Genomic DNA, 53,619 nt, shown 5'->3' with positions numbered 1-53,619 from the left:
GCCGCGGGGGTCGCTGGCCGCCTCCACGCGCTGGCCCTGCTTGTCCCAGAACAGCACCTGCTGGTTGCCATAGCGCCGCTCGAGGTTCTTCAGTCGATGGCCGCGGGCCTGCAGCTCGGCGATCTGCGCCGGGCTGAAGCTATCCGGCTCATGCTCGATCAGATCGGGCATGAACTGGTGGTGATAGCGGGGCACGGCGGGCCAGTGGGCGACCGGCTGACCGTCGAGGTAGTCGAGGATGGCCAGCAGCACCATGCTGGGAATGCGGCTGCCGCCGGGGGTGCCGAAGCTGGCGAAGTCGCCGGCGCTTTCGATGAAGGTCGGGCTCATGCTCGACAGCGGGCGCTTGCCGGCGGCGATGGCGTTGGCCGCACTGCCGGTCAGGCCATAGGCGTTGGCGCCCTGCACGTCGGCGGCGAAGTCATCCATCTCGTCGTTGAGCAGCACCCCGGTGCCGGGCGCGGTGAAGGCGGCGCCGAACGGCAGGTTGATCGACAGGGTGGCGGCGACCGCGTTGCCTTCGGCGTCGAGCACCGAGAAATGGGTGGTGTGATCGCCCTCATGCCAGCTGCCGGCCGGTGGCAGGCTGGCGCTGGGGGTGGCGCGCTGCGGATCGATGCTGCCGGCCAGCTGCTTGAGGTACGCAGGGGCGAACAGTTTGGCACGCGGGTCGTCGACGAAGTCCGGATCGCCGAGCAGGCCGCGGTCGCGGTAGGCACGGCGCAGGGCCTCGACCACGAAATGGCTGCGCTGCACCGGCTCGGCCTGACGCCAGGGCAGCTGTTGCAGCAGTGCCAGGCTCTGCGCCAGGGCGATGCCCCCGGCCGACGGCGGTGGTGCGCTGATCAGCTCGCGGCCCTGCTCCAACTGGTAGCGCAGCGGCTGGCGCTCCACCAGGCGGTACTCGGCCAGGTCGCGCAGGGTCCAGATGCCACCGGCGTCGCGCACGCCCTTGACCAGGCGCTCGGCGGTCTCTCCGGCATAGAAGCCGGCCTGGCCGTGCTCGGCCAGGCGCTCCAGGGTCTGGGCCAGCTCCGGCTGGCGCAGCAGGCTGAACTCGGCGGGAATCTCGCCCTGCTCATCGAGGAACAGGCGTGCAGTCTCCGGGTCGTCCCGCAGCGCGGCCAGGCGCCAGGCGGCGCGTTCGCGGTAGACCCGGTCGATGGCTACGCCGTCACGGGCCAGGCGGATGGCCGGGGCCAGGGCATCGCGCAGGGGCAGGCGGCCGAAGCGCTGGGCCAGCTCGACCAGGGCCGCGGGCAGCCCGGGTATCGCCGCGGCCAGCGGGCCGTTGAGCGACAGCGCCGGCAGTACCTGGCCGCCGCGCCGGTAGAGATCGGCATGGGCGGCCAGCGGCGCCCGTTCGCGGGCATCGAGGAAGCGATAGCGCGGTTGTTCGCCCGCCTCGCGCAGCAGGAAGAAGCCGCCGCCACCCAGCCCGGAGCTGTAGGGCTCGACCACGGCCAGGGCGGCGCTGACGGCCACCGCCGCGTCGAAGGCGTTGCCGCCCAGGGCCAGGGTTTCCTGGCCGGCCACGGTGGCGGCCGGGTGGGCGCTGGCGACGGCGGCGCGGCCCGGCTGTTCGGCGGCAGCCAGGGCGCAGGCGGCGAACAACAAGAGGGCGCAGCCAAGGACGCGCAGGAGGATCGGGTCTCGGGTCGGGTGGCGCATGGAACAGGCCTTCTGGGCAGCGTGACGGTAAAGCAGCATAGCCCAGCGCGGCGGCTTTCCCAGGTCTGTCAGGCCTTGCCGGTGATGATCAGGTACTTCTGCATCAGCTCGTCCTTGCTCTCGACATGGTTCTCGTCGAGGGGAATGCAGTCCACCGGGCACACCTGCTGACACTGCGGCTCGTCGTAGTGGCCGACGCACTCGGTGCACAGGTTGGGGTCGATCACGTAGATCTCCTCACCCTGGGAGATCGCGCCGTTCGGGCACTCGGGCTCGCAGACGTCGCAGTTGATGCAGTCGTCGGTGATGATCAGGGACATGAAATAAACGCTCCTGCCGTGGCCTGTGGCCGCGGCACTCTCAAACAACCAGGAAACGGACAGTCAGGGCGAATTGTGCCGGATTGTCGGGGCGGGCGCCATGCAGGGGCGACCTCGGCCGCCCCGCTGGCCCGCGGGTCAGGGCTTCAGGCGCTGCTGCAGGGCCTCGGCTACCGCCGGGTGGACGAACTTGGAGATGTCCCCGCCGAGAGCGGCGATTTCGCGTACCAGGGTCGAGGAGATGTAGGAGTATTTTTCCGACGGGGTGAGGAACAGGCTCTCCACCTCGGGTGCCAGCTGGCGGTTCATGTTGGCCAGCTGGAATTCGTACTCGAAGTCCGACACCGCACGCAGGCCGCGCAGGAAGACATTGGCGCCCTGCTCCTTGGCGAAGTGCGCGAGCAGGCTGGAGAAGCCCATGACCTCGACGTTCGGCAGGTGACGGGTGACCTCGCGGGCGAGTTCCACGCGCTGCTCCAGGGGGAACAGCGGGTTCTTCTTCGGGCTGGCGGCCACCGCGATGATCACGCTGTCGAACAGGCGCGCCGCGCGCTCGACCAGATCGCCATGCCCCTTGGTGATGGGGTCGAAGGTGCCTGGGTATAACACTCGATTCATCGTGACGTCCTGGCGGGGTCCGTTGGGGAGTCGGATGGTAGCGCAGCCATCCGCGCCGGCCAAGTCGGGGCGGGGTAAAGGCACCGCCCAGGCCGCTCCGGCGCTTGCTCCGGTGGGGTCGCCTCAGGCCGGCTTCAGGCGCTCGGCCAGCCGGCTGCTGAGCTTGGCGGTCAGGCCGTAGATCGACAGCTGCGGGTTGGCGCCGATGCTGGTGGGGAACAGCGAGCCGTCGTGAATCGACAGGTTGTCCAGCTGGTGATGGCGGCCGAGGCTGTCGCAGACTGCCTGGCGCGGGTCCTCGCCCATGGCGCAGCCGCCCATCACGTGGGCGCTGCCCAGGCGGGTGCGGTACAGCGCCAGCGGCAGCGCGTCGATCAGCCGACGTGCCTCGCCCAGGGTCTTCACGTAGCCGGCATCGGCATGCAGCGGCAGCACCGCCCTGGCCCCGGCGGCGAACTGGATCTCGGCCATGCTGTGGAACGCCCGGCGCACACCATTCCAGGTGTAGTCGGTCATCCGGTAGTCGAGCACCGGGCTGCCGTCGCCGCGCAGCTCCACCCGGCCCTCGGCGCTGTCCGGATGGAAGCCGTCGCGCAGCAGGGCGAGCATCACGTTGGTGTGCGGCAGCTGCTCCATGCGCAGGGCATTGTCGATGCCGAAGCGGCCGAGCAGGGTGGCGGTCAGCGCCGGCTGCAGCGGCGGCACCTCGAGCTTGTAGGACATGCGCCCGGCGGCGCCGTCGTCCCACTGGAAGTGGTCGGAATAGATCGACTGGGGCGCGCCATAGAAGGGGTTGATCACCTGCTCGAACTGCGCCGCGGAGAAGTTCACCAGGTGCAGGAAGGTGCGCTTGCCGGTGCGCTGGTGCGGGTCGGGCGCCTGGGAGCGCAGGAGGATGCCCGGGGTGTTGATGCCGCCGCCGGCGAGGATGTAGTGGCGGGCCTTGACCGTGACAGTGCGCCCGTTGGGGGCTACGCCCCGTTCGTCCAGGCCCTGGCACTGGATGCCGCTGACCCGCTCGCCATCGTGCAGCAGGCGCTCGGCACGGGCCAGGTAGAGCAGTTCGCCGCCCTGGTCTAGGGTCGCCGGAATGGTGGTGACCAGCATCGACTGCTTGGCGTTGGTCGGGCAGCCCATGCCGCAGTAGCCGAGGTTCCAGCAGCCGCGCACGTTGCGCGGTATGACGTGCCAGCCGTAGCCGAGCCGGTCGCAGCCGGTGCGGATCACCTCGTTGTTGGCATTCGGCGGCAGGGCCCAGGGCGCCACGCCCAGGCGTTGTTCCATGCGCGCGAACCAGGGCGCCAGGTCCTCCGGGCTGTGGCCCTGGACGCCGTGCTCGCGGGCCCAGTGCTGCAGGGTCGGCTCGGGAGTGCGGAAGCTCGAGGTCCAGTTGACCAGGGTGGTGCCGCCGACCGCGCGGCCCTGGAGGATGGTGATGGCGCCGTCCTTGCTCATGCGGCCGATGCCTTCCTGGTACAGGCTGGTGTAGGCCTCGGCCTCGCGCATCTTGAAGTCGCTGCTGGTCTTCAGCGGCCCTTCCTCGATCAGCAGCACCTTGAAGCCGGCGGCGCTGAGGATCTCCGCGCTGGTGCCGCCACCGGCGCCGCTGCCGACGATGGCGATATCGGCTTCCAGGACCAGGTCGCTCTCCAGGCGCGAGCCATCATGGGTTTTCCAGCCGCGGGCCAGGCCTTCGGCGAACAGATCGGGTACGGGCATTTAAGGCTCTCTTTCTTATCGATTGCGCTGCATACAAGGCTGAGCTAGCTAGTAGCCAGGCTAGGCGCAGATGCGCGAGGACGCGGAGTTTACGAGCTGTAAATGAGCACTCCGAGCGCATCTGCAACAACGCCTGGCCGACGCGCAGCCAGCCGTCAAACTGTAGGTGGGCCCGGGTAGCCGCAGTGCGCCCAGGACTCGGGGCGGCCGTACCAGCTCATCATCACCAGTTGCAGCAGCGAGGCGTGCCCCATCTGCAGCAGGCCGATCGAGCTGTTCTGCCAGCGCTCCAGAAAGGCGCACACCGCGGCCGGCGAGGCCTTGTCCCAGCTGCCCCAGACCCCGGTCAGTGGCCCGCGGGTGAGGGGCAGGGCGAGTACGTCGAACAATTGCACGGTGAGCTTGAGCAGCTCCGGCGACAGGTGCTGGAGGCTGTAGTCGAGGCTTTCGAGGGTGCCGGCCACGGCCTCGGGCATCTTGGCGGCAGGCACCGCGCCGTCGAGCATCACCGGGATCAGGGCGTTGAGAAACGCCAGGTCGGAGGCGCGGATCACCGCGAAACCTGCCTGCGGGACGCTCGCCGAGCACCCGCTGAGGGTGGCGGTCAGGCCGGCGCCACCGAGAAAGGCCGAGCCCAGCAGGCCGACCTTGAGCAAGCGCCGGCGCGACAGGCCGGGGGCGTCCAGGAAGGTGTCGGTCATCGTTGTTGTCACCGGCAGTGGTCGAGGAAGGGCCCGGTCGACAGCGGCCGGGCCGGTGGCGGGCTAGCGGACGAACAGCTTGTAGACCAGCTTCTGCAGGGCCTGGCCGTACGGCGGGTAGATCAGCCTGGCGGCATTGAAGCGCTGCTTGATGAACACGCCCTTGGCCTTGCTGAAGGTCAGGAAGCCCTCGTGGCCATGGTAATGGCCCATGCCGGAGGGGCCGATGCCGCCGAATGGCATGTCGTCCTGGGCCACGTGCAGCAGGGTGTCGTTCAGGCATACGCCGCCGGAGTGGGTTTCGTGCAGCACGCGCTGCTGCTCGCCCTTGTCGTAGCCGAAGTAATAGAGCGCCAGCGGCCGCGGGCGCTGGTTGACGTAGGCGAAGGCCGCCTCGATGCCCTCGTAGGGCACGATCGGCAGCAGCGGGCCGAAGATCTCGTCCTGCATCACCTTCATCTCGTCGCTGACGTTGAGCAGCAGGCTGTGCGGCATGCGCCGGCCCTGTGCCTCGGCGAACAGCGGGATGACGGTCGCGCCCTTGCTCTGGGCGTCGGCGAGGTAGCCGTTGAGGCGCTGCTGCTGGCGCTCGTTGATGATCGCGGTGTAGTCCGGGTTGTCCGCCAGCTGCGGGTAGAAGCCCTGCACGGCGGCGCGGTAGGCGGCGACGAAGCCCTCGACCCGGTCCTTGGGCACCAGCACGTAGTCCGGGGCCACGCAGGTCTGGCCGGCGTTGAGGGTCTTGCCGAAGGCGATGCGCTCGGCGGCGTCGCTCAGCGGCACCTCGGCGCTGACGATGGCTGGCGACTTGCCGCCCAGTTCCAGGGTCACCGGGGTCAGGTTGTCGGCGGCGGCGCGCATCACCTGCTTGCCGATGCTGGTGGCGCCGGTGAACAGCAGGTGGTCGAACGGCAGCTTGGAGAAGGCCATGCCCACTTCCGCCTCGCCCAGCACCACGCTGACCAGGTCCTCGGGAAAGATCTGCGCCAGCAGGTCCTTGAGCAGCTGCGAGGTGGCCGGGGTCGACTCGCTCATCTTGATCATCACCCGGTTGCCGGCGGCCAGCGCCCCGACCAGCGGGCCGATGGCGAGGAACAGCGGGTAGTTCCAGGGCACTATGACGCCGACCACGCCGAGCGGCTGGTAGACCACCTTGGCCGAGGCCGGCAGGAACTGCAGGCCGACGCTGCGCCGAGAGGGTTTCATCCAGCGCTTCAGGCGTTTGCTGGCGTAGTGGATGCCGTGCAGGCTGGGCATCAGTTCGGCGAGCAGGGTCTCGTCGGCCGAGCGGTTGCTGAAGTCCTGGGAGATCGCCTGGATCAGCGCCTGCTGCTGGTTGGCGAGCACCTCGCGCAGGGCCTTGAGCCACTGCAGGCGCTGCTCCGCGGACGGCATAGGGTTGGCCTGGAACGCCTGGCGTTGGTGGGCGAAGGTGGTGTGCAGCTGCTCGATCAGTGCCTGATTGTGCTGCAGGCTTTGTTCCAGGTAGGCGATGTCGGCGACCATTGCGGGTTCCTCGGCAGTCCGGGAGGGGGAACCGGTGGTGCGGGTTCCCGGAGAGTGTGCTGGATTTTTAGAGCAATTGCTCTAATCTGTCAAATGTCGGCGCAGCCGTCGCGCCGCTGGGCCTGGCCGATGGTCCGCGGTTGACACTTCGCTGGTGGCCCCGTGTACCTTTGCCGGGCCGCTGCCAGCGGCTTCCAACCCGAGTCGAGAGCGAGCCGTACCATGGCGCCCCCTGTGAAAACCCGCGAGCGGATCATTCAAGCCAGCCTGGAGCTGTTCAATGCCCAGGGTGAGCGCGCGATCAGCACCAACCACATTGCCGCGCACCTGGGGATTTCGCCGGGCAACCTGTACTACCACTTCCGCAACAAGCAGGCGATCATCGCCGAGCTGTTCGCGCGCTACGAAGACCAGGTCGACAGCTTCCTGCGCCTGCCCGAGGGTCGCGCGCTGACCATCGCCGACAAGACCTTCTACCTGGAGGCGCTGTTGGCGGCGATGTGGCACTACCGCTTCCTGCATCGCGATCTGGAGCACCTGCTCGACAGCGATGCGCAGCTGGCCGAGCGCTACCGGCTCTTCGCCCAGCGCTGCCTGCAGGGGGCGCAGCGGATCTACCAGGGCTTCGTCGACGCCGGCATCCTGCTGATGAACCCGGCGCAGCTCGAGGCGCTGACCCTCAATGCCTGGATCATCATGACCTCCTGGGTGCGCTTCCTGTGCACCACCCGCGGCCAGGCCGGCGACCTCAGCGAGGCGATGCTGCGCCGCGGCATCTACCAGGTGCTGGCGCTGGAGGGGGGCTATATCGCGCCCGAAGCGCGCGAGGCGGTGGACGCCCTGTACCAGAAGCTCTACGTGCCGCTGGAGCAGGTGATCTGAGCCGAAACGGGGGCGCAACCCGCAGAAAAACTGGCGCCTGCATGGGCTGCGTCCTGCGCCGCTAGCCCCTGAGTATCCAGCGCCAGCCTGCGGCTTCTATCCGCTGGCCCGCGCGGACAGCCACTGCGGGATGCGCCGCTCCAGGTAGTAGCCGGGCCGCCGCGGCGAGCCATCGACGAAGCCGACATGGCCACCGTGGGCGTGCAGTTCGAACTGGGTGCAGGCTGACAGTTGCTGCGCCTGCGGCTGGCTGTGGCGGAACACGAAGGGGTCGTCGGCGGCCTGGATGATCAGGGATGGGGTCTGGATGCGGCCGAGGAAATAGTGGCTGGAGGCGCGCCTATAGTAGTCCTGGGCGTCGCTGAAACCGTGCAGCGGGGCGGTGACGCGGCCGTCGAAGTCCCAGAAGGTGCGCATGCCGTCCAGCGGTCCCAGCTGCTCCAGGGCGGCCAGGCGATCGGCCATGCCCTTGTGGGCGAACAGGCGCTGCTTGGTCTTCACGTAGGCCACCATCTCGTTCATGAAATGCGCCTGGTAGATCCGCGAGAAGCCCTGGCCCAGGCGGTCGGCGCACTGATCCAGGCGAAACGGCACCGAGACCGCCACGGCGCCATGCAGTGGGTTGTCGGCGCCGGTTTCACCCAGGTACTTGAGCAGCACGTTGCCGCCCAGCGAGTAGCCCACCGCGTACAGCGGCGCCATCGGCCGCTGTGCATGCAGGTGACTCAGGACCTCGGCCAGGTCCTCGCTGGCGCCGGAATGGTAGCCGCGCGCCAGCAGGTTGGGCTCGCCCGAGCAGCCGCGCCAGTTCAGCGCCACGCTGGCCCAGCCGCGAGCGGCCAGAGCCTGCTGCAGGCCCAGTACATAGAGCGAGCTGGACGAACCGGTCAGGCCATGCAGCACCAGCACCAGCGGGGCGGTGGCCTCGTGGCGGCCGCACCAGTCGAGGTCGAGAAAGTCGCCATCCTCCAGCCACAGCCGCTCGCGCTCACGCGACAGCTGTGGCGGCTTGCGCAACAGCGGGTTCCACAGGGTCTGCAGGTGCGGACCCGGCAGCCACCAGGCGGGTCTGAAGATCATGCTCATGGTTGTCGCCTGAGGCCTTGTCGTGGCGTGCGGGCAGCCGTTCGGCGCCGCCTCACTCGGCGGGCGCGCTGCGCTGCCAGAGTGCGTAATACACCTGACCGGCCTTCTGCTCGCGGTGCAATCGCCAGTTGCCGGGCAGACCGAGGCTCGAGGGTGGCTGCTCGCTCTCGGTATAGACCCAGGCATCGTCGGCCAGCCAGCCTCGGGCTTCCAGCAGGCTGCAGGCCGGCAGCAGCAGGTCCTGGCTGAACGGCGGGTCGAGGAAGACCAGGTCGTAGGGCGTGGCGGGCTGCTCGGCCAAATAGCGCAGGGCATCGGTCTGCAGCAGCTGGCCGTTGTCGCAGCGCAGGGTCAGCAGGTGGCCGCGCAGGCTGGCGATGGCGTTCGGGTTGAGGTCTAGGGCCAGGGCGCTGGCGGCCCCGCGCGAGAGGGCCTCGAGAAACAGCGCGCCGCTGCCGGTGAACAGGTCGAGCACCTTGGCGCCCTCGACATAGGGCGCCAGCCAATTGAACAGGGTTTCGCGCACGCGGTTGGGCGTGGGGCGCAGGCCGTGGGCCATGGGGAAGCCGAACTGACGCGAGCGCCATTGTCCGGCGATGATCCTGAGTTGGCCGTCGCCGCCATGGGCGGGTGGCGCTTTGTGGGGCTTGCGCATCAGTGCTCCGGAACGCCGGCGGGTTGCTCGGCGGTATTGTCGGTGGGGGGCGGCAGCTCCTTCTGGGCGACGCTCGGGCCGGCGCTGACGATCACCAGACCGTCCGGGTCCAGGTGCTTGGCCATGGCCGTACGCACCTGCTCGGTGGTCAGGGCCTTGATCTCGTGCATGAAGTCCTGCAGGTGGGTCAGGGGCAGGTCATAGAAGCCCATGGAGCCGAGCTGGCCGACGATGGCCGCATTGCTGGCGGTGGACAGCGGGAAGCTGCCGGCCAGTTCGCGCTTGGCGTCGTCCAGTTCCTTCTGGGTCGGCCCCTTGGCCAGGTATTCGGCCAGCAGGTCCTTGACCAGCTGCAGGGTACCCTCGCTGAGTTCGGCGCGGGTCTGCAGGTTGATCATGAAGGGCCCGCGTGCCTGCATGGCGCTGAACCCGGAGTAGATGCCGTAGGTCAGGCCGCGTTTCTCGCGTACCTCTTCCATCAGGCGGGTGCCGAAGCCGCCGCCGCCGAAGATCTGGTTGCCCAGGTAGAGCGCGGCGTAGTCCGGGTCGCGGCGGTCGATGCCGAGCTGGGCGATCATCAGGTGAGTCTGGTTGGACGGGAAGTCGATGTGGCTGGTGCCACCCGCCGGTTCCTGCGGCTGGCCGATTCGCGGCAGCGCCGGGCCCGGCGGCAGGGCGGCGGACACCGCCGCGGCCAGGGCCTCGGCCTCGCTGCGCGAGAGGTCGCCGACCAGGGCGATCACCGCGTTGCCGGCGGCGTAGGCCTTGGCATGGAAGGCCTGCAGCTGCTCGCGGCTGATCGGCGGGATGGATTCGGCCGTGCCGTCGCTGGGGTGGGCGTAGGGGTGCTCGCCATACAGGCGCTTGAACAGCTGCTGGCTGGCCAGGGTGCCCGGGTTCTGCTTCTGGTACTCGAAGCCGGCCAGCACCTGGTTCTTGATGCGCAGCAGGGCGTCCTCGGGGAAGGTCGGCTGGCCGATGACCTGCTCGAACAAGCGCAGGGCCGGCTCGCGCAGCTCCGGCGCGCTCAGGCTGCGCAGGCTGGCGATCGCCATGTCGCGGTAGGCGCCGTTGCCGAACTCGGCGCCGAGGCTCTCGAAACCCTCGGCGATGGCGCTCACGTCGCGACCCGGCACGCCCTCGTTGAGCATGGCGTTGGTCAGCATGGCCAGGCCCGGTACGTCGCCGTCCTGGCTGCTGCCGGCGGCGAAGGTCAGGCGCAGGTCGAACATCGGCAGCTCGCGGGCCTCGACGAACAGCACCTTGGCGCCCTCGGCGGTCTGCCAGCTGTGGATCTCGAGCTGGCGCCCATCGGGCGTCTGGCCATTGATCTCGGCCAGGGACGCCAGCTTGGCCGCATCGGCCGGTGGCGCCGGCGGGGCTTCGGTGGGCGCGTCCGCGCGGTTGGCCAGCAGGAGCAGGATTGCCAGCAGAACCAGGATCGCCAGGCCGAGCAGGCCGTAGCGCAGGCCATTGCGCTCACTCATCGCGCTTCTCCTCGGGTAGTACATGGGCGACGCTCAGGCGCTCGCGGGTAAAGAAGGTCTTGGCCGCGGCCTGGATGTCGGCCGGGGTGACGGCCTCCAGCTCGGCCAGCTCCTGGTCCATCAGCGTCCAGGACAGGCCGACGGTTTCCAGCTGGCCGATGGCGGTGGCCTGGCTGGTGATGGAGTCGCGCTCGAAGACCAGGCCGGCGATGACTTGAGCACGCACCCGCGCCAGTTCCTCGGCCGACGGTGGATTCTGTTGCAGGTCCTGCAGTTCCTGCCACAGGCCGGCCTCGGCCTGATCCAGGGTCTTGCCGGTCTGCACGTTGGGGGTGGCCGAGAGCATGAACAGGCTGTCGCCGCGGGCATAGGCGTTGTACCAGGCCGAGGCGCCGGACACCAGTTCCTGCTCGCGCTCCAGGTGGCTGGGCAGGCGGGCGCTGTAGCCGCCGTCGAGCAGGGTGGCGATCAGGCGCAGGGCGTGGACCTGGCGCGGTTGTTCGGCGGTGGCCAGACTGGGCACGTTGAAGCCCATCAGCAGGCTCGGCAGCTGGGTCTGCAGGTAGAGGGTGAGGCGGCGCTCGCCGGGGGCGGCGAGTTCGCGCGGGGCCTTGGCCGCCGGCAGGGGGCGGCTGGGGATGTTGCCGAAATAGCGCTGGGCCAGGGTCTTCACCTCGTCGGCGCCGACATCGCCGACCACCACCAGGGTGGCGTTATTCGGCACGTACCAGCTCTGGTACCAGTGGCGCAGTTCGGCGACGCTCATGCGCTCGAGGTCGGCCATCCAGCCGATGGTCGGGGTGTGATAGCCGCTGGCCGGGTAGGCCATGGCCTTGAAGCGTTCGAAGGCCTTGCTCGAGGGTTTGTCGTCGGTGCGCAGGCGGCGCTCCTCCTTGATAACCTCGATCTCGCGCTCGAACTCGTCGGCCGGCAGCTTGAGGCTGGCCAGGCGGTCGGCCTCCAGCTCCAGGGCCACGGCCAGGCGATCGCGCGCCAGCACCTGGTAGTAGGCGGTGTAGTCGTCGCTGGTGAAGGCGTTTTCCTCGGCGCCCAGTTCGCGCAGGATGCGCGAGGCCTCGCCGGGGCCCAGCTTGCGGCTGCCCTTGAACATCATGTGTTCGAGGGCATGGGACAGGCCGGTCTGGCCCGGCGTCTCGTAGCTGGAGCCAACCTTGTACCAGAGCTGGGACACCACCACCGGGGCGCGATGATCCTCGCGGACGATGACCTTGAGGCCGTTATCCAGGCTGAACTCATGGGTGGGCTGTGGTTCGGCGGCGAATGCCAGCAAGGGGGGGCAGAGCGCGCCAAGGACTAGGATGGCGACGGCGTGGCGAGCAAGTTTATTCATCGATTGTCGACCTGTCGGACGGGCCCGCTTGGACTTAGCGTAGGCGGGCGCGGAGGTGCTAGGATACGCATCCGTTTTACTGGCGGCCATGCCTGGTATGGCGTCTGGATAGTTTCCTGGGCACGGCGATGTTCCTGCCGCCTGCCGCGAAGCCGATTATCCAGACCCGCTTGCCGGCGCGTCGCTCCTTTGAGATAGCCGTCCTCCATGTTTGGTTCCAACGACGACAAGAAAGCCCCCGTAACGCCTTCTGCCGAGAAAAAAGCAGCGGAGAAGAAGGACCTGTTTGGCTGGTTTCGCAAGAAGCCGCAACAGCCCGCCGGTGGCGAATCCACTGCGCCGACGGCCGAGCCTGCGGAACCTGCTCCGGCCGCCGAAGCGCCCGCTCCCCAGCCGACCGCGCCAGCAGCCCATGGCGAAGCGGCCGACGTGGAACCGGCTGCCGAGCCTGTCGCGCCGTCCCGGCCTTCGCGCTTTCGCATCAATGCCGGCAGCGAGGTGCTGCATGCGCCGGTGCAGGCGCCGCCGGTCGAGCCGCCTGCTGCGCCAGAGTCGGGCGCCGCTGCGTCGGGCGCCGTCGCGTCGAGCGCCGCTGCGTCGGGCGCCGTCGCGTCGAGCGCCGCTGCGTCGGGCGCCGCTGCGCAGGCTGCCCCGTCATCGGCTGCCGCAGCATCGGCTGCCGCAGCACCCTCTGCCGTAGCGCCGGTCGAGCAGGCCAAGCCAGGCGACAACCAGGGCGGCTGGTTCGCCCGCCTCAAACAGGGCCTGTCGAAGACCAGCGCCAGCCTCGGCGAGGGCATGGCCAGCCTGTTCCTCGGCAAGAAGGCCATCGACGACGACCTGCTCGACGAGATCGAGACCCGCCTGCTGACCGCCGACGTCGGCGTCGAGGCGACGACCGCGATCATTCAGAGCCTGACCCAGAAGGTCGCACGCAAGCAGCTGACCGACAGCGGCGCGCTCTACACCGCCTTGCAGCAGGAGCTCACCGCGCTGCTCAAGCCGGTCGAGCAGCCGCTGCGCATCGATTCGAGCAAGCAGCCCTATGTGATCCTGGTGGTCGGGGTGAACGGTGCCGGCAAGACCACCACCATCGGCAAACTGGCGTGCAGGCTGCAGCAGGAAGGCAAGAAGGTCATGCTGGCGGCCGGCGATACCTTTCGCGCCGCCGCGGTGGAGCAGTTGCAGGTGTGGGGCGAGCGCAACCAGATTGCGGTGATCGCCCAGCACACCGGTGCCGACTCCGCCTCGGTGATCTTCGATGCGGTGCAGGCCGCCAAGGCCCGCGGCATGGATGTGCTGATCGCCGACACGGCGGGGCGCCTGCACACCAAGGACAACCTGATGGAAGAGCTGAAGAAGGTCCGCCGGGTGATCGGCAAGCTCGACGACACGGCGCCGCACGAGGTGCTGCTGGTGCTGGACGCCGGCACCGGGCAGAACGCCATCAGCCAGGCCAAGCAGTTCAACCAGACGGTCAACCTGACCGGCCTGGCCCTGACCAAGCTCGATGGTACCGCCAAGGGCGGGGTGATTTTCGCCCTGGCCAAGCAGTTCGGCCTGCCGATCCGCTACATTGGTGTCGGCGAGGGTATCGACGACCTGCGTACGTTCGAGGCCGAACCCTTCGTCCAGGCATTGTTTCAGCAGCGGGAGCGGGGATGATCCGATTCGAGCAGGTCGGTAAACGTTACCCCAACGGTCACGTCGGACTGCACGAGCTGAGTTTTCGCGTGCGTCGCGGCGAGTTTCTGTTCGTCACCGGGCATTCCGGCGCAGGCAAGAGCACCCTGCTGCGCCTGATCCTGGCGATGGAGCGACCTACCAGCGGCAAGCTGCTGCTGGCCGGCCAGGACCTGGCGCAGATCACCAATGCGCAGATTCCCTTCCTGCGTAGGCAGATCGGCGTGGTGTTTCAGAACCATCAGTTGCTGTTCGACCGCAGCGTGTTTGACAACGTCGCCCTGCCGCTGCAGATCCTCGGCCTGTCCAAGCCGGAGATCGGCAAGCGGGTCGCTTCGGCCCTGGAGCGCGTGGCCCTGGCAGACAAGGCCGAGCTGTTCCCCGGCGACCTGTCCACCGGCCAGCAGCAACGGGTCGGCATCGCCCGCGCCATCGTCCATCGTCCGGCTCTGCTGCTGGCCGATGAGCCCACTGGCAACCTCGATCCGCGCCTGGCGGCGGAGATCATGGGGGTCTTCGAGGACATCAACCGCCTCGGCACCAGCGTGCTGATCGCCAGTCACGACCTGGCCCTGATCGCCCGCATGCGCCATCGCATGCTGACCCTGCAGCGTGGCCGCCTGATCGGCGACGGGGAGGCCGTCTGATGAGCGCCACCCGCATGCCGCCACCTCAGCCAGCCCAGCGCGTCGGCGCCGCGCAAAAGCAGTCCGAGGCGAACACACCGGATGACACCCAGGATTTCCGCGCTCAGCTGCAGGCCTGGCTGGAGAGCCACCGTGCCAGCCTGGTCGACAGCCTGCGCCGGCTGGGCAAACAGCCGATCGGCAGTTTCTTCACCTGCCTGGTGATGGCCGTGGCCCTGAGCCTGCCCATGGGCCTGGCCCTGCTGCTGGATAACGTCGAGCGTCTGGGTGGCACCTGGCAGCGCGCCGCACAGATTTCCCTGTTCCTCCAGATCGAGGCCGACGAGGCTCAGGGGCAAGGCCTGCGCGAGCTGATCGCGGCGATGGACGACGTCGCCGAGGCCGAATGGATCAGCCGCGAACAAGCCCTGGCCGAGTTCCAGCAGCAGTCGGGGCTGGGCGAGGCGCTCAAGGAACTGCCGGACAATCCGCTGCCTGGGGTGGTGCTGGTCACGCCCAAGGAAGTCGACAAGGCCGCGCTGGAGGCCCTGCGTCTGCGCCTGGCCGACCTGCCCGGCGTGCAGCAGGTGCAGCTCGACCTGCTCTGGGTCGAGCGCCTGACGGCGATCCTCGGCCTGGGCGACCGCTTCGTCTTCGGCCTGACCCTGCTGCTGGTGATGGCGTTGCTGCTGGTGATCGGCAATACCATTCGCCTGCATATCGAAAACCGGCGCACCGAGATCGAGGTGATCAAGCTGGTTGGCGGTACCGACAGCTACGTGCGCCGGCCCTTCCTCTATATGGGTGCGCTCTACGGTTTCGGCGCCGGCCTGCTGGCCTGGCTGGTGCTGGCCTTCGGGCTGGACTGGCTGGATGGCGCGGTGGTGCGCCTGGCCGGGCTCTACGGCAGCGACTTCGCCCTGGGCGGGGTGCCGAGCGCCGACGGCCTGTCGCTGCTGCTCGGTGCGGTGCTGCTCGGCTATATCGGCGCCTGGCTGGCGGTCGCCCGTCACCTGCGCGAACTGGCGCCCAAGTAGTAACCCATTGTTTTTGTTGATATTGACTATCTGTAACGGAACTTGTATACGCGTTCCATGTCCTATCGGGCAGTGCTACACTTCGGTCGTTTCGTGAGTCGGAGGATTCCAATGTCCACTTCTTTGCAACCTGTTCATGCCCTAGTCCCCGGCGCCAATCTGGAGGCTTACGTGCACGCGGTCAACAGCATCCCGCTGCTGAGCCCGGAGCAGGAGCGCGAGCTGGCCGAGAGCCTCTTCTATCAGCAGGATCTCGAGGCCGCGCGGCAGATGGTGCTGGCCCACTTGCGCTTCGTGGTGCATATCGCCCGCAGCTACTCCGGCTACGGTCTGGCCCAGGCCGACCTGATCCAGGAAGGCAATGTCGGCCTGATGAAGGCGGTCAAGCGCTTCAACCCGGAAATGGGCGTGCGCCTGGTGTCCTTCGCCGTGCACTGGATCCGCGCCGAGATTCACGAGTTCATCCTGCGCAACTGGCGCATCGTCAAGGTGGCGACCACCAAGGCCCAGCGCAAGTTGTTCTTCAACCTGCGCAGCCAGAAGAAACGTTTGGCCTGGCTGAACAACGACGAGGTGCATGCCGTGGCCGAGAGTCTGGGCGTGGAGCCGCGTGAGGTGCGCGAGATGGAGAGCCGCCTGACCGGCCACGACACCTCCTTCGACCCGGCCAGCGATGCCGATGACGACAGCGCTTTCCAGTCTCCGGCCCAGTACCTGGAAGACCATCGCTACGACCCGGCGCGCCAGCTGGAAGATGCCGACTGGAGCGACAACGCCACCAGCAACCTGCATGAGGCCCTGGAAGGGCTCGACGAGCGTAGCCGCGACATCCTCTACCAGCGCTGGCTGGCCGAGGAGAAGGCCACGCTGCACGACCTGGCGGCCAAGTACAACGTCTCTGCCGAGCGCATCCGCCAGCTCGAGAAGAACGCCATGAACAAGCTCAAGGGCTCGATCGCCGCCTGAGCCCACCTTCGAGAAAAGCCGCACCCGGGTGCGGCTTTTTTCTGCCTGGAGAAAAACCATGAAGATGCCACCGCTGCGCGCGCAGCACTGGCTGGTATTCGCCGCCGTGGCGCTGCTGTTCTTCGCCTGGGGCGCCTGGCTGACGCGCCCGCCACAACCGGCCGAGCCGCTTCCCGGGTGGGACACGCTGCAGGCCGAGGTGCTGGCGCCGCTGGCCGACGATCGCCTGAGCCTGGCCGCGCTGAGCGCCCGGGTCGATGGCGAGCTGTGGCTGCAGCCGCGCCTGGATCGGCCGCGGCTGCTCTATCGCGGCGAGTGGCAGGCGGACGGCAGGCCCTGGTCGCTGGAGGCCGAGGTGGCGTTGAGCCAGGAGGAGCGAGACAGCCTGATGGCCGCGTCTGGACTGAGCGCCCGGGACGATGAGCAGCCACTCGGTGGCCAGCTGCTGGCCCCCTTGGGCGGTCACGCCGTGGTCGAGCTGACCCTCAGGCCGCAGCAAGATGTGTCCGCCGAGCGCCTGGCGGCCAGCCTGGGCCAACCGCGCCTGCGCCTGCAGCTGAGCGAGGGCCAGGCCTGGGTCTACCCGGAGGCGGGCCTGACCCTGCACCTGGAGGACGAGCGTCTGCACCTGTTGCATGGCGTGCCGCGTCGAGCGCTACAGCGCCGTTGATTGCTGACTCAGGCCCTGAGCCAGCGCGGCCACCAGCGCGGGCGCGCGGCTTGCAGCTGGTTGAGGTAATGGCTGCCGCCGAGTTGCCACATCTGCTGGCGAATCCAGGCGGCGCGGCGGCTGACGTGGCTGCTCGGTCGGCTGGCGCTCCATTGCCGGGGGTTGGGCAGCACCGCGGCCAGCAGACTGGCCTGCTGGCGTGACAGGTAGGGCGCGCCGACACCGAAGTGATGGCGCGCGGCGGCCTCGGCGCCGAACACGCCGTTGCCCCATTCGGCGCTGTTGAGGTAGACCTCGAGAATTCGCTGTTTCGGCCAGAGCAGCTCGATCAGCCCGGTGAACCAGACCTCGATGCCCTTGCGCAGCCAGCTGCGGCCGGACCAGAGGAACAGGTTCTTGGCCACCTGCTGGCTCAGGGTGCTGGCGCCACGCACCGAGCCGCCCTGCAGGTTGTGGCGCAGCGCCGACTGGATCGCCGCAATGTCGAAGCCCCAGTGCAAGGCGAACTTCTGGTCCTCGGCCGCGATTACCGCCAGCTTCAGGTCATCCGGCAGTTCGTCCCAGGCGCGCCAGCTGCGCTGCAGGTCGATCGGCTTGCCGTCGATCCAGGACTCGATCTTGCGCTCGACCATCAGGGTCGTGCCCGGGGTCGGCAGCCAGCGAAACAGCAGCACCAGCAAGGCCGTGGCGGCCATGAAATAGAGCAGCAGTTTCAGCAGTTGGCGGCGTAGGGAGCGGAGCATGCAGACTTGGCCGGGACAGTGGAGGTGGGTCATTATACTGGCCGCCTTCCCCCTGTCTGGAGTGATGCATGGCGCGTCTGTGGTTATTGCTGTCCGCCTGCGCCGGTTTCACCGGTGTGGCCCTCGGCGCCTTCGCCGCCCATGGCCTGAAGCGCCGGTTGGCCGCCGACGCCCTGGCGGTGTTCCACACCGGCAGCCAGTATCAGCTGATCCATGCCCTGGCCCTGTTCGGCGTCGCTCTGCTGGCGCTGCAGGCGCCGAGTCGCCTGGTCAACCTGGCCGGCGGCCTGTTCGCCCTGGGCATCCTGCTGTTCTCCGGCAGCCTGTACCTGCTGAGCCTCAGCGGGGTGCGGGCGCTCGGCATGATAACGCCCTTCGGTGGTCTGGCCTTTCTCGCCGGCTGGCTCTGCCTGGGGTTGGCGGCCTGGCACCTGGCCGAGCGTTGAGCCAGGTGGCGGCCTGACCCGTGGGTCAGGTTGTTGGACGAATGGTGCGCCGGCGGTCTTGGTGATCCCCGGCGATCGGGCTAGAATGCCCGCCCCCCTTCAGTTGGGACCGCTTGCCCATGCACATTCAGTTGAACGGTGAACCCTTCGAACTGGCCGACGGCCAGACCGTCGCCGACCTGATCGGCCGTCTCGAGCTGACTGGGCGCCGCGTGGCGGTCGAACTCAATCAGGACATAGTGCCGCGCAGCCAGCACGCCACCACCGCGCTGCGCGACGGCGACCAGGTCGAAGTGGTGCACGCCATCGGTGGCGGCTGACGCCACTTCGCCCCCGCCAGCCCGTCCACGTCATGAGGAGTCTCCGATGAGCCACGTTCGCAGCGACAAGCCCTTTACCCTTGCCGGTCGCACCTACAGTTCGCGCCTGCTGGTCGGCACCGGCAAATACAAGGATCTCGACGAGACCCGCGCGGCCATCGAGGCCTCCGGCGCCGAGATCGTCACGGTGGCGGTGCGCCGCACCAACATCGGCCAGAACCCCGGCGAGCCGAACCTGCTCGACGTGATCAGCCCGGAGCGCTATACCATCCTGCCGAACACCGCCGGCTGCTACGACGCCGCCGAGGCGGTGCGCACCTGCCGCCTGGCCCGCGAGCTGCTGGATGGCCACAAGCTGGTCAAGCTGGAGGTGCTGGCCGACCAGAAGACCCTGTTCCCCAACGTGATCGAGACCCTCAAGGCCGCCGAAGTGCTGGTCAAGGACGGCTTCGACGTGATGGTGTATACCAGCGACGACCCGATCATCGCCCGCCAGCTGGCCGAGATGGGCTGCATCGCGGTGATGCCGCTGGCCGGTTTGATCGGCACCGGCCTGGGCATCTGCAACCCCTACAACCTGCGCATCATCCTCGAGGAAGCCACGGTGCCGGTGCTGGTCGATGCCGGTGTCGGCACCGCCTCCGACGCCACCATCGCCATGGAGCTGGGCTGCGAGGCGGTGCTGATGAACAGCGCCATCGCCCACGCGCAGAACCCGGTGCTGATGGCCGAGGCCATGAAATACGCGATCGAGGCCGGTCGTCTGGCCTACCTGGCCGGACGCATGCCGAAGAAGCTGTATGCCAGCGCTTCCTCGCCGCTGGAAGGCCTGATCCGCTGAAGCGCGGCATGATCTGCTGCGCCTCGGCCATATGGCGTTAAAAACGATCTGGCTGTAGCTCGCCAGATCCCCAAGCGCGTTGTGCCCTCAAGGCAGACCCAAGAACCACCGATTTGAAGAGCCCCCGATGACCGATCCGCACCAACCCTCGGCCGCCGCCGAGGCGCAGCGTCACCTGCGCACCATCAAGAGCTTCGTCATGCGCGCCGGGCGCATGACCGAGGGCCAGCAACGCGGCCTCGACCAGGGCTGGCCGAAGTTCGGCCTGGAACTGCAGGACGGCCTCCAGGACTTCGACGCGGTATTCGGTCGCAGCGCCCCGCGCACCTTCGAGATCGGTTTCGGTATGGGCCACTCCCTGCTGGAGATGGCCGCCGCCGCCCCGGAGCAGGACTTCATCGGCGTCGAGGTACACAAGCCGGGTGTCGGTGCGCTGCTCAACGGCCTGATGACGCAGAATCTCGGCAACGTGCGGGTCTACAGCTGCGATGCCCTGGAGGTGCTGCGCCACTGCGTGGCCGACGCCAGCCTCGACCGTCTGCTGCTGTTCTTCCCCGACCCCTGGCACAAGGCGCGTCACCACAAGCGGCGGATCGTCCAGCCGGCCTTCGCCGAACTGGTGCGGCAGAAACTCAAGGTCGGCGGCGTGCTGCACATGGCCACCGATTGGCAGCCCTATGCCGAGCACATGCTCGAGGTCATGAGCGCGGCGCCGGGTTACCAGAACCTGGCCGCCGACAACCAGTACGTACCGCGCCCGCAAGAGCGTCCGAGCACCAAGTTCGAGCGGCGCGGCGAGCGCCTCGGCCATGGCGTCTGGGACCTGAAGTTCCAGCGCAGCGCCTGATTACCCATTCGCCAGGCTTTCGGCGCCGAGCCCATCGGCGCCACCCAGGACGACATCACTAGATCGGGACCACCCGACGCCAGGACGGCTCCTCACCGAAACAGCGGCATCAATAGAGCCCCACCGACCTCGGTGCGGGTAGAAAAAACAGCGGTGCACAATGTCATACGCTGTGAGGAGGAGGCTGTGTCGAGAAAACTTTCAATTCTGCTGTTGGCTGCCCTGGCGCTGCCGGTTCAGGCCAAGGTCGACGAGACCCAGGCGGCGCGCCTCGGTCAGGATCTCACCCCGCTGGGCGGCGAGCGCGCCGGCAATGCCGCTGGCACCATCCCCAGCTGGCAGGGTGGCCTGGCCCAGCCTTCGGCCAGTTACCGGCCGGGCATGCACCATCCCGACCCCTATGCCGGCGATGCACCGCTGTACCGGGTCGACAGCCGCAACCTCGAGCAGTACCGGGCCCAGTTGCCGGCGGGTACCCAGGCGTTGCTGGCGAACAACCCGGACTACCATCTGAACGTCTACCCGACCCGGCGCAGCGCCGCGGCGCCGCAGCGCATCTATGACGCCACCCGCTTCAACGCGCTGCGTGCCGAGCTGATCTCCGGCGGCAACGGCGTCGCGGGCGTCGCCGCGGGCATTCCCTTCCCGCTGCCCGAGGACGGGCTGCAGGCCATCTGGAACCACATCATGCGTTACCGTGGCGACCAGATCAGCATGCACACCAACCAGGCGGCGGTGCTCGCCAATGGCGCCTACAACCTTATCAAGCTGGAGCGCGACGTCTACTTCCTCTACGGGCGTGACGGCGTCAGCCCGCAGGACCTGGACAACACCCTGTTCTACTACAGGTACAAGGTGGTGGCGCCGTCCAAGCTGGCCGGTTCGGCGCTGGTGGTGCAGGAAACCCTCGACCAGGTCCTGGCCATCCGCAAGGCCTGGCGCTTCAACCGCGGCGAGCGCCGCGTGCGCCGCCTGCCGATGCTCGCCTACGACAGCCTGCAGCCGGACACCAACGGCCTGGCCACCGCCGACGTGGTCGATGCCTACAACGGCGCGCCGGACCGCTACCAGTGGCAGCTGCTCGGCAAGCGCGAGATGCTGGTGCCCTACAACAGCTATGCGGTGCACCAGCAGGGCATCCCCTACGAGCGGATCCTCCAGCGCAAGACCCTCAACCCCGAGCTGCTGCGCTACGAGCTGCACCGTGTGTGGGTGATCGAGGCCGACCTGCGCAAGGGCTTCAGCCATCCCTATGCCAAGCGCCGCTTCTACCTGGACGAGGACAGCTGGCAGATCCTCGCCGTCGACCTCTACGACAAGAGCGGCGAGCTCAGCGGCCTGCAGGAAAGCCACCCGATCAGCTACTACGAGGTGCCGATGTTCGGCAGCACCCTGGAGACCCTGTATGACCTCAAGGGCGAGCGCTACTTCGTCGACGGCCTGGACAACAACGAGCCGATGTACGACTTCAATGCCGAGCTGAGTCCGCGCGACTTCACCCCCGGGGCGCTGCGTCGAGGCGGCAACTGAGTCGACTGAACGAATGCAAGAAGCCGCCCTATCGGGCGGCTTTTTTCTGGGTGCCTGGTGGCGGCGGCCGGGACGCCAGCGCTTGTGGCGCTGGGCCCCTGGCGCGCAAGAAGGTGAGGGCTGGCCCGTTCGGCATGGTGGCCGCACGAGCGGGTGAGCGCTTGGGCGCTCGACGCGCCGGCCGGTTGTGCCGAGCCGGCGCGTTAGCCGCTGAGCGGATCAGGCGGCGGCGTACACCACCAGCTCCACCAGCATCTCCTCGCGGGCCAGGCCGGCGATGACCAGGGCCGCGCGATTGGGGTAGGGCGCCTCGAAATACTCGGCATAGACCGCATTGACCGTGGCCAGGTAGCTGCGGTCGGTGACGTAGATCAGCACCTGGGTCACCGCGTCCAGGCCCAGGCCCGCGCATTCTAGCGTGTGCTTGAGGTTGTCCAGGGTCTGCCTTGCCTGCGCCTCGATGCCGCCGGGCACCACCTGGCCCTGGGCGTCGATAGGGATCTGCGCGGTGTACAGGGTGCTGTTGCCGATCACCGCCCACTCCAGCGGGGCCTTGGACGGGAACAGCTGGGTTTTCACGGCCTGCTTCATGGCCTGCTCCTGTTTTGGGGGAATAAAAAGGAGGGAGGCGGCGGCTGCCGCGCTCCCTCAAAGTGGTGGGGATCAGAGTTGCTGTTCGTCGGCCATGCGCCGGGCGATCTGCGGGGCGTTCCACAGCGCCGGCAGCAGCACCAGGGACACCGGCACGGCGGTGATCACGATGAACGACTGCAGTGCGCTGATGCCGCCCGAACCGATGGAGATCAGCAGCGCGGCGACCACGCCCATCATCACGCCCCAGAAGATGCGAACCTCGGTGCGCGGGTGGTCGGTGCCGGTCATCACCATGGAGATGCAGTAGGTCATGGAGTCGCCGGTGGTGGTGACGAAGATCACCGTGAGGATCAGGAACAGCACCGAGATCAGGTAGCCCCAGGGCAGCTGCGCGGTGATCGCCAGCAGGGCGCCGGGCAGGTTGAAGCCGGCGAAGGCTTCGGACACCGAGCCGGGGTTGCTCAGTTCGAAGGCCAGGCCGCTGCCGCCGACGATGGTGAACCAGAAGCAGGTGATCAGCGGCGCGACTATCGAGATCATCAGCACCAGTTCACGGATGGTGCGGCCACGGGAGATGCGCGCGACGAACATCGCCATCAGCGGGCCGTAGCCGAGGAACCAGCCCCAGAAGAACACCGTCCACCAGTCCAGCCAGGCCGGATCGGCGCGGAAGGTGGCCATGGGGATGAACTTGTCCAGGTAGATGCCCATGGCCTGCAGGTAGGCGTCGAAGATGAAGGCGGTCGGACCGAACAGCAGGATGAACAGCATCAGCACCACCGCCAGCACCACGTTGAGCTGGCTGAGGATCTTGATCCCGCGGTTGACTCCGGACACGGCGGACAGGGTGTAGACCCCGACCAGCAGGCAGATGATGGTCAGCTGGGTGCCATAGTCGTTGCTGATGCCGAACAGCTTGTCCAGGCCGAAGCTCACCTGCAGGCCGAGGAAGCCGATCGGGCCGATGGTGCCGGCCACTACCGCGAGTACGCAGCAGGCGTCGATGAGGGCGCCGAGCCAGCCGCGCATGACGCGCTCGCCGAGCAGCGGATAGAGCAGGGTGCGCGGCTTGAGCGGCAGGCCCTTCTCGTAGTGCAGGTGCATCAGGACGATGCCGCTGAGGCTGCCGAGGATCGCCCAGGCGAGGAAGCCCCAGTGCATGAAGGCCTGCGCCAGCGCGTTGTAGGCCGCCTGCGGGGTGCCGGTGTCACCACCGAACAGCGGCGGCGGCGAGAGGAAGTGGGCCATCGGCTCGGCCGCGGCCCAGAACACGCCGCCACCGGCGAGCAGGGTGCACATGATGATCGAGACCCAGGTGTAGGTCGGCATCTCCGGGCTGGCCAAAGCGCCCAGGCGCACCCGGCCGGTACGGCCTATGGCCAGCACCAGGCCGATGCCGAAGGTCAGCAGCAACAGCACCTGCCAGTAGGCGCCGAACAGCTTGGTCGACCAGGCGAAGGCGCCGTTGACCCACTGGGTCATCGACTCGATGTCCCACAGAGCGAGGGCGGCGAACAGCAGGATGAAGCCGCCGCTGATGAGGAACACCGGGACATCCACTTCGTGCAGCAGCTTGCTCTTGTAGCTCATGGCTGGACTCCCCGGATGGGTCGCCGAGTGCGTGCTATTCATTACAGCCTCCTGACAAGGATCTTGTACTTGTTGGTTGTTCAGGGCAGTTATTGGGCGGGCTTGAGGCCCTGCTCCAGGGTGTTGAGCCAGTTCAGGCCCATGACCTTGGCCGTGTCTTCGGCGCTGAAACCGCGCTGCAACAGGCCTTGGGTGATGTTGGGGAAGTCGCGGCTGTCGCCGAACCAGCCCAGCGGCTTGGGCCAGTCGGCATTGCTCGCCGAGCCCTCGCCGTAGTCGACCTGCTTCGACCAGCGGCCGCTGCGCATCCATTCCAGCACCGACTGTGGCTGGTTCTGGCACAGGTCGGTGCCGATGCCGATGTGGTCGATGCCCATCAGGTCGGCGGTGCGCGCGACCATGTCGCAGAACTGCTCCAGGGTGCAGTCCGAGCCGTTGCGCAGGTGGAAGGGGTAGAGGCTGAAGCCGAGCAGGCCGCCGGAACGGCCCAGCTCGCGCAGCACCGCCTCCGACTTGTTGCGTTTGGCCGGGTGGAAGAAGCCCGGGTTGGCGTGGGAGATGATGATCGGCCGGCTCGACAGCTCGATGGCCTCCAGGGTGCTGCGCTCGGCGCTGTGCGACATGTCGATGAGCATGCCGACCCGGTTCATTTCGGCAATGGCCTGCTTGCCGAAGCGGGTGATGCCGCTGTCGCTGCCCTCGTAGCAACCGGTGGCCAGCAGGCTCTGGTTGTTGTAGGTCAGCTGCATGATCAGCAGGTTGAGCTGGCGGAACACCTCGATCAGGGCGATATCGTCCTCGATCGGCGAGCAGTTCTGCGCGCCGAAGAACACCCCGACCTTGCCCAGCTGCTTGGCCCGGCGGATGTCGGCGGCACCGGCCACCGGCATGATCAGGTCGCCGTGCTGCTCGAAGCGGCGGTTCCACTCGCCCAGGCGGCTCAGGGTTTCGCGGGCGTTCTCGTGGTAGACCAGGGTCGCGTGCACCGCACTGACCCCGCCCTCGCGCAGCTGGTTGAAGATCTCGCGGTCCCAGTTGGAGTACTGCAGGCCGTCGATCACGATCAGGTCGTCATGCATGGCGCGCCTCCTCAGGCCCGGATGTAGCTGGTCTTGACCACGGTGTAGAACTCGCGGGCGTACTGGCCCTGCTCGCGCGGACCGAAGCTGGAGTTCTTGCGGCCGCCGAACGGCACGTGGTAATCGGTGCCGGCAGTCGGCAGGTTGACCATCACGCAGCCGGTCTTGGCCCGGCGCTTGAAGTCGCTGGCGTATTTCAGCGACTGGGTCATGATCCCGGCGGTCAGGCCGAAGTCGGTGTCGTTGAGGGTGGCCAGGGCCTGTTCGTAGTCGTCGACCTTGATCACGCAGGCGATCGGGCCGAACACCTCGTCGCGGTTGATCTGCATGTCATTGCGGGTGTCGACGAACAACGCCGGGCGCATGTAGAAGCCCTCGTACTCCTCCTCGATGCGCTCGCCGCCACAGACCAGGCGGGCGCCTTCGGCTTTGGCCTGCTCGATGTAGCGCAGGTTCTGTTCCAGCTGCTTGCCGTCGATCACCGCGCCTATCTGCACGCCTTCGCGCAGCGGGTAGCCGACCTTGAGCTGGCCCATGCGCTCGACTAGGGCGGCGACGAAACGGTCGTGCACCCCGGCGCTGACGATCAGCCGCGAGGAGGCGGTGCATTTCTGCCCGGTGCCGAAGAAGGCGCCGTTCAGCGCACACTCCACGGCCTGGTCGAGGTCGGCGTCGTCGAGCACGATCAGGGCGTTCTTGCTGCCCATCTCCAGCTGGCAACGCACGAAGTTGGCGGCGGTGGCGCTGGCCACCTTGCGCCCGGTCTCCACCGAGCCGGTGAAGCTCAGGGCATTGATCTTGTTGGAGTGGATCAGCGCGTCGCCGACCGTGGCGCCGCTGCCCATCACCAGGTTGAAGGTGCCGGCCGGCAGGCCCTGGCGGGCGATGATCTCGGTCAGCGCCCAGGCGCTGGCCGGTACCGCGTTGGCCGGCTTGAACACCACGGCGTTGCCGAAGGCCAGGGCCGGGGCGATCTTCCAGGCGGCGGTGGCCATGGGGAAGTTCCACGGGGTGATGATGGCGACCACGCCCACCGGCTCGCGGCGGGTCTCGATCTCCACGCCCGGGCGTACCGAGTCGGCGGTCTCGCCCATCTGGCGCAGCACTTCGGCGGCGTAATACTGGAAGAACTGGCCGGAACGATAGACCTCGCCCATGCCCTCGGCGAGGGTCTTGCCCTCTTCGCGGGCCAGCTGCTCGCCCAGCTCGGCCTTGCGGGCGATCAGCTCGTCGCCGATGGCCATCAGCACCTGGTAGCGCTGCTCCAGGCCGCTGCCCTGCCACTGCGCCTGGCCGGCGATGGCCGCGGTGATGGCCTGCTCGACCTGCTCGGCGCTGGCCTGGGCGTAATGGCCCAGCACGTCCTGGACGTTGGCGGGGCTGACATTGGCCACGGTGCTGGAGCCTGCGACCCACTCACCCTGGATATAGTTGCTGAAGATTTCGCCGGACATATGCACCTCCTCTCATGCGTTGATCGAATGGTAGGCGCCGTTCTAAATAAACTAAAATCAGTAGTAACTATTGTTCGATAAGGAAAACTTACCGTGCTGCCTGACCTCAAGATCGTGCAACTGCGCCATTTCGTCTGGGTCGCCGAACTGCAGGGGTTCCATGCCGCCGCGGAGAAGGCGCACCGCACCCAACCGGCGATCTCGCTGTCGATCCGCGACCTGGAGGGCAAGCTCGGCCAGGCCCTGTTCGAGAAGCGCAACGCCCGTGCGGCGCGGCCGGAGCTGACCCCATTCGGCGTGCAGTTCATGGTCTACGCCAAGGAGCTGCTCGCCCACCACGACCGGGTGGTCAAGGACATGAGCCTGATCGCCCAGCACAAGTCCGGGCACCTGCGCATCGCCTCGGTGCCGTCGATCGCCAGCCGCCTGCTGCCGGACATCCTCACCCGCTTCATCGGTGACGCCACCGACCTGCACGTCAGCCTGTTCGACGACAGTTCCGAGGTGGTGCTGGGCATGGTCGAGAACCAGCAGGTGGATTTCGGTATCGCCAGCCTGTGGGAGGCGGAAAGCGACATCCAGTTCATTCCGATCTGGGAGGACAGCATCGGCGTGGTCTGCCGCAGCGACCATCGCCTGGCCGGCGAGGCGCAACTGAGCTGGCGCCAGTTGCGCGGCGAGCGCCTGATCGGCAACGGCACCTCGCGCCTGCTGGCCGGCAGCGAGGCGGAGGAGCTGGTGGCCGACTCGCAGTTCTTCATGTCCAACATGATTTCCCTGCTGGCCATGCTCGAGGCCGGCATGGGCATCACCACCCTGCCGCGCTTCGCCTTCCCGGCCGAGCATGGCCAGCTGCGCTTCATTCCGCTGAGCGACCCGCAGGTCAACCGTGACATCGGCATCGTCCGTCGCGCCGACCACTCGCTGCCGGTGGCGGCCCAGGCGCTGTTCGAGTTCATCCTGCGCGACAACGAACTGGATCCGGCAGACTGGTCATAGATGTCCTTAATCTGATCGAGTCGGCCATAAAGATAAGTTTCCCTTATCAGCTGATAGGCCGATCTGAATTGCCCAGTTCTCGACCTTGGACCACCATCGACGGCAGATAACAACAATCCGTCGCACCCCTGCAGGCCGCTGGCTGGCCGCAGTGTCAGGTGTGGCCTGCACCAGTCGAGGGCCCCTGTATGACTACTCCTTCCAGCATCGATCCCGCCATGCCCGGGGCGCAGGCGCTGCCCATGCGCCCGGCCGCCGTGGTCATGGACCTGGAGCGGCTCGGCAGCCTGCACCAGAGCCGGCTGAGTTTCATGCGCAGCCTGGTGCGCAAGGTCATGCGCGAGGGCTGGCGCATCGAGCCGCGGCGCTTCGAGCTGGATGCCGAGGGCTACGGCACGGTGATCTACCGGGTGCAGACCGAGGGCGACCTGTTCAGCTTCGTGCTGTTCTCCCAGTACCTGGCGCCGGAAAAGCGCAACGACCGGGTAATCGCCACCGAGTGGGACCTGACCATGGCCCTGTGCGAAGGCGAGGTGGACGAGGACTACGTCGAGTTCCTGCGGCGCAATGTGCCGTTGCAGGAGGCCGGGCGCCTGGATGCGCGGGTGCTGGTGCTGTCGCGGGCCAACCGCAGCGTGCGCAACTTCGACTCGGTGGTCGAGTCCCTGAGCGCCGGTCGCCAGCCCGAGGTCGAACAGATCGCCCGGGTCGGCTACCTGTACCGCACCACCGCGGTCTACGGCAGCGGCAAGCTGGGCATGGCCGACTGGGAGAAGGTCAGCGCCAAGCACCCGGACTTCGCCCGGCCCTACGCCGCCGAGATGTTCGTCTGCTACATGCTGCGCAACTTCAGCCTGCAGCAGGCCGAGCACATCGCCCGCCAGCGTGCGCCGCAGACCGCGGTGGCGCTGCAGCCGGCGCTCAAGCGCTATTTCGGCATCGGCAACTCCACGGGCCTGGGCATGGCGCCCTACCTGATCAACCATCCGCAGCTGGTCAGCCGCTGGATCGAGATGCGCGAGCTGGCGCTGGCACGGGTCTGCGGCCTCGGCCAGGTCACCGCCGAGCGTTTGGCCCGCCTGCAGGCGCTGGTCCAGCGCGGCATCGCGCACATCCAGCAGACCGTCACCGAAGATGAATGGCAGACCGGGCACAACCAGCAGGTGCTGGAGGACCTGGCCCGGCTGCAGGACTGGCTCGCCAGCCAGCCGCTGCAGAGCTGGGCGCAGCTGCAGCAATGGGCCGCGCGCATGCTCGGCCTGCAGGGCCAGGAGCTGCTCAACTGTATCCTGCTGGAGCTCTACCCCGAGCTGGTCGACGGTCTGGAGGATCGCCTGACCTTGGTCGAGAACCTCGAGTTGCAGCCGCAGATGCCGGCGCGCGAGCTGTGCGCCCTGATCGAGCAGCACTACGACTGGGCCCTGGCCATCGATTTCGACGCGGAGGGCGCCACCGAGACCTTCTGGTACCGCTCCGAGGAGAAGCAGGAGCCGCGCCTGGGCAACTGCAGCCTGGAGAGCGGCCGCGACAAGCAGATGCCGCTGGGCATCGGTTACCTGGTGCAGCGCTGCCATCGCCAGCTGCTGGCCTACCTGGCCGAGCAGCCGGAGCAATGCACCGCCAGCTTCCTGCTGCGCCATCCGGAGCAACGCGGCATCACCCGGCGCATCCAGAGCATGAGCCAGACCCGCTACGGCGAGATCCGCGCCAATCTGCTGGACCGCGAGGTGCTGCCGATGCACCTGCTGCGCTGCAAGCTGGCGTTCTTCGGTGTCAGCAAGTTCGATCCGCGCTCGCGTCTGTGGGTGCGCAACACCATGTTCCAGGGCGCGCCGCTGCTGGAGGATATCGGCCAGCCGTTCGAGGACGACTGGTTCTTGCCCCTGGCCCCGTCGCAGGAGAATTGCTGATGCTGATTTCGTCGAATGAACTGACCGCCCTGCTCAAGCGGGTGTTCGAGGGCATGGGCTACCCGGTGGGCTACTACGAGGACGCCGCCGCCCTGGTCAAGTGGTTGCAGGTGCATGGCGAGCAGGGCTTCGGCGAGCTGCAGCGCTCGCTGCCCTTCGTCGCCGACAGCCAGCGCCCGGCCCTGCAGGTGCTCGCCGAGGAGAGCCAGGCGCTGCTGGTCGATTGCCATGGCCGCAGCGCCCTGAACTGCCTGCCGAGCATCGTCGAGCTGGCCCAGACCAAGGTGCTGGAACAGGGCTGCGTCAACGTCAAGGTGCGCAACTGCCACAACCGCAAGTTCGTCCTCAAGCTGCTGGTCGACTGTGCCCGCCAGGGGATCAGCGTGCTGGCCTACTGGCAGAACGGCAAGCAGCCGGTCAGCGAGCATGTCGCCAGCATCGCCGCCGGCGCCGCCTACCCCAGCTACAGCGAGGCCCTGCTGGCCGACGCCAGTGCGGCCGATACCCAGACCCTGACCCTGCTGCTGAGCACCCGCATCGACCTGAGCGGCCAGCTGCACGGCAGCGCCGCCCCGCGCAGCGGCTATCGCCAGGTCGCCCCGGAGCAGTTCGCCCGCGCCGGCCAGAGCGCCCTGGAGGGCGGCATGGATATCGCCATCGAGCTGTGGCAACAGCTCAACCAGCTGGCCGAGGCGGTGCTGGTGGAGAACTCCGAGCAATCGCGCAGCGGCGCCGGCGGCCGCTAGGGCGTCGATTCGCGAACCAGGCGCCCATGGACTACGGCGGCGACGGCCTGGCCCTGCTGGTCGTGTTGCTCGCCAGCCTGGTGCAGGCCTGGCTGGGCATCGGCTTCGCCCTGCTGGGTGCGCCCCTGCTGTACCTGCTCGATCCCGCCTACGTGCCGGGCCCGGTGTTGCTGCTGGGCTTCGTCCTGGCCGCGTGCATGGCCGTCGGCAATCGCCAGGCCCTGGCCTGGCGCCGGCCGCTGCCGGCCATCCTCGCGCGCTTGCCCGGCGCCTGGTGCGGCGGCCTGCTGCTCGGCCTGCTGCCCGGCGCCTGGCTGGGCCTGTTGCTGGGCGCCTGCGTGCTGCTGGCGAGCCTGTCCAGCTACCGCTGGCTGGCGCTGTCGTGCAGCCCGCGCAACCTCGCCGTCGCCGGTTTCTGCTCGGGGTTGCTGGGCACCGCCACCGCCGTCGGCGGGCCGCCCATGGCACTGGTCTACCAGACGCGCAAGCGCCTCGACGGGCGCGATGAGCTGGCCGCCTTCTTCCTCCTGACCACGCCGATCTCGCTGCTGTTGCTGTTCCATCAGGACCGCCTGCCACTCGAGGTACTGGGCGCCAGCCTCAGGCTGGCACCGGCTGTGCTGGCCGGCTACGCCCTGGCGCGCCGGTTGGAGGGCCGTTTCGAGCGGCACAGTCCGCGGCAGGCACTGTTGTTGCTGTCGTTGCTGGCGGCCGGTGGACTGTTGCTGAACAGCCTGTGGCGACTGTGCGCCTAGGCGCCTCTGCGGGCTATGCTCAACGCCGAGGGGCGAAGGCGCCCGGCGCCAGGCGCGAATAGGGGGGCGAAGCATGTCGTTGACCCAGTTGCTTGCCGACTATGGCTACCTGGCGGTGTTCGTCGGCGCGCTGCTGGAAGGCGAGACCGTTCTGCTGCTGGCGGGCTTTGCCGCGCACCAGGGCTATCTGTCGCTGCCGCTGGTGTGTGTGATCGCCATGGTCGGCGGTACCCTGGGTGACCAGGCCTACTTCTTGCTCGGGCGGCGCTACGGCGAGTCCCTGCTGCGGCGCTTTCCGCGTTGGCTGCCGCGTGTGCGGCGGGTCGAGCAGCTGCTGCTGCGCTATCACGCGGGCCTCATCGTCGGCGTGCGCTTCATGTACGGTTTGCGTGTGGTCGGGCCCATCGCGATCGGCATGAGTGGCGTGCCGGTCTGGCGCTTCGTGCTGTTCAACCTGCTGGGTGCCGCGCTCTGGGCGCCCCTGGTCGCCGGGGTCGGCTACTTCTTCGGGCAAACGCTGCACTGGCTGTTCGCCGACCTCAAGCGGTACGAGGAGTGGGTGTTACTGGCGATAGTCTCCGGCGTGGTCGTGCACAGTCTGTTGCGTCGCCTCCTCAGGCGTCGGCGCGAACAGGCGAGCCGCAAGGAGTGATGGCACCCGACTGACCGCTGCCGCGTCCGGGCGAGCACGGGGTAAACTGCCGGCCCAGTTTCCGATTCGGTGGTTCAAGCAGCTGTATGGACGTGTTATCGCCGCTGGCGGCCTACCGACAGGCCGTCGAGCAGCAGGGCTTCGAGTCGGATGCGGCGCAGTGGCGCGCCGCGCAGGCGCTCGACGACTGTTATCAGGCCCTGCGCCGGCAGGGCGGTCAGCCGCCAAGCGGGGTCTATCTCTGGGGCCCGGTGGGGCGCGGCAAGACCTGGCTGATGGACCGCTTTCACCACAACCTGCGGGTACCGGCGCGACGTCAGCATTTCCATCACTTCATGAGCTGGGTGCATCGCCGCCTGTTCCAGCTGACCGGTACCGCCGACCCGCTGCAGGCACTGGCCCGCGAACTGGCCGACGAGGTGCGGGTGCTCTGTTTCGACGAGCTGTTCGTCAGCGACATCGGCGATGCGATGATCCTCGGCCGCCTGTTGCGGGCGATGTTCGAGCAGGGGGTGGTGCTGGTCGCCACGTCCAACCAGCCGCCGTCGCAGCTGTACGCCGAGGGTTTCAATCGCGAGCGTTTCCAGCCGGCGATCACCGCGATCGAGCGGCACATGCGGGTGGTCGCCATCGACGGCGGCCAGGACCACCGCCTGCATCCTGGCGTGGCCCGGCAGCGCTACTGGGTGACCGGCCCCGGTCAGGCCAGTACGGCCACGGCGCTGTTCGAGCGCCTGGCGGCGGGGAAGCCGACATCGGGCGCCGCGCTGGCGCTCGGCCAGCGCGCCCTGGCGGTGGTGCGGCAGAGTGCCGAGGTGCTCTGGTGCCGTTACGCCGAGCTGTGCGAGCAGCCGCTGTCGGCGCTGGACTTCATCGCCCTGTGCGATCGCTTCTCGGCCATCCTGATCAGCGAGGTGCCCTGTCTCGGCGGCCGCCAGCGGCCGGCGAAGATCGCCCGCGGTACCGAGGATGGGGTCGAGCGGGTGGCCGCCGGCGATCGCCAGCTGCCTGCGCTGGCGCCCCACGACGATGGCGTGCGGCGCTTCATCGCCCTGGTCGACGAGTGCTACGACCGCCGCGTGCCGCTGTACCTGGAGGCCCAGGTGCCGCTGGATGAGCTGTACACCGAGGGCTACCTGGCCTTCCCGTTCCGCCGCACCCTCAGCCGCCTGCGCGAGATGCAGCTGCAGCGCTTCGCCGGTGCCTAGCGCCGCTAGGTGCGGTCGGCCAGTACGCCGATCAGGAAGAACACCAGCAACAGCACCGGCGCCAGGGTGTAGTTGTTGAAGTGGCCCAGGCCCTGAGACAGTAAGGGCGTGAGAAAGACCATGGCCAGGCCATAGCCGACCGCGCAGACCAGCACGAAGATCAGGGTGCGCAGGAAGAAGTTGAGGTTGCCGATGGTGCGCTGCACCCAGGCGTTGATGCCCGGGCCGAACAGCACGAACAGGGTGGCCATGATGGCCAGGGAGATGTCGTACAGGTGGCCGCGGCTCCAGCGCGACAGGGTGGCGATCAGGTCGAGTAGCAGATCCATTCGGGGTCCTTAGCGAGATGCAGGGCTGCCGCTCAGGGCAGGAAATACTGCAGCAGGTCGTTGAGAAACAGCTGGCCCTCGCGGGTCGCGGCCAGGCGTGCCGGGTCGCCGTGCAGCAGGCCGCGCTCGACGGCCTGGCGGCGGGCCTCGGCCAGCTGGCTCAGCGGCAGGCCGGTGCGTTGAGTGAACAACTCGGCGGCGACGCCGTCCGTGAGGCGCAGCCCATTTATGAGAAACTCGAAGGGTAGCTCGTCCGCGGTGAGCACCCTTTGCCCGGCGCTGAAGCGCTTGCTCGGATCCAGGTAGTCCTTGGGCAGGCGGGTCTTCCAGCTGCGCTGGATGACGCCGGCCGGGCTGCTGAGCTTGGCGTGGGCGCCGGCGCCGATGCCGAGGAAGTCGCCGAAGGTCCAGTAGTTGAGGTTGTGCCGCGCCGCCTTGCCGGCCCGGGCATAGGCCGACACCTCGTACTGGCCGTAGCCGTGCTCGGCCAGCAGCGCCTGGCCGGCCTCCTGGATATCCCACAGGCAGTCGTCTTCGGGCAGGCTCGGCGGCTGGTTCCAGAACACCGTGTTCGGCTCCAGGGTCAGCTGGTACCAGGACAGGTGGGCCGGCCCCTGGTCAATGGCGGTGCGCAGGTCGCCGAGGGCGTCTTCGAGCGACTGCTCCGGCAGGCCGTGCATCAGGTCCAGGTTGAAGTTGTCGAAACCGGCGGCGCGCGCCATGTCGGCGGCGCGGATGGCCTCGTCGCCATCGTGGATGCGGCCCAGGGCCTTGAGTTTGGCCGCCTGGAAGCTCTGCACGCCGATCGACAGGCGATTGATGCCGAGCGCACGGTAGTCGCGGAACTTGGCCTGCTCGAAGGTGCCCGGGTTGGCTTCCAGGGTGATCTCGATATCGGCGGCGAAGGGTACGCGCCGTTCGACGCCCTGCAGCAGACGACCGAGCGCACCGGCCGAGAACAGGCTGGGGGTGCCGCCGCCGAAGAAGATCGAGCTCAGTTCGCGGCCGTGGACATGCGCGAGGTCGGCGTCCAGGTCGGCCAGCAGGGCCTTCACATAGTCCTCTTCCGGCAGCTGCGGCCCGGCGGCGTGGGAGTTGAAGTCGCAGTAGGGGCACTTCTTCACACACCAGGGGATGTGGATATAGAGCGCCAACGGGGGCAGGTGGAAGCCCCCGTGCGTGGCCGGGCTCATGCCAGTCCCAGCCGCTGCTTGAGCACCGCCATCGCGCGGGCGCGATGGCTCAGTCGGTTCTTCTCGATCGCCGGCAGCTCGGCGCTGGAGCAGTTGCGTTCGGGCACCCAGAACAGCGGGTCGTAGCCGAAGCCCTGCTCGCCCCGGGGCTCATGCAGGATGCTTCCGTGCCAGAGGCCCTCGCAGAGGATCGGCAACGGGTCCTCGGCATGCTGCAGCAGGGCCAGGGCGCAGACGAACTGGGCGCCGCGCCGATCATCAGGCACGTCCCTGAGCGCCTCGAGCAGCTTGGCGTTGTTCGCCGCATCGCCCTGGCCATCGGCATAGCGCGCCGAGTAGATGCCGGGGGCGCCGCCGAGGAAGTCCACCGCCAGGCCGGAGTCGTCGGCCAGGGCCGGCAGACCGGACACGCGGGCGGCGTGACGGGCCTTGAGGATGGCGTTTTCGATGAAGGTCAGGCCGCTCTCGTGCGGCTCTTCGCTGCTGAACTCGGCGACCGAACGGACCTGCACCGCGTCGCCGAGCATGGCCTGGAGTTCCTTGAGTTTGCCGGCGTTATGGCTGGCGAGTACGAGTTGAGTGAGCGGCATCATTCGTCGGGGAAGAATTCCTGGCTGAAATCGAAACTGTGGGCGGTGCCGCCCTCAGCGGTGACATTGATGGTGAAGCGCAGCACCTCGCGTCCCTCGAAGGGGAACTGCGCCAGGTAGTAGATCGCCGAGCCTTCGGTGACCTGCTTGAACTTCAGCGGGTAGCTCTGGCCGATCAGGTTCTTGACCGCGCCCTCGACGCTGGCGCTGCTGGGCTGGCCGGCCTTGAGCACGGCGATGTTCACCACGCCCTGGCTCTTGCTGCGCACCAGGCCGGTGGCCGAGGCGATTTCCGGCTGCAGGAAGCTGGAGTTGAAGGCGCTGTAATGTACATCCAGGTCGCCGAAGCTCTGCTTGCGCTCGGCGAGGGCCGGCAGGCTAAGGCACAGGGCGATAAACACTAGGGCGAGGCGACGCATAACGGTTCTCCTGAAGGTGGGGGCGGAGGGCAGGGGCTCATGGGGTGCCCTGCAACTCCACGGCGCTGGGGCCGCTGACCCGGTAGATGCCAATCTCACCTAACAGATTAGGCCAAATTCGGCTGGCCCAGCCGTGGCGATGCTCGTGATCCACCGCCAGGCGGTCCATGACCCTGGCGTGCTGGGCGCGGCACAGGCGCTCGAAGTCGGCGAAGGTGCAGAAGTGGATGTTCGGCGTGTTGTACCAGGTGTAGGGCAGGAAGTCGGAGACCGGCATGCGTCCCTTGCTGGCCAGGTACCAGCGGCAGCGCCAGTGGCCGAAGTTGGGGAAGGTGATGATGCAGGTCTTGCCGATCCGCAGCATTTCGGCGAGCACCTTGTCGGGGAAGTGCAGGGCCTGCAGCGACTGGGTCATCACCACCACGTCGAAGCTGGCGCTGGCAAAATTGCCCAGGCCCTTGTCGAGGTTCTGCTCGATGACGTTGACGCCCTTGCCGACGCACTGGGCGATCTTCTCCGGGTCGATTTCCAGGCCGTAGCCGCTGACCTGCTTGTGTTCGCGCAACCAGGCCAGCAGCTCGCCGTCGCCGCAGCCGAGGTCGAGCACCCGGCTGCCGGCGGGGATCCATTCTTGGATGATGTCCAGATCGGCTCTCATGGCTGCCTCATACTGCGATTCGGTTCATGTAGCTGCTGAAGGCCTGCAGATAACGCGGGATCGGCATGAGAAAGGCGTCGTGACCCTGGGGGGCATCGATCTCCAGGTAGCAGACGTTCTTGCGCGCGGCGATCAGGGCGTCAACGATCTCCCGCGAGCGCGCCGGCGAGAAGCGCCAGTCGGTAGTGAAGGAGAATACGCAGAAGTCCGCCGTGGCCGTGGCCAGGGTCTTGGCCAGGTCGCCGTCGTGGCTGGCGGCCGGGTCGAAGTAGTCCAGCGCCTTGGTCATCAGCAGGTAGGTGTTGGCGTCGAAACGGCCGGAGAACTCCTCGCCCTGATAGCGCAGGTAGCTCTCGACCTGGAACTCGACGCTGTGGAAGTCGTAGTTGAGCTTCTCGCTCTTCAGGCCGCGGCCGAATTTCTCGCCCATGGCGTCATCCGACAGGTAGGTGATGTGGCCGACCATGCGCGCCAGCATCAGACCGCGCTTGGGAATCACCCCCTGTTCCTGGAAATGCCCGCCGTGGAATTCCGGGTCGGTGAGAATGGCCTGACGTGCCACTTCGTTGAAGGCGATGTTCTGCGCCGACAGCTTGGGCGCCGAGGCGATCGCCAGGCAGTGGCGCACACGCTCGGGGTAGCTGATGGTCCACTGCATGGCCTGCATGCCGCCCAGACTGCCGCCGACCACCGCGGCCCATTGCGCAATGCCCAGGGCGTCGGCCAGGCGTGCCTGGCTGTGTACCCAGTCTTCCACGGTCATCACCGGGAAATCCGCGCCGTACGGCTTGCCGGTCGCCGGGTTGAGGCTGGACGGTCCGGTCGAGCCGTTGCAGCCGCCGAGATTGTTCAGGCTGACGACGAAGAACCTGTTGGTGTCGATGGCCTTGCCGGGACCGATGCAGCTGTCCCACCAGCCCGGCTTGCGGTCCTCGGCACTGTGGTAACCGGCGGCGTGGTGGTGGCCGGACAGCGCGTGACAGATCAGCACCGCATTGCTGCGCGCCGCGTTGAGCTCGCCGTAGGTCTCGAAGATCAGCTGGTAGTCGGCCAGGCTGCGCCCACAGGCCAGCGCCAGCGGCTCGGCGAACTGCAGCAGCTGGGGGGTGACCAGGCCTACGGAGTCGTGGGGAAAGGCAGTCGGCATCGGCCCTGCTCGCGAAAGGGGTAGAAAAGGAAAGTCCAGCAGTCTAAAGAGCGCCGCCCCGTGCGGCAAGCACGAGGGCGCCGGGCCTGAGCGGGGCGTCTGGCGGTCTGCTCAGACTACTCGCCGATGCTCTGCGCACGGGTCATGCCCGGCAGCTGGACCACCTTGCCCTGACGCTGGATCGGGGCCGGCCGGCGCAGGGCGCGGAGCATCTCGCCGGCCTCGCCCAGCTGGCGCTCCAGCTCGGCGCAGTAGCGCGCCAGTTGATGGCTGCGCGCGCGACTCTGCTGGGTCTGCTGGGCCAGGGTCTTGAGCCTGAGCATGTGCGTCTCCAGCAGCTGCTTGTGTTCCAGGCTGTGCTGAATCAGCGGCATCAGCGCCTCGCCGGACCACTGTCCGGCCTCCTGGCGCAGGCGCTGGTGCAGGCCGATCACTTCCTGCACCAGGGTGGCGAAGAAGCGCCGGGTCAGGCTGCGCTGCTCGGTGAGCAGGGTCTTGAGGTGCCGGCGGAACTGGTCGGCCTTGCCCTGCAGCAGCTTGAGTTCGCGGCGGTAGCGCTCGAGGTTGAATTGCGGCGCGTCGACGCCGTGCAGCGGGTTGTCCTGGTTATGCCGGCGGTAGATGGCGGCGACCATGGTGTTGGCCATCTCGATCTCGTGGCCGAGGCTGTCCAGGTCGTGCTCCAGCGCGCGGAAGAAGTGCAGGATCGCCTGGTTGATGCCCAGGGTGGTCCAGCTGCCGGTGAGGTTCTGGCGCACCTTGCGCAGGTGTTCGTCGAGGCGTTCGGGGCGCACGGCGTTGCGCAGCAGCTCGCCCTGGCGCTTGAGCAGGCGCTGGTTGGTCTTCAGCCCGAGCAGGCGCTTGTGGTGCTGGTTGTGGTCTTCCTTGGTCTTGGCGGTCAGCTCAAACAGCAGCTGGCCGTTGTCCTGTTGATGGTCGCTGAGCAGCGCCTGCTGCTGTTTGACCTTGTCCAGGCGCAGGCTGAGCGCCTGCTGGCTGTTGTGCAGCAGCGCCAATACCTGGCTGACCACGCTACGCTCGAGCAGCTGCTCCTTCTGCGCGACCAGGCGTTCGCAGAGCAGGTCTTCCAGCCGGGCCATCTGGCTGCGAGCAAGCAGACGCTGGTCCTTGCGCACCTTGGCCAGCAGCGCCTGCTTGGCCGACAGCGGCAGCACCTCGTCCGGCAGCAGGCCGAGCTGGCGGGCGGTGTCGGCCTGGATCTGGCGGATGCTGTGTTGCACGAAGGCCTCGCCGGCCAGGTCGTCCCAGAGCACGTCGATCTTGTTCAGCACGGCGTACAGGCAGGTGGGGGCGCCCTCGTCGAGTTGGCGAATGTGTTGCTGCCAGATGGCCATGTCGCTGGCACTGACCCCGCTGTCGGCCGACAGCAGGAAGAAGATCGCCTGGGCGTTGGGCAGCATCGACAGGGTCAGTTCCGGTTCGCTGCCCAAGGCGTTCAGGCCGGGGGTGTCGAGAATCCGCAGGCCCTGGCGCAGCAGCGGGTGATCGAAGTTGACCAGGGCGTGGCGCCAGGCCGGCACCAGCACCAGGCCGGGCTTGCCGGCGCCCTCCAGCATGTCGGGGTGAAAGCCCAGGGCAATCGCCTGCTCGACCGGCATCGGCTTGGTCTTGGCTACCTGGGCGAACGCCAGGGCCATGTTGGCCGGGTCGCTGGTGTCCAGCGGGATATTGACCCAGTGCCGAGGTACTCGCTTGAACTGGGCGATGCTGGTCGAGGTGCTGCGTGTCTCGATCGGCAGCAGGCGGATATAGGGGCGGGCCGAGCGGGGGTCGAAGAACAGCTCGGTGGGGCTCATGGTGGTGCGCCCGGCCTGGGAGGGCAGCATGCGCTGGCCGTATTCGGAGAAGAACAGGCCATTGATCAACTCGGTCTTGCCGCGGGAGAACTCGCCGACGAAGGCCAGGGTGATGTGGTCGGTGCGCAGCAGCTTGAGGGCGCGCTCGAGCCTGGCCTCGACCGCATCGGAGTTGAGCCGGTTGCTCGCCAGCCAGCTGCGATAGCGGGTGATCTCGCGTATCAGCTCGCGCTTCCAGGCGACATAGGCATCGACCTGCTGACCGAGACGTTCCATGCTCATCCTGGCTCTCCATTGGGTGCCTGCCGGGCGGGCAGTGCGCGGCTGTGCGCAAGGGATGTCGGCGAATGGGCGGCGGTTGCCGCTGTCGCGTCGTCGCGCGGGATGCCGGCATTATGCCGGTAGCGGAGGGGGCGTCAATTGGCCGCTGTCACAGTCCCGCCCTAAGGTCGCTCAGCAAGGCCGAATGGTCAGTTCGAGACACTCGGGCAAGCGTGCCGGGCGCTTGATGCGAACGCGCTTCTGGCGGCTCTGCTGGCCGCTTTCCAGGCTGACCTGGTGCTTGCTGACCGCGAACTCCGCGGCGAGGAAGGCCAGCAGCTGGGCATTGGCCTTGCCGTCCACGGGCGGCGCGCTGAGACGGATCTTCAGGCGCTCGCCGTGCAGCCCGGCGAATTCGTCGCGGCTGGCCTTGGGTTGCAGGTGGCAGGCGAGGACCAGGTCCTCGCCGTCCCAGCGGTAGAAACTCATGGACGGGCGAAGCTCAGACCGCCAGGCTCAGGCCCTGGTACATGCCGGTCATCACCGCCAGGTTGCGGATCACCAGCATGTCGATCAGGTTGAGGATCAGGAACGCCACGATCGGCGAGAAATCCAGTCCGCCCATGCTCGGCAGGATGCGCCGGATCGGCAGCAGCAGGGGTTCGCAGATCTGGTTGATCAGTTCCACGGCCGGGTTGTGGCTGCCCTGGGCGACCCAGGACAGGATCACGCTGATGATCAGGGCGAAGAAGAACACCTTGAGGAACAGCGCGGTGACGCCGATCACCGACCAGACCAGCAGCTGCACCGGGTTGCCGACGCCGAAGCCCATCAGCATCAGGGTCAGCGCCATCAGCAGCAGCTGCACCAGGATCGCCAGCACCAGCGAAGCCAGGTCGAGGCCGGCGAAGCTGGGGATGATCCGCCGCAGCGGCCGCAGCAGCGGCTGGGTGGCGCGCACGATGAACTGGCTGAGCGGGTTGTAGAAGTCCGCGCGCACCAGTTGCAGGATGAAGCGCAGCAATGCCACCAGAAGGTAGAGGCTGCCGATGGTTTGCAGGATGTAGACCGCTGCGGTATTGAGTCCGATCATCTTATCGCTCCTTATTGGCCCAGTTGTTCGGCCAGCTCCGCCGAGCGGCGGGCGGCGGCGTTCAGTGCCTGTTCGACCAGGGCTTCGAAACCGCCGGCCTGGAAGGTCTTGATCGCGGCCTCGGTGGTGCCGGCCGGCGAGGTCACCCGGCGCCGCAGTTCACTGGCGTCGACGTCGCTGGCGGTCGCCATGTGGGCGGCGCCCAGTGCCGTCTGCAGGGTCAGCCTGGCGGCGATGTCGCGCGGCAGGCCGAGCTTCTCGCCGGCGGCGGTCATGGCCTCGATCAGCAGGAAGAAGTAGGCCGGGCCACTGCCCGATACCGCAGTGACCGCGTCGATCAGGCGCTCCTCGTCCAGCCACAGGGCCAGGCCGACGGCGCCGAGCAGCTGCTCGGCCTGCCGGCGTTGCTCGGCCGAGACCCGGGCGTTGGCGTACAGGCCGCTGACGCCCTGGCGCAGCAGTGCCGGGGTATTGGGCATGCAGCGCACGATGGCGGGGGAAGCCTGGCCGGCCTGGCTGAGCCAGCCTTCCAGGCTGGCACAGGTGATGCCAGCGGCGATCGAGACGATCAGCTGGCCGTCGGCCAGGTGCTCGGCCAGCTCCAGGCAGACGGCCTTCATGACCTGGGGCTTGACCGCCAGGACGATGACGGCACTGCCCTGGATGGCCTCGGCATTGCTGGCGAAGGTTTCGATGCCGTGTTCTGCGCTGATCCTGGTGCGCTGTTCGGCGCCGTGGTCACTGGCGCGAATGGCGCTGGCCTCGACGCCCTGGGCGCGCAGGCCGCCGATCAGGCTGGCGGCCATGTTGCCGGCACCGATAAAGGCAATGCGGGGAGTGCTCATTAGAGGTTTCCTTCTATAGCGAGTCGAGTAGAACGGCGTCTAGGTATAGTCGCGTGCACCAAACAGGGCCGTGCCGATGCGCACCCAGGTCGCGCCCTCGGCGATGGCTGCCTCCAGGTCGTGGCTCATGCCCATGGACAGGCAGTCCAGCCCCAGGCCCAGGCCGTCGCGCAATTGGCGCAGGCGGGCGAAGGCGGCGTGTTGCGCCGCCGGGTCGTCGGTTGGTTCGGGAATGGCCATCAGGCCGCGTAGTCTCAGATTGGGCAGGCGGCTGACTGCCTGGGCCAGGGCCTGCAGTTCTTCCGGGCTGCAGCCGGACTTGCTGGCTTCACCACTGACGTTGACCTGCAGGCAGATATTCAGCGGTGGCAGCTGCGGCGGGCGTTGGGCGGACAGGCGTTCGGCGATCTTCAGCCGGTCGACCGAGTGCACCCAGGCGAAATGCTCGGCGAGGGCTCGGGTCTTGTTCGACTGAATGGGGCCGATGAAGTGCCAGGTCAGGGGCAGGTCGCTCAGTTCGCGCTGCTTTTCCAGGGCTTCCTGCAGGTAGTTTTCGCCGAAGTCGAGGAGGCCGGCGGCATGGGCCTGGCGCACCGCCGCGGCGGGTTTGGTTTTGCTCACCGCGAGCAGACCGATGGTCGCATAATCGCGTCCTGAGGCTTGCGCCGCCTCACGGATGCGCGCTCCGACCTTTGCAATATTCTCTGCTATCGTGGACATTACTCGCGCTCTGTAGCCCCGGCCAATCTGCGTTCGCGGCATTCTACCGTCATTAGGGAGTCCCATGGATATCACTGAGTTGCTTGCCTTCAGCGCCAAGCAAGGCGCGTCGGACCTGCACCTCTCTGCTGGTCTGCCGCCGATGATTCGCGTCGACGGCGATGTGCGCCGGATCAACCTGCCGGCCCTGGATCACAAGCAGGTGCATGCGCTGATCTACGACATCATGAACGACAAGCAGCGCAAGGACTTCGAAGAGTTCCTGGAGACCGACTTCTCCTTCGAGGTGCCCGGGGTGGCGCGCTTCCGGGTCAACGCCTTCAACCAGAACCGTGGTTCCGGCGCGGTATTCCGCACCATTCCTTCCAAGGTGCTGACCATGGAAGACCTGGGCATGGGCGAGGTGTTCCGCAAGATCACCGACGTGCCACGCGGCCTGGTGCTGGTCACCGGGCCGACCGGCTCGGGCAAGTCGACCACCCTGGCGGCCATGCTCGACTACCTCAACGGGACCAAGTATCACCATATCCTGACCATCGAAGACCCGATCGAATTCGTCCACGAGTCGAAGAAGTGCCTGGTCAACCAGCGCGAGGTGCACCGCGACACCCTGGGCTTCTCCGAGGCCCTGCGCTCGGCGCTGCGCGAAGACCCGGACATCATCCTGGTCGGCGAGATGCGCGACCTGGAGACCATCCGCCTGGCGCTGACCGCCGCGGAGACCGGTCACCTGGTGTTCGGCACCCTGCACACCACCTCGGCGGCCAAGACCATCGACCGGGTGGTCGACGTGTTCCCGGCCGAGGAGAAATCCATGGTCCGCTCGATGCTCTCCGAGTCCCTCCAGGCGGTGATCTCGCAGACCCTGCTGAAGAAGACCGGCGGGGGTCGGGTGGCCGCCCACGAGATCATGATCGGCACCCCGGCGATTCGTAACCTGATTCGCGAGGACAAGGTGGCGCAGATGTATTCGGCGATCCAGACCGGCGGCTCGCTGGGCATGCAGACCCTCGATGCCTGTCTCAAGGGCCTGGTGGCCAAGGGTCTGGTCAGTCGCGAGGTTGCCCGGGAAAAGTCCAAGAACCCGGACACCTTCTAAGCGGATTGTCCCGCCCCGCCGTGAGGCGGAGCGGGCTCCAGGCCGGGGGCGAGACACGCGCGCCTTCGGCCCCTTGTTTGCTGGCGCGTGAGCGAGACCCCCATGGAATTCGAGAAACTGCTGCGCCTGATGGTCGAAAAGGGCGGCTCCGACCTGTTCATCACCGCCGGCGTGCCGCCGTCGATGAAGGTCAACGGCAGGATCATGCCGGTCACCAAGAACCCGATGTCGCCGGAGCAGACCCGCGAGACGGTGCATGCGGTGATGAACGAGCAGCAACGCCGCGACTTCGCCGAGAACCACGAGTGCAACTTCGCCATCAGCGCTCGCGGCATCGGCCGCTTCCGGGTCAGCGCCTTCTACCAGCGCAATCTGGCCGGCATGGTGCTGCGCCGGATCGAGACCACCATCCCGACCCTGGACGAGCTCAAACTTCCGGAAATCCTCAAGAAGCTGGCGCTGACCAAGCGCGGGCTGGTGCTGTTCGTCGGCGCCACCGGGACCGGCAAGTCCACCTCGCTGGCGGCGATGATCGGCTACCGCAACAAGAACAGCAGCGGCCACATCATCTCCATCGAGGACCCGATCGAATATATCCACCAGCACCAGAACTGCATCGTCACCCAGCGCGAAGTCGGCATCGACACCGAGTCCTTCGAGGTGGCGCTGAAGAACACCCTGCGCCAGGCACCTGACGTCATCCTGATCGGCGAGGTGCGTACCCGCGAGACCATGGACCACGCCGTGGCCTTCGCCGAGACCGGTCACCTGTGCCTGGCGACCCTGCACGCCAACAACGCCAACCAGGCGCTGGACCGGATCATCAACTTCTTCCCCGCCGACCGGCAGAACCAGGTGTGGATGGACTTGTCGCTCAACCTCAAGGCGATCGTCGCCCAGCAGCTGATCCCGACTCCGGACGGCAAAGGCCGCCGCGCGGTGATCGAGGTGCTGATCAACACCCCGCTGGCCGCCGACCTGATCCGCAAGGGCGAGGTGCACGAACTCAAGGGCCTGATGAAGCGTTCCACCGACCTGGGCATGCAGACCTTCGACCAGGCGCTGTACAACCTCTACACCCAGGGCGAGATCACCTATGAGGACGCGCTGCTCTACGCCGACTCGGCCAACGACCTGCGCCTGCTGATCAAGCTCGGCTCCGAGTCCGATGGCGAACACCTGACGAGCTTGTCCCAAGGCCTGTCGCTGGAGGCTGGTGAGGAGGATCCGGGGCGGATTTTCCGCTGAGCGGGTTCGCGTGACGAGGCCCGCATGCGGGCTTCTCATCGCGCGCGAATGGCGGACGAGTCCGCGGGCTCGTCGACCGGGCATTGCAACGGGAGGTACAGGGCGTGGGCGCAAAACAGGATACCCACAGCAAGGTCATCGGTTACCTGCTGTGGATCTTCGGCTTTCTCGGTTCGCACCGGTTCTACTATGGCCGACCGGTGACCGGCACCATTTGGTTCTTCACCCTCGGTCTGCTGTTCGTCGGCTGGATCATCGACCTGTTCCTGATTCCCTCGATGGATCGCGAGGCCGATCTGCGCTTTACCGCCGGCGATATCGACTACAACGTCGCCTGGATCCTGCTGACCTTCCTCGGGGTATTCGGCGTGCACCGCATGTACCAGGACAAGTGGATCAGCGGGATCATCTACCTGCTCACTGGCGGCCTGTTCCTGATCGGCGTGCTCTACGACTTCTGGACCCTGAATGAACAGATCTCGCTGAAGAATGCCTCGGCTGATTGATCCCCCCCGGATACAACAAGCCCGCCGATTGGCGGGCTTGTTGTATCCGGGGTCCGGTGCGTCACGCCTGGTAGCTGATGCGCCCGTCGACCAGGGTGTAGCGCACGGCGCCCGGCAGGCAGTGGCCGATAAAGGGGCAGTTGGCGCCCTTGGAGTACCAGCTTTCTCCGGCCAGGGTCGAGGCCTGCGGGTCGAACAGCAGCAGGTCGGCGGGCGCGCCGACGGACAGACGTCCGGCCGGCAGGCGCAGGGCGTCGGCGGGCCCGAGGCTGAGGCGGGCGAGCAGGGTCGGCAGGTCGAGCAGGCCGTCTTGGACCAGGCTCATGGCCAGCGGCAGGAGCAGCTGGACGCTGCTGATGCCCGGCTCGGTGGCGCCGAAGGGCGCCAGCTTGGCGTCACGTTCATGGGGCTGGTGATGGCTGGCGATTGACCCGATCACCCCGCGTTTGACCGCCTCACGCAAGCCCTCGCGGTCGTCGCGCGAGCGCAGCGGCGGCTGCACGTGATAGAGGCTGGAGAAGCCCTGAAGCGCCTCGTCGGTGAGGATCAGCTGGTACAGCGCTACGTCGGCTGTCACCGGCAGGCCGCGGGCCTGGGCGTCGGCGATCAGCTGCGCGCCGCGGGCGGTCGTGAGCTGGCTGAAGTGGGCGCGCACGCCGGTCTGCTCGACCAGCAACAGGTCGCGGGCCAGGGCCACGGTTTCGGCGGTTTCCGGAATGCCCGGCAAACCGAGGAAACTGGCGGTGGCGCCTTCGTGGGCCAGGCCGCCTTCGGCCAGGTCATGATCCTGGGAGTGGAAGATCACCGTCAGGTCGAAGGTGGCCGCATACTCCAGGGCGCGGCGCAGGGTGCGGCTGTTGCGGAAGCTGTCCAGGCCGTTGCCGAAGGCGACGCAGCCGGCGTCGCGCAGGGCCACCAGTTCGGCCAGCTGTTCGCCGGCCAGATCCTTGCTCAGCGCGCCGATCGGGAAGACCTTGGCGTGGCCGGCTTCGCGGGCGCGATCGAGGATCAGTTCGGCCACCGCCGAGGTGTCTAGCGTCGGCTTGGTCTGCGGCGGGCAGCACAGGCTGGTGACGCCGCCAGCCGCGGCGGCCAGGGTCTCGCTGGCGATGCTGCCCTTGCGGCTGTAACCCGGCTCGCGCAGGGCGACGGACAGGTCGACCAGCCCGGGGGCGGCTACCAGGCCTCGGGCCTCGAGGGTCTTTTCCGCGTGAAAGGCGGCAGGCGCCTGGCCGATGGCGGCCAGTCGGCCGTCCTCGAGATAGAGGTCGGCGACCCGGTCGAGGCCGCTGCTCGGGTCAATGACGCGGGGGCCGAGGATTGCGGTACGCATCAGTTGGGCTCCTCGGAGTCTTGATTGAGTTGACGCTGGGCGGTCTGCCCGCTCATGGCCATGGACAGCACCGCCATGCGCACGGCGATGCCGTAGGTGACCTGGTTGAGAATGACCGACTGCGGGCCGTCGGCCACCGCCGACTCAATCTCCACGCCGCGATTGATCGGCCCCGGGTGCATCACCAGGGCGTCGGGCTTGGCCAGCGCCAGGCGTTGCTCGGTGAGGCCGAACAGGCGGTAGAACTCGCCTTCGCTGGGCAGCAGGCCGCCCTGCATGCGCTCGCGCTGCAGGCGCAGCATGATCACCACGTCGACGTCCGCAAGGCCGCTGGCCATGTCGCTGTAGACGGTCACCCCGTACTGCTCGATGCCCACCGGCAGCAGGGTCTTGGGCGCGATCACGCGGATATCCGGGCAGCCGAGGGTCTTGAGCGCCAGCATGTTCGAGCGCGCCACCCGCGAATGCAGGATATCGCCGACGATCGCCACCGAGAGGTTCTCGAAGCCGCCCTTGTGCCGGCGGATGGTTAGCATGTCGAGCATGCCTTGGGTCGGGTGGGCGTGACGGCCGTCGCCGCCGTTGATGATCGCCAGGTTCGGGCACACATGCTCGGCGATGAAGTGCGCGGCGCCGGAGTCGGCGTGGCGCACCACGAAGATGTCGGCGGCCATGGCTTCGAGGTTGCGCAGGGTGTCGAACAGGGTCTCGCCCTTGCTGGTCGAGCTGGTCGACACGTTGAGGCTGATGACGTCGGCGGACAGGCGCTGGGCGGCGAGTTCGAAGGTGGTGCGGGTGCGGGTGGAGTTCTCGAAGAACACGTTGCACACGGTCTTGCCGCGCAGCAGCGGGACCTTCTTCACTGCGCGGGCGCCGACTTCGAGGAAGGAGTCGGCGGTGTCGAGGATTTCCGTCAGCAGCTCGCGGGGCAGGCCGTCGAGTGAGAGGAAGTGGCGCAACTGGCCCTGGTCGTTCAGTTGCAGCGGGCGCTTGGCATCAATCGGCGTCATCGCAGGGGTCTCAGAAGGTTTTTCAAATGGTCTGCACTCGGTGATGCGGCGGTAAAAATGGCGGCGCACTGTTCATTTGCCATGCGCGAACTCCGCGGCCTCGGCCATTCTCGCCCGGCCTGGGCGTGGTTCGGCGCGGCGCAATGTCCCTGTTTCAGTTGGCAAGCGTCTGCAGATCGAGAATCAGCGGCGTGGGGCCGGACAATTTTACCCGCTGGTCGGCGGCCAGCGACAGGGTCGCGCCGACCACGTCGGGCCGGATCGGTAGCTCGCGGGCGTTCAGGTCGAGCAGGCTGACCAGGGTCACGCTGGCCGGACGGCCATAGTCGAACAGTTCATTGAGCGCCGCGCGGATGGTGCGGCCGCTCATCAGCACATCGTCGATCAGTACCAGGTGCTGGCCCTCGACCTCGAACGGCAGCTCCGAAGGCTGTACCTGCGGGTGCAGGCCGCTCTGGGTGAAGTCGTCGCGATAGAAGGAGACGTCCAGTATGCCCAAAGGATCGTCGCGACCGAGCTGCTCGAGCAGCGCCTGGGCGACCCAGACGCCGCCGGTGCGAATGCCGATGAAACGTGGCTCGTCGATTTGCCGCTGGTTGAGGTGGTCGATCAGGTCAGAAGCCATCTGCGGCAGCAGCTCGGCGGGATTGGGTAGACTCATCGGCAACTCCTGGTGAGCCGAGCCTGGGGTCAGGCCGGGGGGTGTTCGGTCAGCCAGCCTTCCAGCAGCAAGGCGGCAGCCAGGGCATCGACCGGGCGTTCGCGATACCCATCGGTCTGGCCCTGCTGCAGGCGCTGGCCCTTGGCTTCATAGGTGGTCAGGCGCTCGTCGTGGGTATGCACTGGCAGGTTGAAGCGGCCATGCAGGCGACGGGCGAATTTTTCCGCGCGGGCGCTCATCTCGCTGGCGCTGCCATCCATGTTCAGCGGCAGGCCCACGACTATGGCATCGGGCTGCCACTCGCGGATCAGTGCCTCGACCTTCTGCCAATCGGGTACGCCATTCTGCGCCTTGAGGATGCACAGTTCGCGGGCCTGGCCGGTGATGGCCTGGCCGACGGCGACGCCGATCTGCTTGCTGCCGTAATCGAAACCCAGCAGCAGGCGCAGCGGCTTGGCGCAGGCTTCGGCCATCAGGCGTGGCCGGCTTGCGAGGACAGCAGGCTGAGGTTGACCCCCAGGCGAGCGGCCGCCGCATTCAGGCGTTGGTCGAAGGGCAGATCGAAAAGGATGGCATTGTCGGCCGGGCAGGTCAGCCAGGCGTTGTCGGCCAGCTCGGTTTCCAGCTGGCCGGCGTCCCAGCCCGCGTAGCCGAGGGTGATCAGGTACTTGTCCGGACCGTTGCCGTCGGCGATGGCGAACAGCACGTCCTGGGAGGTCGACAGGCCCAGTTCGCCCAGCTCCAGGGTCGCCTGGAACTGCGGGCCGGCCGGGTGCAGGACAAACCCGCGGTCGGTCTGCACCGGACCGCCGGCGAAGATCGGCAGGTCCTGGCACTGCGCCGCGGGCTCCTCGTCCGGTCGCAGCTGCTCCAGCACGTCGGCCAGGTTGAGGCCGTTGGGGCGGTTGATCACCAGCCCCATGGCGCCTTGCTCGTTGTGCTCGACCAGGTAGATCACGGTGTGGGCGAAATGCGGATCGGCCATGTGCGGCATGGCGATCAGGAGGTGGTGCTTGAGGTAGCTCGGGCTGGCGTCTTTCATGTGTATTAGCTTAATGCCTGAAGCCCGGTGCTGGAAGTCGAAAGCACCGACAAGCGGCGCGCCGGTGTACCGTGCGTCAGCGACTCGACAGCCGGTCGCCGCGCTCGAAGCGCCAGGTGCGGATGATTTCCAGGCGGTCGATGTCGGCCAGGTCGCCGGTAAAGGGGGCGAAGGGGGCGGCCAGGCGGACGATGCGCAGGGCCGCCTGGTCGAGCAGGCGCTGGCCGGACGACTCCAGGACCTGCACCTCGTACAGGGTGCCATCGCGGTTGATCGACACCAGCAGGCGCAGGCTGCCATAGATGCCCTGGCGGCGAGCCTCATCCGGGTAGTTGAGGTTGCCGATGCGTTCGACCTTCTTGCGCCACTCGTCCTTGTACCAGGCGCCCTTGTCGCGCATGGTCGAGGCGGCGTTGAGGCGGTGAATCTTCGGACGCTTGGCGTACTGCTGGATATCCTGGGCCAGTTGCGCCTCCAGGCTGGCGATTTCGGCCGACAGCTGCGCGCTGTCGAAGACCGGAGCCGGCGGCGCCTGCGGGGTCGGTTTGGCCTGTTCGCGCCTGATCGGGGTCTTCTGCGTTTGCGGGCTGCGGGTGGCGACGGCCGCTTTCGGTGCTTGCTGCTGGACTGCCGGCGGCTGCGGGGTGGCTGGCGGGGTGATGCGCCTGACCTGGGTGTCCTGGAACAGCGCCTGCTCGGTGGTGGTGGGGGCGGCCTTGTGTTCCAGGGTACCGCTTCCTTGCTGGTTGTCCTGGGCGAGGAAGTCGGCCTGCTTGGGCGCCTGCTCGCTCTTGAAGGTCGAGAGGGTGATTTCCAGGGTCTTGCTGATCTGGCTGGGCTCGGCCAGGCCGAAGCCAAGGCCGAGAATCAGCGCGGCATGCAACGCCGTGGCGAGGAACAGGGTGAACCCCAGGCGATCCGCCGGGCGCACACCGGCGGAGCTGGTTTCGGGGAGGGAGGCGGCTGCGTTCATCGCGCTTCGGCTTGGCTCAGGTTGCGGCGCAGTCTGCCGAGCGGCTGGGCAAAAGTCTATGAAGCACTGCGCGCATTGAGCTTCTCGGCGATCTTGTCCATCAGGTGTTCGCCGATGCGGGTGCCATAGGCCGCATCGATCTCGCGGATGCAGGTCGGGCTGGTCACGTTAATTTCGGTAAGGTGGTCGCCGATCACGTCCAGGCCAACGAACAGCAGTCCCTTCTCGCGCAGGGTCGGGCCCACGGCGGCGGCGATCTCGCAGTCGCGCTCGGTCAGCGGGCGGGCTTCTCCGCGGCCGCCTGCGGCGAGGTTGCCGCGGGTTTCGCCGTGGGCCGGGATGCGCGCCAGGCAAAAGGGCACGGCCGTGCCGTCGATCATCAGGATGCGCTTGTCACCCTCGACGATGGCCGGCAGGTAGCGCTGCGCCATGATCTGCTGGGTGCCATGGGCGGTGAGCGTCTCGAGGATGACGGAGAGGTTGGGGTCGCCTTCGCAGTGGCGAAAGACCGAGGAACCGCCCATGCCATCCAGCGGTTTGAGAATGATGTCACGTTGCGCCTTGGCAAACTCGCGCAGAATGTCGGGTCGGCGGCTGACCAAGGTCGGTGGCGTGTAATGCGGGAACTGCGTGGCAAAGAGTTTCTCGTTGCAGTCGCGCAGGCTTTGTGGGCGGTTGACCACCAGTACCCCAGCCTGCTCGGCTTGTTCCAGCAGGTAGGTGGTGTAGACGAATTCGTTGTCGAAGGGCGGATCCTTGCGCATCAGGATGACGTCGAGGTCGGCCAGGGCGGCGTCTTGTTCCTCGCCCAGTTCGAACCAGCGCTGCGCGTCGTCGAACACCTGAAGGGGGCAGCGGCGGGCGCGAGCCTGGCCGTTGGCCTGATACAGGTCTTTTTGTTCCATATAGAAGAGTGACCAGCCGCGGTCCTGGGCTGCTAGCAGCATGGCCAGCGAGCTGTCCTTCTTGAAGGCGATCCGGTCGATGGGGTCCATGACAATGCCGAGGCGAACGCTCATGGGGAATCTCCGTTGAGGGCAACAGTTTAGGGGTGCAGGAACCAGTGTATGGCCTCAGGGTGGCGCTGGCGCGTCGGGCGGTCAAGGAAAAACCTCGGCCTCCCGGGGCTTATAGCTTGCATGGGTAGAGTGTGCTAAAAAGGCCCGACGATTGGGTTGCAGCCCATCGCTGACTGGGCCTCAGGCGCACCGATAGACCGCAAAAATAATGACTCACCGAGGCGATGGTAGGGCAAACATGGAACAGCATTCCGAGGGTTTGAGGGTAATGGTGATCGACGATTCGAAGACGATTCGTCGCACTGCGGAAACCCTGCTGAAAAAGGTGGGTTGCGAGGTGATCACCGCGGTGGATGGTTTCGATGCCTTGGCAAAGATCGCCGATACCCACCCGAATATCATTTTCGTCGACATCATGATGCCGCGGCTCGATGGTTATCAGACCTGCGCCCTGATCAAGAACAACAGCGCTTTCAAATCCACCCCGGTGATCATGCTGTCCTCCAAGGATGGCTTGTTCGACAAGGCCAAGGGGCGCATCGTCGGCTCCGATCAGTACCTGACCAAGCCCTTCAGCAAAGAAGAGCTGCTCGGCGCGATCAAGGCCCATGTCCCCGACTTCGTTCCGGTGGAACAGGCATCCTGAAGCCTGCGGCAGACCGCCCCAGGCGCCTTCTTATGTATTGGGAAACACCATGGCTCGAATTCTGATTGTTGATGACTCGCCGACCGAAATGTACAAGTTGACCGCCATGCTGGAAAAGCACGGTCACCAGGTGCTCAAGGCGGAAAACGGTGCCGATGGCGTGGCCCTGGCCCGTCAGGAGAAGCCCGATGCGGTGCTGATGGATATCGTCATGCCGGGCCTGAACGGCTTTCAGGCCACCCGCCAGCTGACCAAGGATGCCGATACCAGTCACATCCCGGTGATCATCGTCACTACCAAGGACCAGGAAACCGACAAGGTCTGGGGCAAGCGTCAGGGGGCAAAAGACTATCTGACCAAGCCGGTTGACGAAGCAACCCTGCTGAAAACCCTGAATGCGGTGTTGGCCGGCTGATGCCGTGCCAGTCCGCTAGTAAATAAAACAAGAAGGCCACGGTTGGCATGTCGGACGCGCAGACTCCCTTTCAGCTCCTCATCGAGATCGACCAACGGTGTCGATCACTCGCCGCGGGCCTGCCTTCGCAGCAGGCCGTCGTGCAGACTTGGAGCGGCATCGGCTTTCGCATGGGCGAGCGCTTTTTCGTCGCGCCCATGGGCGAGGTCGGCGAAGTGCTGCACGAGCCGCGACACACCCTGCTGCCCGGGGTCAAGAGCTGGGTCAAGGGCGTGGCGAACGTGCGCGGTCGCCTGTTGCCGGTGATGGACCTGTGCGGCTTCTTCGGCAACGAACTGTCACCGCTGCGCAAGAAACGGCGGGTGCTGGTGGTCGACCATCAGGAAGTCTTCGCCGGCCTGACGGTCGATGAAGTATTCGGCATGCAGCATTTTCCGGTGGACTCCTTTTCCGAGCAGCTGCCGCCGCTCGAAGCGTCCATCGCGCCCTTCATTCACGGCGTCTTTCAACGCGAACATCCCTGGCTGGTGTTCAGCCCTCACGCGCTGGCCCAGCATCAGGAGTTTCTCGATGTCGCGAATTAGCAGTTTATTGGTGGGGTCGGCATTGCCGGCCTTTTGGCGTTACATGGGAACCGTAGTGCGGTCGGTCCAGGCGGGGGCCAGAACATGAAAAAACTCAAAGCAGGCAATCTTTTCGCGGGTACGCGCAGCAGCACGCTGATCGCAGGGCTGTTTATCGTCCTGATCGTTTCCATCGTGCTTTTGTTCGCCAACTTCGCCTACATCAATACTCAGTCCAACTACGACACGGAATACATCAGCCACTCCGGCGAGCTGCGGGTCCTGTCCCAGCGGATCGCCAAAAACGCCAGCGAAGCGGCTGCCGGCACCGCCGCGGCATTCGGCTTGCTGCGCGACGCGCGCAACGATTTCCAGACCCGCTGGGGCTACCTGACCGATGGCAACAGCGCCAGCGGCATGCCGCCGGCGCCCGATGACGTGCAGGCGCAGATGGCCGCCGTGCAGCAGGACTGGGACAGCTTGCGGCAGAACACCGACGCCATTCTCGCCAGCGAACAGACCGTACTGTCCCTGCACCAGGTCGCGGCGACATTGGCCGAAACCATCCCGCAGCTGCAGGTCGAGTACGAAGAAGTCGTCGATATCCTCTTGGAAAGCGGCGCGCCGGCGGCCCAGGTCTCGGTGGCCCAGCGCCAATCGCTGTTGGCCGAGCGTATTCTCGGCTCGGTGAACAAGGTGCTCGCCGGTGACCAGGACTCGGTGCAGGCCGCCGACATGTTCGGCCGCGACGCCAGCCTGTTCGGCCGGGTTCTCAACGCGATGCTCGAAGGCAACGCGGCAATGGAAATCACCGCGGTAACCGACGGCGAAGCACTCGAGCGTCTGGCGGAGATTTCCGAGCTGTTCGAGTTCGTTTCCGGTTCGGTGGACGAGATTCTCGAGACCTCGCCGGAACTGTTCCAGGTGCGCGAATCCGCCAACACCATCTTCACCGTGTCGCAAACCCTGTTGGACAAGGCTTCCGAGCTGGCCACAGGCTTCGAAGACTTGGCCGAAGGCCGTGCCCTGAACGCCCTGTTCGGTTATCTGCTGGGCGCCCTGGCGTTGGGCTCGATCATCCTCATCGGTATCGTCATGGTGCGCGAGACCAACAGTCGCCTGAGCGAGACCGCCGAGAAGAACGAGCGTAACCAGGCGGCGATTCTGCGACTGCTCGATGAGATCGCCGACCTCGCCGACGGTGACCTGACCGTGGCCGCGACCGTGACCGAAGATTTCACCGGCGCCATCGCCGACTCCATCAACTACTCCATCGACCAGCTGCGCGACTTGGTAGCCACCATCAACCTGACCGCCGTTCAGGTAGCCGGTGCCGCCCA

The 53,619-nt window shown here is 67.1% G+C and carries 57 protein-coding genes (2 of these 57 cut by a window edge); 24 read left to right on the top strand and 33 right to left on the bottom strand.

Features of this window, described 5'->3' with window-relative positions; translation table 11 throughout:
* The 6 genes from ggt to AB5S05_RS07715 all read right to left on the bottom strand — a co-directional run.
* A protein-coding gene (ggt, locus tag AB5S05_RS07740) for a gamma-glutamyltransferase (protein WP_369286924.1) crosses the window boundary here: on the bottom strand, positions 1 to 1,671 show its 5' portion. The gene continues 39 nt to the left of window position 1, outside the view; only the first 1,671 of its 1,710 coding nucleotides appear in the window; the start codon lies at positions 1,669 to 1,671; its stop codon lies off the left edge, out of view.
* Positions 1,672 to 1,739: 68 nt separating this feature from the next.
* A complete protein-coding gene (locus tag AB5S05_RS07735) occupies positions 1,740 to 1,991 on the bottom strand; it encodes a YfhL family 4Fe-4S dicluster ferredoxin (RefSeq protein ID WP_090446608.1) in 252 nt (83 codons plus the stop codon).
* A gap of 138 nt (positions 1,992 to 2,129) precedes the next feature.
* Positions 2,130 to 2,609, bottom strand: a complete 480-nt coding sequence (gene coaD, locus AB5S05_RS07730) for a pantetheine-phosphate adenylyltransferase (RefSeq protein WP_369286923.1) — start codon at positions 2,607 to 2,609, stop codon at positions 2,130 to 2,132.
* A 123-nt stretch (positions 2,610 to 2,732) separates the two neighbouring features.
* Positions 2,733 to 4,328 (bottom strand): GMC family oxidoreductase, encoded by a 1,596-nt coding sequence (locus AB5S05_RS07725; RefSeq protein ID WP_369286922.1) that lies wholly within the window; start codon positions 4,326 to 4,328, stop codon positions 2,733 to 2,735.
* A gap of 155 nt (positions 4,329 to 4,483) precedes the next feature.
* Entirely contained in the window at positions 4,484 to 5,029 is a 546-nt protein-coding gene (locus AB5S05_RS07720) for a twin-arginine translocation pathway signal protein (protein ID WP_369286921.1), read from the bottom strand.
* A gap of 63 nt (positions 5,030 to 5,092) precedes the next feature.
* On the bottom strand, positions 5,093 to 6,535 hold the full coding sequence (locus tag AB5S05_RS07715) for a coniferyl aldehyde dehydrogenase (RefSeq protein ID WP_369286920.1): 1,443 nt from the start codon (positions 6,533 to 6,535) through the stop codon (positions 5,093 to 5,095).
* Positions 6,536 to 6,757: 222 nt separating this feature from the next.
* Here AB5S05_RS07715 and AB5S05_RS07710 point away from each other — a divergent pair, with 222 nt between their 5' ends.
* Complete coding sequence (locus tag AB5S05_RS07710) at positions 6,758 to 7,417, top strand: TetR/AcrR family transcriptional regulator (protein WP_369286919.1); 660 nt, start codon at positions 6,758 to 6,760, stop codon at positions 7,415 to 7,417.
* 96 nt (positions 7,418 to 7,513) lie between these two features.
* Here the strand turns inward: AB5S05_RS07710 and AB5S05_RS07705 are convergent, their stop codons facing one another.
* The 4 genes from AB5S05_RS07705 to AB5S05_RS07690 are packed head-to-tail and all read right to left on the bottom strand — an operon-like array spanning position 7,514 to position 11,996.
* Complete coding sequence (locus tag AB5S05_RS07705; RefSeq protein ID WP_369286918.1) at positions 7,514 to 8,503, bottom strand: hydrolase; 990 nt, start codon at positions 8,501 to 8,503, stop codon at positions 7,514 to 7,516.
* A gap of 52 nt (positions 8,504 to 8,555) precedes the next feature.
* The gene (gene rsmD, locus AB5S05_RS07700; protein ID WP_369286917.1) at positions 8,556 to 9,158 is read right to left on the bottom strand and encodes a 16S rRNA (guanine(966)-N(2))-methyltransferase RsmD; all 603 of its coding nucleotides are present in this window, start codon (positions 9,156 to 9,158) and stop codon (positions 8,556 to 8,558) included.
* Positions 9,158 to 10,645: a M16 family metallopeptidase gene (locus AB5S05_RS07695; protein WP_369286916.1), complete on the bottom strand. Its 1,488-nt coding sequence runs from the start codon at positions 10,643 to 10,645 to the stop codon at positions 9,158 to 9,160. Before AB5S05_RS07695 ends, rsmD begins: the two co-directional genes overlap by 1 nt.
* Positions 10,638 to 11,996 (bottom strand): M16 family metallopeptidase, encoded by a 1,359-nt coding sequence (locus tag AB5S05_RS07690; RefSeq protein ID WP_369286915.1) that lies wholly within the window; start codon positions 11,994 to 11,996, stop codon positions 10,638 to 10,640. The genes AB5S05_RS07695 and AB5S05_RS07690 overlap by 8 nt, the downstream gene beginning before the upstream one ends.
* Positions 11,997 to 12,203: 207 nt before the next feature.
* Here AB5S05_RS07690 and ftsY point away from each other — a divergent pair, with 207 nt between their 5' ends.
* The 5 genes from ftsY to AB5S05_RS07665 all read left to right on the top strand — a co-directional run bounded on the left by ftsY (position 12,204) and on the right by AB5S05_RS07665 (position 16,978).
* The gene (gene ftsY / locus AB5S05_RS07685) at positions 12,204 to 13,661 is read left to right on the top strand and encodes a signal recognition particle-docking protein FtsY (RefSeq protein WP_369286914.1); all 1,458 of its coding nucleotides are present in this window, start codon (positions 12,204 to 12,206) and stop codon (positions 13,659 to 13,661) included.
* The gene (gene ftsE / locus AB5S05_RS07680; RefSeq protein ID WP_369286913.1) at positions 13,658 to 14,326 is read left to right on the top strand and encodes a cell division ATP-binding protein FtsE; all 669 of its coding nucleotides are present in this window, start codon (positions 13,658 to 13,660) and stop codon (positions 14,324 to 14,326) included. Before ftsY ends, ftsE begins: the two co-directional genes overlap by 4 nt.
* Positions 14,326 to 15,342: a permease-like cell division protein FtsX gene (ftsX, locus tag AB5S05_RS07675; protein WP_369286912.1), complete on the top strand. Its 1,017-nt coding sequence runs from the start codon at positions 14,326 to 14,328 to the stop codon at positions 15,340 to 15,342. Before ftsE ends, ftsX begins: the two co-directional genes overlap by 1 nt.
* A gap of 111 nt (positions 15,343 to 15,453) precedes the next feature.
* Positions 15,454 to 16,308, top strand: a complete 855-nt coding sequence (rpoH, locus tag AB5S05_RS07670) for an RNA polymerase sigma factor RpoH (protein ID WP_369286911.1) — start codon at positions 15,454 to 15,456, stop codon at positions 16,306 to 16,308.
* 58 nt (positions 16,309 to 16,366) lie between these two features.
* The gene (locus tag AB5S05_RS07665) at positions 16,367 to 16,978 is read left to right on the top strand and encodes a hypothetical protein (RefSeq protein WP_369286910.1); all 612 of its coding nucleotides are present in this window, start codon (positions 16,367 to 16,369) and stop codon (positions 16,976 to 16,978) included.
* Between the two features lie 8 nt (positions 16,979 to 16,986).
* Here the strand turns inward: AB5S05_RS07665 and mtgA are convergent, their stop codons facing one another.
* Complete coding sequence (mtgA, locus tag AB5S05_RS07660; protein WP_369286909.1) at positions 16,987 to 17,721, bottom strand: monofunctional biosynthetic peptidoglycan transglycosylase; 735 nt, start codon at positions 17,719 to 17,721, stop codon at positions 16,987 to 16,989.
* A gap of 68 nt (positions 17,722 to 17,789) precedes the next feature.
* Here mtgA and AB5S05_RS07655 point away from each other — a divergent pair, with 68 nt between their 5' ends.
* The 5 genes from AB5S05_RS07655 to AB5S05_RS07635 all read left to right on the top strand — a co-directional run bounded on the left by AB5S05_RS07655 (position 17,790) and on the right by AB5S05_RS07635 (position 21,705).
* On the top strand, positions 17,790 to 18,167 hold the full coding sequence (locus tag AB5S05_RS07655) for a DUF423 domain-containing protein (protein WP_369286908.1): 378 nt from the start codon (positions 17,790 to 17,792) through the stop codon (positions 18,165 to 18,167).
* 119 nt (positions 18,168 to 18,286) lie between these two features.
* Positions 18,287 to 18,487, top strand: a complete 201-nt coding sequence (thiS, locus tag AB5S05_RS07650; protein WP_369286907.1) for a sulfur carrier protein ThiS — start codon at positions 18,287 to 18,289, stop codon at positions 18,485 to 18,487.
* 46 nt (positions 18,488 to 18,533) lie between these two features.
* The gene (locus AB5S05_RS07645) at positions 18,534 to 19,328 is read left to right on the top strand and encodes a thiazole synthase (protein WP_369286906.1); all 795 of its coding nucleotides are present in this window, start codon (positions 18,534 to 18,536) and stop codon (positions 19,326 to 19,328) included.
* Positions 19,329 to 19,503: 175 nt separating this feature from the next.
* On the top strand, positions 19,504 to 20,175 hold the full coding sequence (gene trmB, locus AB5S05_RS07640) for a tRNA (guanosine(46)-N7)-methyltransferase TrmB (protein WP_369287027.1): 672 nt from the start codon (positions 19,504 to 19,506) through the stop codon (positions 20,173 to 20,175).
* 186 nt (positions 20,176 to 20,361) lie between these two features.
* Entirely contained in the window at positions 20,362 to 21,705 is a 1,344-nt protein-coding gene (locus AB5S05_RS07635) for a DUF1329 domain-containing protein (RefSeq protein WP_369286905.1), read from the top strand.
* Between the two features lie 219 nt (positions 21,706 to 21,924).
* Here the strand turns inward: AB5S05_RS07635 and AB5S05_RS07630 are convergent, their stop codons facing one another.
* From AB5S05_RS07630 to AB5S05_RS07615, 4 genes are all read right to left on the bottom strand, one after another.
* Positions 21,925 to 22,296 (bottom strand): RidA family protein, encoded by a 372-nt coding sequence (locus AB5S05_RS07630; RefSeq protein ID WP_369286904.1) that lies wholly within the window; start codon positions 22,294 to 22,296, stop codon positions 21,925 to 21,927.
* 72 nt (positions 22,297 to 22,368) lie between these two features.
* Entirely contained in the window at positions 22,369 to 23,931 is a 1,563-nt protein-coding gene (locus AB5S05_RS07625; RefSeq protein WP_369286903.1) for a BCCT family transporter, read from the bottom strand.
* Positions 23,932 to 23,978: 47 nt separating this feature from the next.
* Positions 23,979 to 24,968 carry a membrane dipeptidase gene (locus AB5S05_RS07620; protein WP_369286902.1) on the bottom strand — a complete coding sequence of 330 codons (990 nt, stop codon included), beginning with the start codon at positions 24,966 to 24,968 and terminating at the stop codon, positions 23,979 to 23,981.
* A gap of 11 nt (positions 24,969 to 24,979) precedes the next feature.
* Positions 24,980 to 26,422, bottom strand: coding sequence for an aldehyde dehydrogenase family protein (locus AB5S05_RS07615; RefSeq protein ID WP_369286901.1), 1,443 nt, complete (start codon positions 26,420 to 26,422; stop codon positions 24,980 to 24,982).
* A 93-nt stretch (positions 26,423 to 26,515) separates the two neighbouring features.
* Between AB5S05_RS07615 and AB5S05_RS07610 the strand changes: the two genes are divergently transcribed.
* From AB5S05_RS07610 to zapE, 6 genes are all read left to right on the top strand, one after another.
* Positions 26,516 to 27,421 carry a LysR family transcriptional regulator gene (locus AB5S05_RS07610; protein ID WP_369286900.1) on the top strand — a complete coding sequence of 302 codons (906 nt, stop codon included), beginning with the start codon at positions 26,516 to 26,518 and terminating at the stop codon, positions 27,419 to 27,421.
* Positions 27,422 to 27,609: 188 nt separating this feature from the next.
* Entirely contained in the window at positions 27,610 to 29,331 is a 1,722-nt protein-coding gene (locus AB5S05_RS07605; protein ID WP_369286899.1) for a hypothetical protein, read from the top strand.
* Positions 29,331 to 30,077, top strand: coding sequence for a DUF3726 domain-containing protein (locus AB5S05_RS07600; protein WP_369286898.1), 747 nt, complete (start codon positions 29,331 to 29,333; stop codon positions 30,075 to 30,077). The genes AB5S05_RS07605 and AB5S05_RS07600 overlap by 1 nt, the downstream gene beginning before the upstream one ends.
* Positions 30,078 to 30,103: 26 nt before the next feature.
* On the top strand, positions 30,104 to 30,832 hold the full coding sequence (locus AB5S05_RS07595) for a TSUP family transporter (RefSeq protein WP_369286897.1): 729 nt from the start codon (positions 30,104 to 30,106) through the stop codon (positions 30,830 to 30,832).
* A 73-nt stretch (positions 30,833 to 30,905) separates the two neighbouring features.
* A complete protein-coding gene (locus AB5S05_RS07590) occupies positions 30,906 to 31,484 on the top strand; it encodes a DedA family protein (protein WP_369286896.1) in 579 nt (192 codons plus the stop codon).
* Between the two features lie 86 nt (positions 31,485 to 31,570).
* Positions 31,571 to 32,692, top strand: coding sequence for a cell division protein ZapE (gene zapE / locus AB5S05_RS07585; RefSeq protein WP_369286895.1), 1,122 nt, complete (start codon positions 31,571 to 31,573; stop codon positions 32,690 to 32,692).
* A gap of 5 nt (positions 32,693 to 32,697) precedes the next feature.
* Here zapE and AB5S05_RS07580 read toward each other — a convergent pair whose 3' ends face one another.
* From AB5S05_RS07580 to AB5S05_RS07530, 11 genes are all read right to left on the bottom strand, one after another.
* Positions 32,698 to 33,021: a DUF3392 domain-containing protein gene (locus tag AB5S05_RS07580; protein WP_369286894.1), complete on the bottom strand. Its 324-nt coding sequence runs from the start codon at positions 33,019 to 33,021 to the stop codon at positions 32,698 to 32,700.
* A gap of 32 nt (positions 33,022 to 33,053) precedes the next feature.
* Positions 33,054 to 34,214 carry a radical SAM family heme chaperone HemW gene (gene hemW / locus AB5S05_RS07575; RefSeq protein ID WP_369286893.1) on the bottom strand — a complete coding sequence of 387 codons (1,161 nt, stop codon included), beginning with the start codon at positions 34,212 to 34,214 and terminating at the stop codon, positions 33,054 to 33,056.
* Positions 34,211 to 34,807, bottom strand: a complete 597-nt coding sequence (rdgB, locus tag AB5S05_RS07570) for an RdgB/HAM1 family non-canonical purine NTP pyrophosphatase (protein WP_369286892.1) — start codon at positions 34,805 to 34,807, stop codon at positions 34,211 to 34,213. Before rdgB ends, hemW begins: the two co-directional genes overlap by 4 nt.
* Complete coding sequence (locus tag AB5S05_RS07565; protein WP_369286891.1) at positions 34,804 to 35,223, bottom strand: DUF4426 domain-containing protein; 420 nt, start codon at positions 35,221 to 35,223, stop codon at positions 34,804 to 34,806. The genes rdgB and AB5S05_RS07565 overlap by 4 nt, the downstream gene beginning before the upstream one ends.
* Positions 35,224 to 35,260: 37 nt before the next feature.
* Entirely contained in the window at positions 35,261 to 35,881 is a 621-nt protein-coding gene (metW, locus tag AB5S05_RS07560) for a methionine biosynthesis protein MetW (protein ID WP_369286890.1), read from the bottom strand.
* Between the two features lie 7 nt (positions 35,882 to 35,888).
* Positions 35,889 to 37,028, bottom strand: a complete 1,140-nt coding sequence (metX, locus tag AB5S05_RS07555) for a homoserine O-succinyltransferase MetX (RefSeq protein ID WP_369286889.1) — start codon at positions 37,026 to 37,028, stop codon at positions 35,889 to 35,891.
* A 116-nt stretch (positions 37,029 to 37,144) separates the two neighbouring features.
* Entirely contained in the window at positions 37,145 to 39,127 is a 1,983-nt protein-coding gene (locus AB5S05_RS07550) for a dynamin family protein (RefSeq protein WP_369286888.1), read from the bottom strand.
* A gap of 171 nt (positions 39,128 to 39,298) precedes the next feature.
* A complete protein-coding gene (locus AB5S05_RS07545; RefSeq protein WP_369286887.1) occupies positions 39,299 to 39,595 on the bottom strand; it encodes a DUF167 family protein in 297 nt (98 codons plus the stop codon).
* A 13-nt stretch (positions 39,596 to 39,608) separates the two neighbouring features.
* On the bottom strand, positions 39,609 to 40,199 hold the full coding sequence (locus AB5S05_RS07540; protein WP_369286886.1) for a YggT family protein: 591 nt from the start codon (positions 40,197 to 40,199) through the stop codon (positions 39,609 to 39,611).
* A gap of 11 nt (positions 40,200 to 40,210) precedes the next feature.
* The gene (gene proC / locus AB5S05_RS07535) at positions 40,211 to 41,044 is read right to left on the bottom strand and encodes a pyrroline-5-carboxylate reductase (protein ID WP_369286885.1); all 834 of its coding nucleotides are present in this window, start codon (positions 41,042 to 41,044) and stop codon (positions 40,211 to 40,213) included.
* A 39-nt stretch (positions 41,045 to 41,083) separates the two neighbouring features.
* Complete coding sequence (locus tag AB5S05_RS07530; RefSeq protein WP_369286884.1) at positions 41,084 to 41,764, bottom strand: YggS family pyridoxal phosphate-dependent enzyme; 681 nt, start codon at positions 41,762 to 41,764, stop codon at positions 41,084 to 41,086.
* Positions 41,765 to 41,828: 64 nt separating this feature from the next.
* Here AB5S05_RS07530 and pilT point away from each other — a divergent pair, with 64 nt between their 5' ends.
* From pilT to AB5S05_RS07515, 3 genes are all read left to right on the top strand, one after another.
* Positions 41,829 to 42,863 carry a type IV pilus twitching motility protein PilT gene (pilT, locus tag AB5S05_RS07525; protein ID WP_369286883.1) on the top strand — a complete coding sequence of 345 codons (1,035 nt, stop codon included), beginning with the start codon at positions 41,829 to 41,831 and terminating at the stop codon, positions 42,861 to 42,863.
* 102 nt (positions 42,864 to 42,965) lie between these two features.
* Positions 42,966 to 44,111, top strand: coding sequence for a PilT/PilU family type 4a pilus ATPase (locus AB5S05_RS07520; protein ID WP_369286882.1), 1,146 nt, complete (start codon positions 42,966 to 42,968; stop codon positions 44,109 to 44,111).
* 104 nt (positions 44,112 to 44,215) lie between these two features.
* Positions 44,216 to 44,617, top strand: a complete 402-nt coding sequence (locus AB5S05_RS07515) for an NINE protein (RefSeq protein ID WP_369286881.1) — start codon at positions 44,216 to 44,218, stop codon at positions 44,615 to 44,617.
* 61 nt (positions 44,618 to 44,678) lie between these two features.
* Here the strand turns inward: AB5S05_RS07515 and AB5S05_RS07510 are convergent, their stop codons facing one another.
* The 7 genes from AB5S05_RS07510 to gshB all read right to left on the bottom strand — a co-directional run bounded on the left by AB5S05_RS07510 (position 44,679) and on the right by gshB (position 50,655).
* The gene (locus tag AB5S05_RS07510) at positions 44,679 to 45,950 is read right to left on the bottom strand and encodes a dihydroorotase (protein ID WP_369286880.1); all 1,272 of its coding nucleotides are present in this window, start codon (positions 45,948 to 45,950) and stop codon (positions 44,679 to 44,681) included.
* Positions 45,950 to 46,960: an aspartate carbamoyltransferase catalytic subunit gene (locus tag AB5S05_RS07505; RefSeq protein ID WP_369286879.1), complete on the bottom strand. Its 1,011-nt coding sequence runs from the start codon at positions 46,958 to 46,960 to the stop codon at positions 45,950 to 45,952. Before AB5S05_RS07505 ends, AB5S05_RS07510 begins: the two co-directional genes overlap by 1 nt.
* Before the next feature lie 154 nt (positions 46,961 to 47,114).
* The gene (pyrR, locus tag AB5S05_RS07500) at positions 47,115 to 47,621 is read right to left on the bottom strand and encodes a bifunctional pyr operon transcriptional regulator/uracil phosphoribosyltransferase PyrR (protein ID WP_369286878.1); all 507 of its coding nucleotides are present in this window, start codon (positions 47,619 to 47,621) and stop codon (positions 47,115 to 47,117) included.
* A 29-nt stretch (positions 47,622 to 47,650) separates the two neighbouring features.
* Positions 47,651 to 48,094 (bottom strand): Holliday junction resolvase RuvX, encoded by a 444-nt coding sequence (gene ruvX, locus AB5S05_RS07495; protein WP_369286877.1) that lies wholly within the window; start codon positions 48,092 to 48,094, stop codon positions 47,651 to 47,653.
* Entirely contained in the window at positions 48,094 to 48,663 is a 570-nt protein-coding gene (locus AB5S05_RS07490; protein ID WP_369286876.1) for a YqgE/AlgH family protein, read from the bottom strand. The genes ruvX and AB5S05_RS07490 overlap by 1 nt, the downstream gene beginning before the upstream one ends.
* Before the next feature lie 76 nt (positions 48,664 to 48,739).
* Positions 48,740 to 49,636, bottom strand: a complete 897-nt coding sequence (locus AB5S05_RS07485) for an energy transducer TonB (RefSeq protein ID WP_369286875.1) — start codon at positions 49,634 to 49,636, stop codon at positions 48,740 to 48,742.
* Positions 49,637 to 49,692: 56 nt separating this feature from the next.
* The gene (gshB, locus tag AB5S05_RS07480) at positions 49,693 to 50,655 is read right to left on the bottom strand and encodes a glutathione synthase (protein WP_369286874.1); all 963 of its coding nucleotides are present in this window, start codon (positions 50,653 to 50,655) and stop codon (positions 49,693 to 49,695) included.
* A gap of 238 nt (positions 50,656 to 50,893) precedes the next feature.
* Between gshB and pilG the strand changes: the two genes are divergently transcribed.
* The 4 genes from pilG to AB5S05_RS07460 form a co-directional block, all read left to right on the top strand.
* Positions 50,894 to 51,301 carry a twitching motility response regulator PilG gene (gene pilG / locus AB5S05_RS07475; protein ID WP_160012893.1) on the top strand — a complete coding sequence of 136 codons (408 nt, stop codon included), beginning with the start codon at positions 50,894 to 50,896 and terminating at the stop codon, positions 51,299 to 51,301.
* Positions 51,302 to 51,350: 49 nt separating this feature from the next.
* A complete protein-coding gene (gene pilH, locus AB5S05_RS07470; RefSeq protein ID WP_305653931.1) occupies positions 51,351 to 51,716 on the top strand; it encodes a twitching motility response regulator PilH in 366 nt (121 codons plus the stop codon).
* Between the two features lie 47 nt (positions 51,717 to 51,763).
* Positions 51,764 to 52,300 carry a chemotaxis protein CheW gene (locus AB5S05_RS07465; protein WP_369286873.1) on the top strand — a complete coding sequence of 179 codons (537 nt, stop codon included), beginning with the start codon at positions 51,764 to 51,766 and terminating at the stop codon, positions 52,298 to 52,300.
* Positions 52,301 to 52,384: 84 nt separating this feature from the next.
* Positions 52,385 to 53,619, top strand: partial view of a methyl-accepting chemotaxis protein gene (locus AB5S05_RS07460; RefSeq protein WP_369286872.1) — the 5' portion only. 814 nt of this gene lie beyond the right edge of the window; 1,235 of the gene's 2,049 nt are visible here — the first part of the coding sequence; the start codon lies at positions 52,385 to 52,387; the stop codon falls past the right edge of the window.

The organism is Pseudomonas zhanjiangensis (assembly GCF_041027545.1).
Lineage (GTDB): Bacteria > Pseudomonadota > Gammaproteobacteria > Pseudomonadales > Pseudomonadaceae > Aquipseudomonas > Aquipseudomonas zhanjiangensis.
This window is presented reverse-complemented; position numbering and strand designations above follow the sequence as displayed.

What these genes read in the sequence shown, in the direction of transcription:
- AB5S05_RS07735 (WP_090446608.1), bottom strand. Translation starts at nt 1,991, where the DNA reads ATGTCCCTGATCATCACCGACGACTGCATCAACTGCGACGTCTGCGAG.
- coaD (WP_369286923.1), bottom strand. Translation starts at nt 2,609, where the DNA reads ATGAATCGAGTGTTATACCCAGGCACCTTCGACCCCATCACCAAGGGG.
- AB5S05_RS07725 (WP_369286922.1), bottom strand. Translation starts at nt 4,328, where the DNA reads ATGCCCGTACCCGATCTGTTCGCCGAAGGCCTGGCCCGCGGCTGGAAA.
- AB5S05_RS07720 (WP_369286921.1), bottom strand. Translation starts at nt 5,029, where the DNA reads ATGACCGACACCTTCCTGGACGCCCCCGGCCTGTCGCGCCGGCGCTTG.
- AB5S05_RS07715 (WP_369286920.1), bottom strand. Translation starts at nt 6,535, where the DNA reads ATGGTCGCCGACATCGCCTACCTGGAACAAAGCCTGCAGCACAATCAG.
- AB5S05_RS07710 (WP_369286919.1), top strand. Translation starts at nt 6,758, where the DNA reads ATGGCGCCCCCTGTGAAAACCCGCGAGCGGATCATTCAAGCCAGCCTG.
- AB5S05_RS07705 (WP_369286918.1), bottom strand. Translation starts at nt 8,503, where the DNA reads ATGAGCATGATCTTCAGACCCGCCTGGTGGCTGCCGGGTCCGCACCTG.
- rsmD (WP_369286917.1), bottom strand. Translation starts at nt 9,158, where the DNA reads ATGCGCAAGCCCCACAAAGCGCCACCCGCCCATGGCGGCGACGGCCAA.
- AB5S05_RS07695 (WP_369286916.1), bottom strand. Translation starts at nt 10,645, where the DNA reads ATGAGTGAGCGCAATGGCCTGCGCTACGGCCTGCTCGGCCTGGCGATC.
- AB5S05_RS07690 (WP_369286915.1), bottom strand. Translation starts at nt 11,996, where the DNA reads ATGAATAAACTTGCTCGCCACGCCGTCGCCATCCTAGTCCTTGGCGCG.
- ftsY (WP_369286914.1), top strand. Translation starts at nt 12,204, where the DNA reads ATGTTTGGTTCCAACGACGACAAGAAAGCCCCCGTAACGCCTTCTGCC.
- ftsE (WP_369286913.1), top strand. Translation starts at nt 13,658, where the DNA reads ATGATCCGATTCGAGCAGGTCGGTAAACGTTACCCCAACGGTCACGTC.
- ftsX (WP_369286912.1), top strand. Translation starts at nt 14,326, where the DNA reads ATGAGCGCCACCCGCATGCCGCCACCTCAGCCAGCCCAGCGCGTCGGC.
- rpoH (WP_369286911.1), top strand. Translation starts at nt 15,454, where the DNA reads ATGTCCACTTCTTTGCAACCTGTTCATGCCCTAGTCCCCGGCGCCAAT.
- AB5S05_RS07665 (WP_369286910.1), top strand. Translation starts at nt 16,367, where the DNA reads ATGAAGATGCCACCGCTGCGCGCGCAGCACTGGCTGGTATTCGCCGCC.
- mtgA (WP_369286909.1), bottom strand. Translation starts at nt 17,721, where the DNA reads ATGCTCCGCTCCCTACGCCGCCAACTGCTGAAACTGCTGCTCTATTTC.
- AB5S05_RS07655 (WP_369286908.1), top strand. Translation starts at nt 17,790, where the DNA reads ATGGCGCGTCTGTGGTTATTGCTGTCCGCCTGCGCCGGTTTCACCGGT.
- thiS (WP_369286907.1), top strand. Translation starts at nt 18,287, where the DNA reads ATGCACATTCAGTTGAACGGTGAACCCTTCGAACTGGCCGACGGCCAG.
- AB5S05_RS07645 (WP_369286906.1), top strand. Translation starts at nt 18,534, where the DNA reads ATGAGCCACGTTCGCAGCGACAAGCCCTTTACCCTTGCCGGTCGCACC.
- AB5S05_RS07630 (WP_369286904.1), bottom strand. Translation starts at nt 22,296, where the DNA reads ATGAAGCAGGCCGTGAAAACCCAGCTGTTCCCGTCCAAGGCCCCGCTG.
- AB5S05_RS07625 (WP_369286903.1), bottom strand. Translation starts at nt 23,931, where the DNA reads ATGAATAGCACGCACTCGGCGACCCATCCGGGGAGTCCAGCCATGAGC.
- AB5S05_RS07620 (WP_369286902.1), bottom strand. Translation starts at nt 24,968, where the DNA reads ATGCATGACGACCTGATCGTGATCGACGGCCTGCAGTACTCCAACTGG.
- AB5S05_RS07615 (WP_369286901.1), bottom strand. Translation starts at nt 26,422, where the DNA reads ATGTCCGGCGAAATCTTCAGCAACTATATCCAGGGTGAGTGGGTCGCA.
- AB5S05_RS07605 (WP_369286899.1), top strand. Translation starts at nt 27,610, where the DNA reads ATGACTACTCCTTCCAGCATCGATCCCGCCATGCCCGGGGCGCAGGCG.
- AB5S05_RS07600 (WP_369286898.1), top strand. Translation starts at nt 29,331, where the DNA reads ATGCTGATTTCGTCGAATGAACTGACCGCCCTGCTCAAGCGGGTGTTC.
- AB5S05_RS07595 (WP_369286897.1), top strand. Translation starts at nt 30,104, where the DNA reads ATGGACTACGGCGGCGACGGCCTGGCCCTGCTGGTCGTGTTGCTCGCC.
- AB5S05_RS07590 (WP_369286896.1), top strand. Translation starts at nt 30,906, where the DNA reads ATGTCGTTGACCCAGTTGCTTGCCGACTATGGCTACCTGGCGGTGTTC.
- zapE (WP_369286895.1), top strand. Translation starts at nt 31,571, where the DNA reads ATGGACGTGTTATCGCCGCTGGCGGCCTACCGACAGGCCGTCGAGCAG.
- AB5S05_RS07580 (WP_369286894.1), bottom strand. Translation starts at nt 33,021, where the DNA reads ATGGATCTGCTACTCGACCTGATCGCCACCCTGTCGCGCTGGAGCCGC.
- hemW (WP_369286893.1), bottom strand. Translation starts at nt 34,214, where the DNA reads ATGAGCCCGGCCACGCACGGGGGCTTCCACCTGCCCCCGTTGGCGCTC.
- rdgB (WP_369286892.1), bottom strand. Translation starts at nt 34,807, where the DNA reads ATGATGCCGCTCACTCAACTCGTACTCGCCAGCCATAACGCCGGCAAA.
- AB5S05_RS07565 (WP_369286891.1), bottom strand. Translation starts at nt 35,223, where the DNA reads ATGCGTCGCCTCGCCCTAGTGTTTATCGCCCTGTGCCTTAGCCTGCCG.
- metW (WP_369286890.1), bottom strand. Translation starts at nt 35,881, where the DNA reads ATGAGAGCCGATCTGGACATCATCCAAGAATGGATCCCCGCCGGCAGC.
- metX (WP_369286889.1), bottom strand. Translation starts at nt 37,028, where the DNA reads ATGCCGACTGCCTTTCCCCACGACTCCGTAGGCCTGGTCACCCCCCAG.
- AB5S05_RS07550 (WP_369286888.1), bottom strand. Translation starts at nt 39,127, where the DNA reads ATGAGCATGGAACGTCTCGGTCAGCAGGTCGATGCCTATGTCGCCTGG.
- AB5S05_RS07545 (WP_369286887.1), bottom strand. Translation starts at nt 39,595, where the DNA reads ATGAGTTTCTACCGCTGGGACGGCGAGGACCTGGTCCTCGCCTGCCAC.
- AB5S05_RS07540 (WP_369286886.1), bottom strand. Translation starts at nt 40,199, where the DNA reads ATGATCGGACTCAATACCGCAGCGGTCTACATCCTGCAAACCATCGGC.
- proC (WP_369286885.1), bottom strand. Translation starts at nt 41,044, where the DNA reads ATGAGCACTCCCCGCATTGCCTTTATCGGTGCCGGCAACATGGCCGCC.
- AB5S05_RS07530 (WP_369286884.1), bottom strand. Translation starts at nt 41,764, where the DNA reads ATGTCCACGATAGCAGAGAATATTGCAAAGGTCGGAGCGCGCATCCGT.
- pilT (WP_369286883.1), top strand. Translation starts at nt 41,829, where the DNA reads ATGGATATCACTGAGTTGCTTGCCTTCAGCGCCAAGCAAGGCGCGTCG.
- AB5S05_RS07520 (WP_369286882.1), top strand. Translation starts at nt 42,966, where the DNA reads ATGGAATTCGAGAAACTGCTGCGCCTGATGGTCGAAAAGGGCGGCTCC.
- AB5S05_RS07510 (WP_369286880.1), bottom strand. Translation starts at nt 45,950, where the DNA reads ATGCGTACCGCAATCCTCGGCCCCCGCGTCATTGACCCGAGCAGCGGC.
- AB5S05_RS07505 (WP_369286879.1), bottom strand. Translation starts at nt 46,960, where the DNA reads ATGACGCCGATTGATGCCAAGCGCCCGCTGCAACTGAACGACCAGGGC.
- pyrR (WP_369286878.1), bottom strand. Translation starts at nt 47,621, where the DNA reads ATGAGTCTACCCAATCCCGCCGAGCTGCTGCCGCAGATGGCTTCTGAC.
- ruvX (WP_369286877.1), bottom strand. Translation starts at nt 48,094, where the DNA reads ATGGCCGAAGCCTGCGCCAAGCCGCTGCGCCTGCTGCTGGGTTTCGAT.
- AB5S05_RS07490 (WP_369286876.1), bottom strand. Translation starts at nt 48,663, where the DNA reads ATGAAAGACGCCAGCCCGAGCTACCTCAAGCACCACCTCCTGATCGCC.
- AB5S05_RS07485 (WP_369286875.1), bottom strand. Translation starts at nt 49,636, where the DNA reads ATGAACGCAGCCGCCTCCCTCCCCGAAACCAGCTCCGCCGGTGTGCGC.
- gshB (WP_369286874.1), bottom strand. Translation starts at nt 50,655, where the DNA reads ATGAGCGTTCGCCTCGGCATTGTCATGGACCCCATCGACCGGATCGCC.
- pilG (WP_160012893.1), top strand. Translation starts at nt 50,894, where the DNA reads ATGGAACAGCATTCCGAGGGTTTGAGGGTAATGGTGATCGACGATTCG.
- pilH (WP_305653931.1), top strand. Translation starts at nt 51,351, where the DNA reads ATGGCTCGAATTCTGATTGTTGATGACTCGCCGACCGAAATGTACAAG.
- AB5S05_RS07465 (WP_369286873.1), top strand. Translation starts at nt 51,764, where the DNA reads ATGTCGGACGCGCAGACTCCCTTTCAGCTCCTCATCGAGATCGACCAA.